This window comes from Mesorhizobium silamurunense (assembly GCF_014843905.1).
In the GTDB taxonomy this organism is placed as follows: Bacteria; Pseudomonadota; Alphaproteobacteria; order Rhizobiales; family Rhizobiaceae; genus Mesorhizobium; species Mesorhizobium silamurunense.
In genome coordinates, this window is the sequence record NZ_LPVS01000033.1 from 1 (window position 1) to 47,716 (window position 47,716).

The following is a 47,716-nucleotide window of genomic DNA, read 5'->3' on the forward strand; positions in this document are numbered from 1 at the left end:
GGACTGGCGGTCGGACCGTCGACGCCGCTGGTGATCCGCGGCGCCGCGCCCGTGCTGGGCTGGGCGCCGCAGGCCTTGCCGGCGCCCGGCGATGCGCTGGCCGAGCGTGTGCTCGACCTCTACAACCATCGCGATCCGGTGCTGGCGGCCGCGCTGCAGAAAGGCCTCGACGCCGACCGGATGGCGCTCGGCGACGAGCTCGACGGCAAGACGATGAAACCCAAAGGCGGCCTCGACAACGCCGCCGGCATGCGGCAGTCGGCGCAAGGCGCGGCGAAGCTGATGGCGGCGAATGACGGGCCGCGTATCGCGGCACTCGCCTTCGACGGCTGGGACACGCATGTCAACGAAGGCGGCGCCACCGGTCGGCTCGCCAACCTGCTCGGCGGCCTCGACGGCGCCTTCGAGGAATTCGAGAAGGGCCTCGGGGAGCGCTGGCGGGACACGGCGATCGTGGCCATCACCGAATTCGGCCGCACCGCCCGCATCAACGGCACGGTCGGCACCGATCACGGCACCGGCACGGTGGTGCTGCTCGCCGGTGGCGCGATCAAGGGCGGCCGCGTCATCGCCGACTGGCCTGGCCTGAAGCCGGCTCAGCTTTACGAGGGCCGGGACCTCGCGCCGACCAGCGATGTGCGCGCGGTGCTGAAGGGGTTGCTTGCCGACCTGTTCGGCCTCTCGGCGGCTGTGCTCGGGGACAAAGTGTTTGCGGACTCGGCGGCGGTGAAGCCCATGCGGGACTTGGTCATTTGAACGAAAAACGCCCGCGCCGTTTCCGGGCGCGGGCGTCCCGCCTCGCTTTCTGAAAGCGACTATCAGCTCCAATAACCGGGGTGCCAACGGTGGTGGGCCCAGTAGCCGGGATGCCAATGGCGCACGGGCCGGATGATCACGCGGCGGTTCGGCACGCATCTGCCCCAGCGGTTCACGTGCCAGCCGGGTCCGCAGCGCCAGCCGACGGTTTCGATCGGCAACGGCGCAGTGCTGGGCTTTGCCATCGGCATGGCCTGCGCGCCGGCGGTGAGCACCAAAGTGCCGGCGGCCAATGCGATGGGCAGCAAATATCTGGTGAGCATAAGGTTCGTCTCCTTGATTCATCCCTACCTCCGTGAAACGGAGGACAGAGTCGAAATCCGTCGGAGCGGGATGGATCACATCTTCGTTAGCGGGCGGGCGTTCCGACCGCGCAGTGTCTCACCCGCCGAAGCCGCCGACGGAGCAAGCCGCAGCCTTTGCCGCATGACAAATTGATCCAAATCAATGAGCCATGATGTTGTCCCGCACTAGGAATGATGATGGACGAAGCTTCTTATGGCCGAAGGCCAGATAGGAGATCATACCGATGATGATCCGAACGCTCTCTACTTTGGAATGCACGAAATTGCTGGCGGCCAATCGCACCGGCCATCTGGCATGCACGAAGGAAGGACAACCCTATGTCGTGCCCTTCAACTACGCCTACGCCGACAGTCACCTCTATGCATTCTCCTTGCTCGGCAAGAAGATCGACTGGATGCGGGCCAATCCCCTGGTGTGCGTCCAAATAGAAGAACATACCCAGGGGCGCGGATGGAGAAGCGTGATCGTCGACGGCCGCTATGAGGAACTGCCGGACCGGATCGGCCACAAGGTTCAGCGCGACCATGCATGGGCGGTGTTGAGCAAGCACGCGCAGTGGTGGGAGCCTGCTGCGCTCAAGCCTGTCACGCCTCCGACGTCAGATAGCCTGCCGCACGTCTTTTTCCGGATCGTTATCGAAAAGGTTTCGGGACGGGAAGCGAGCGAATAGGCTGTGTCCACCGTTCGATGCATGCACCCTTGTCATCGGCAAGCTATCCGGGCGTCACCGCGGGTGACCCCACTCGAACGTTTATAAGGCCGAGCTGTCGCCAAGCGTCGCCACGGTCTTCAGCGCGCCGTCGAGCATGTCGCCCTTCTCGTCCTTCAGCGCCGCTTCGCGCAGGCGGCGGATCCAGTCGGCGGCATCGTCGCGGCCCTTCAGCATATCGAGCGCCGAGAGCACGCGGTCGAATTTCGACTGGGCGCGGGCATGGGTGTCGCTGTAGCCCTTGATCAGCCGGCGGCAGTTCAGGACCTCGACCCCAAGCGCATAGTTTTCGCGCGCATGGGCGAGCGCCAGTTCGTACCAGCGCTCCAGATGTTCGACCTCTATCCTGTGGCGCAGCAGGCGGCGGCGCCAGCGGCGCAGGCCGCCGATGAACCACAACATGGCGAAGCCGGTAAAACTGTCGGTGCGGATGCGGCGGCCGCGATTGATGCGGCGGTCGAGGAAGGCGGCAAGCTTCGGCCGGTTCTCGATGTAGCTGCCCAGCCCTACCGGCAGCGTGCCGCAGAACTCCTCGATGCGCGGATGGAAGTATTCGGTGACCTGAAGGACCGAGCCTTCCCTGACGCCGACCTCCTTGCGCACCCGCTTGTCGCGGGTCGAGCGCGTCTTGAGGTCGGCGACGCGGATCATGTCGTCATAGCACATGGCGTTGGCCAGATGTTTCGCCGCTGCAATCGACAGCGCATAGCCGCGTTCGGCCTTATCCAGCGCGACGGCCTTGTCCAGCCGGTCGAGATATTCGCCGCCATAGGCGATGTCCTGGTAGTCGACGACCTTCTTCAGACCGCGTTCGGCCATGTCGCGCACCGGCTCCGGAAGTGCCGCGACGCGGGCAGCAAGCTCCTGCCATCCCTTCAGCAGCGTTTCCGGTCCGCTTACCTTTGATGCTGAACGGGCTTCGGAAGCGGCAAGTTTTGCCTCTGCCTTGTCGTCTACCGGCGCGGCCCCCAGGCCACGCGCGCGGTCATAGGCGGCGCCGAAGGCGGCAAGACTGGCCTTCACGCCACGGCCGCCGGCGCCGATCGCCTGCTCGTAGTTTTCGCGCGGGAACGGCAGCGCGTCAGACCCGGCCAGCGCGCCGAGCAGGCTCGCCGAGATCATGGTGCCGTTCTCGGCGGCGATCTTTTCCATGTCGAAAGCGATGAAGCGTTTTGCGGCAGCCTCCGCCGTCGCGTGCACCTTCTGCGACGAGGCGCGGCCGTCGCCCGGCTCGATCTTTTCCGAGACTGCGGCGATGCGATGCGAGGAGGCGATCAGCGTCGTGCGCTCGGGCGTGACGAAGCCGCGGATGATGGCGCGGCCAGCCTCCATCAGCTCGGCGGCGATCAGGATGTCGACATCGCCCTGTGAGGGCGACAGCGCGAAGACCGGCAACCGGCCGGTGTCGCGGGCCACCTCGATATAGTAGATCGTCGCGCCCGTACGCTGGGCGACGCCGGCCACGGAAGTCGACTGCGCGATATAGCCGCTGCGCTCGGCGACGTCGGTGATCCAGTCGGCGAGCACGCCGCCACCCTGGCCGCCGACGGCAAGCACGGCGAGTTTTATCACGCGTTCGTCGTCACGGGCGCCCGCCTTCGGGCGCAAGGGTGAGGACTGGTCAAGCATCGGCGAACATCAGGCGGCGGCTCTCGCGGCGTCGCTGCAGAAGACCGATCACGGCGCGGCGCGCGCTTTCCAGGAAACGATCCCAGCGGCCGGGATTGTGGACGACATCTGCGCGGTAGAAGGACGGGCAGAGCACGGCGGCGTCCGCCACCTCGCCGCAATTGCCGCAGCCGACGCAGTTCTGATCGATCGACGCCACCGGATCGTCGCGCAGCGGATCGTCGAGCGACTTCACCGACAGCGACGGGCAGCCGGACAGCCGCATGCAGGCGTGGTCGCCGGTGCAGATATCCTCGTCGACGCCGAACTTCGGCTTCACCACCCGCTCGCCGCCCTTGATCGCCTTGTCGACCAACGGCTTCTCGCGGCGCTGGCGGTTGAGCATGCATTCGGAAGAGGCGACGATGACCTTCGGTCCCTTCTCTTCGGTCGTCAGCGCCTCGCGCAGCGTCGCTTGCATCTTACCGACATCATAGGTGCGATCGATGTGGCGCAGCCATTTGACGCCCATGCCCTTCACCGCCTCGGTGATCGGATGCTTGGTCGACTTGGTCCGGTTCGAGGCACGCGAGGACAGGATGTCCTGCCCGCCGGTGGCGGCCGAATAGAAATTGTCGACGATGACGATGACGCCGTCATTCTTGTTAAAGACCGCGTTGCCGATCGAGGAGGTGAGGCCGTTGTGCCAGAAGCCGCCGTCGCCGACGAAGGAGATCGAGCGCCGCTTGGCCTCCGGCGAATTGAAGGCGGATGCCGAGGCCGGACCCAGCCCGTAACCCATGGTGGTGGCGCCGAGCTCGAAGGGCGGCATGATCGAGAACAGGTGGCAGCCGATGTCGGAGGCGATGTGGTGCTTGCCGAGTTCCTGCTCGACCAGTTTGGTGGCGGCGAAGATCGGCCGCTCCGGGCAACCGACGCAGAAGCCAGGCGGTCGGCCTGGAACGACGTTGATGAGATCGGCCGTATCGACCCCCTCGCCCAGCTTGTTCGGCGCGCGCACCTCGCCCGGCAGCAGATGCGGAGCGTGCGCTCGCAGGAAGGAGCCGATGCCGTCGAGCATCACCTGTCCGGTGTATTCGCCGGCCATCGGCAGATGCTCCTTGCCGACAAGCCTCGTGCCGCGGCCGGCCTTGTGCAGCATAGCGGCAAAGGCCTGCTCGATATAGTTGGGCTGACCTTCCTCGACGACCAGCACCGCCTGCTTGCCTTCGCAGAAGGCGAGGAACTCGTCGTCGACCAGCGGATAGACGGCATTGAGCACATAAAGCGGCACGTCGGTGCCGCCATAGGTGTCGGCGAGGCCGAGCCGCTGCAGCGCGCGGATGACCGAATTATACATGCCGCCCTGCATGACGATGCCGACGGAGCCGTGATCCGAGCCGAAGATCTCGTTGATCTTGCGCTCGCGGATGAAATCCACCGCCGCCGGCCAGCGCTTGGCGACCTTCTCCTTCTCATGCAGGAAGGAGGCGGGCGGCAGCACGATGCGGCCTGTGTCGCGGCGCGGCGCCGACAGCGCATCGGCCACCGACATCGGCGGCCGCTTGTTGTCCTTGGCGATGAAGTGGCCATGGACGTGGCAACAGCGGATGCGCACCTGCAGCATCACCGGCGTGTTGGAGGCCTCCGACAGCTCGAAGCCGTCCTCGACCGCCTTGACGATCGAAGGCAGGTTCGGGCGCGGATCGAGCAGCCAGACCTGGCTCTTCATGGCGAAGGCATGGCTGCGCTCCTGCATGATGGAGGAGCCTTCGCCATAATCCTCGCCGACGATGATCAGCGCGCCGCCGGTGACGCCCCCGGATGCCAGATTGGCGAGCGCATCGGAAGCGACATTGGTGCCGACCGTCGACTTGAAGGTGGCGGCGCCCCGGATCGGATAATGCACGGAAGCGGCAAGCATCGCGGTGGCGGTGGCTTCCGAGGCGCTCGCCTCGAAATGCACACCGAGTTCGCACAGAATGTCCTGCGCGTCGGCCAGCACGTCCATCAGATGGCTGATCGGCGCGCCCTGGTAGCCGCCGACATAGCCGACGCCGCATTGCAGCAGCGCCTTGGTGATGGCGAGGATGCCTTCGCCCGCGAACTCCTCGCCGGCGCCGAGCCTCAGCTTTTCGACTTCCTTGGCAAAAGACCGTTCGGCCATCTCTGCCTCCTTCCGTTGCCGCCCTCCCATTGCCATTGGGGGCGGCGCGTACGTCAAACTCAAATGTCGTGCTTGCGGATGTTCTTCAGCATCTTCTGCAGAATCGCGATCAGCGCGGCATATTCGACATCGTCGACGCCATCGAACATCGCCTCGAAAGCGTCGTGCATGGCCGGCCACGCGCGGGTGAAGAGCGCCCGCCCGTCATCGGTCAGGAACACATGGCGGATGCGGCTGTCGGTGACGCCCTGCTCCCGCCGCACAAGGCCCTGCCCTTCCAGCGTGTCGAGCGTGCGGCTCAAGGTCGACTGCTCGATCACCGTGTAGACCGAGAGGTCGTTGACGGTGACGCCGTCGGTAACCGACAGTACGGCCAGCGTACGCACCTGCGGAATGGTCAGGCCCTGCTTGCGGAAATCCTCGCGCAGCGTGGCGTTGTAGCGGCCCATGATGCGGTTCATCAGATAGGGAGCGAATTGCTGCAGGCCGATCTGGCCGAGAGTCGAGATGCGCTGGCGCTTTTCGGGGAACTTCTGTTCCATCAGAGCCTCCCCGCCAGCAGGAAGCCGGAGCCGCCGCCGAGACCTGCGCCCGGGTGGGTGGAGGCGCCGATGTGGTAGAGGCCTTGGATAGCGGTCTCGTGGTTGCGGCTTGCCTTGAACGGCCGCCACAGGAAGGACTGGTCGATGGTCGAGGAGCCGCCATAAGGATCGCCGCCCACAAGGTTGATGTTCATCGCTTCCAGATCGGCCGGCGAGTAGGCACGGCGCGCGATGACCGTCTCACGGAAACCGTCGATGTGGCGGGCGAGGATCGCCTCGACCCGGTCGGCAAAGGCTTCGCGCAACGCGTCGCTCCATTGTCCGTCAGCCGGTGTTTCCAACTGGCCCGCCGCATCGCCTTTGACAACGCGCGGCGCCTCGGGCAGTTGCAGCCACAGGATCGCCTTGCCCTCCGGACAGCGCGAGGGGTCGAGCGCGTGCGGCTGGCCGACGCAGATGGTCGGCACTTCCGGCAGCAGGCCGCGTACCGCCTCATTGCAGGCTTTCGACACGCCGTCGAGCCCCGGCGTCAGATGCAGCAGCGCCACCTTGTCCAGCCCCTCGCCGCGCCAGGCTGGCGGCTTGTCGAGTGCGTAGTGGATCTGGAAGTTGCCCTTGCCGTAGCGATAGTCTTTCGTCGCTTTCGCGGCGGCCTCCGGTGCATCCTTGCCGAGCAGGCGGCCGTAAAGTTGCGTCGGCGTGACCGAGCAGACGACGCTCTTTGCGGCGCTTAGCGTCTCGCCGGAGGCGAGCCGCACGCCGGTGGCTCGGCCGCCGGCCTGGACGATCGAGGCGACATCGGCATTGACCCGGATTTCGCCGCCGCGCTCCTTGATCAGCGCCTCGAAGGCGGCGAGCAGGTTCTTCGCGCCACCCTTGACGATGGGCGCGCCGGCCGCCTCCAGCGCGAAGGCGATGACCTTGGCGATCTGGCCCGAGAAGGCGTCTTCCGGTCCGAGTCCTGCATGCAGCACCCAGGGCGCCCAGAGCGCGCGCACGGTATCGGATGTATAGCCGGTTTCCAGCCAGCCGCGTGCGGGAACCAGCGCCTCGCCCATGAAGGCGGCAAGGTTGCGCGGACCGCGCCGCCAGGCTTCGCCCGCCATGAGCTTCGTCGTCGGATAGGACCAGAGCGCACCGCCGAGCAGGCCGAAGAGCAGCCCGGCATTGCGCTCGATGTCGCCGACATCGCCGCCGTGGCGGTCGCCGTCGCCGGAAGCGATGCGGTTCAGCGCCGCGATGTTGGCGGCGCGGTCGGTGGTGAGCACGGCATGGCTTCCGTCTGGCCGAAGCACGCCGGTCGGCGTCGCGGTGTGGCAGAATTCCAGCCCGTGCCGCGCGAGGTCCTTGCCGAGCGCGGCATAGGCCGGCGAGGTGAAGAACAGCACGAAGGTCGTCGCCATCACATCATGGATGAAGCCGGGCGCGGTGATCTCCTCGGTGCGCATGCAGCCGCCGATGCGGTCATTGCGCTCAAGCACGAGCACCTTGGCGCCCTTTGCGCCAAGCATCGCCGCGCAGACCAGGGCGTTGATGCCGCTGCCGACGATGATGTGATCGGGGGCGGTCATAGGAGGGTGCTCCGTGTCGGTGGTCGGTGGAGCTCAATCGCGTAAGCTTGCGTTCCTTCGCGCCCCCCTCTGTCCTGCCGGACATCTCCCTCACTTGGGGGGAGATTGGCAGCTTCGGCGCCCCGCGCTGTCCTGCAACCTTGAAGGTTGGCGAAAGCCGGCGCGACATCTGATCTCCCCCCTTGTGGGGGAGATGTCCGGCAGGACAGAGGGGGGCGCCGTAGAGCGCTAGCCCTCGAGGGCATCAGCACCAACTCCGTCACTACATCATCGCCCTCGAGCATGATCTTCTCCCGAAGACCGCCACCTCGCCTATTTGCCCGGCACCAGCGCCAGCGCGCGGATCGGGCTGCCGGTGCCGTGCTCGATCTTGAGCGGCGCGGCGATCAGGATCGCGCCCTTTGGCGGCAGCTGGTCGAGATTGCAGAGGCTGGCGAGACCGTAGCGGTTGGCCTTATGCATCAGCGTGTGCGCCGGGAATGGCGGCTCCATGCCGCCGGCCTTGCCGGCATCGGTGCCGATGGTCTCGCTGCCCCAGCCCTTGATGTCCTTGCCGATCAGGAACTGGATCGCTTCGGCTGTCGGTCCCGGCGTGTGCGGGCCGGTCTCATTGGCGTTGAGGAACTCGGCTTCGGAGCCGTTGCGCTTGTACCAGTCGGTGCGCATGACCACCCATTCGCCGGGGTTGATGGCGCCGTGCTTGGCTTCCCAGGCCTTGATATGGTCGACGGTGAGCAGGAAATCGTGATCGGCGGCGGCTTCCTTCGAGCAGTCGATGACGTTGACCGGGCCGACGAAATTCTGCGCCGGAATGGTGTCGGTGGCGCCATCCGGATAGTCCTTGCCGGTGATCCAGTGTTGCGGCGCGTCGAAATGCGTGCCCGAATGCTCGCCGAGCTTCAGCCAGTTCCACGCCCACCACGGACCATTCTTGTCATATTTGGAGATGGCGTGGATCTCGACCTTCGGCGTGTCGACGGCGAGCTCCGGCGGCAGCTTGATCAGCGGCGTATCCGGCCCGAGCGGCGCAGACAGGTCGACCACCTTGATGGCGCCCGAAAGCAGCTGGCCGGCGACCTCGCCGAGGAGTTTTTGCGTGTCCATGGTCTTCGTTCCCTCTTATGCGTGATGATCAAGGCTCGTTGCGGCCCTTAATATCCTACTAGACGAAAACATATGCATCTGCAATTATCTTTAAGCATAAAGCATTTTGGGGCTGGGCGTGAGCGAGTTCGACGCCATCTTTGTCGGGGCGGGCCACAACAGTTTGGCCTGCGCCGCGCATCTGGCGCTCAAAGGCTGGAAAATTGCGGTTTTCGAACGCAGCGCGACAATCGGCGGCGCGGTCCGAACCGCGGAATATACGCTGCCTGGCTTTCGGCACGATTTCGGCGCGATGAATCTTAGCCTGTTCGCCGGCTCGGCCTTCCACCGGAAATATGCAAATGAATTGAAAAACCACGGGCTGGAATTCGCGCCCGTCGCCGACTGTTTCGCCAGCGCTTTTCCCGACGGCAAATGGTTCGGCGTCAGCAACGATCTCGAAAAGACCGTCTCGCGGCTCGCTGCCTTCTCCGCCGCCGATGCCGCCGCCTGGCGCCGGCTGGTCGGTGCCTTTCCGGGCGAGGCCGAGCATCTGTTCCGCCTGCTCGGATCGCCGATGAGCGCGCGGGCGCTGGCCGGCACGGCCTGGAATCTCTGGCGCAAGAAGGGCCTTGCCGGCGCGCTCGACACCGGCCGGCTGTTGCTCTCGTCACCTCGCGCGTGGCTCGAGGACAATTTCGAGACGCCGCATGTCAGGACGACGCTCGCCGCCTGGGGCATGCATCTCGACTTCGCGCCCGACATCGCCGGCGGCGCGGTGTTCCCCTATCTGGAATCGATGGCCAACCAGAGCTTCGGCATGGTGCTCGGCAAGGGCGGCGCCGACACCATCATCCGCGCTCTTGCCGGCATGGTCAAAGCGGCCGGTGGCAAGATCGCGACTGAAGCGGAGGTGGCGGAGATCACCGTCGCCGGCGGCCGGGCTACGGGCGTGCGGCTGGCGTCCGGCGATTTCCATGTCGCCAGCAAGGCCATCATCGCCGGCGTCGCGCCGAAGGCGCTTCCAGGCAAGCTTCTGCCCAATGGCTCCGGCGACGCGGCCTTCGATGCGGCGATGAAAAAGTTCCGCCATGCGCCGGGCACGATGATGATCCATCTGGCGCTGGACGATCTGCCTGACTGGAACGCGAGCGCCGAGCTTCGCCGCTTCGCCTATGTGCATCTGGCGCCTTCGCTCGACGCCATGTCGCGCACCTATCAGCAGGCGATCGCCGGCATCCTGCCCGACCAGCCGGTGCTCGTCGTGGGACAGCCGACGACCATCGATCCCTCGCGCGCACCCGACGGCAAGCATGTGCTCTGGGTTCAGGTGCGCATGCTGCCGGCAGAAATCCTTGGCGATGCTGCAGGCAAGATCGCGCCCGGCCTCTGGGATGCGATCAAGGACGCCTATGCCGAGCGCGTGCTCGACATCATCGAAAGCTACGCGCCGGGATTGAGGCAGAGGATACTTGGCCGCGCGATCTTCTCGCCGCTCGACCTCGAACGCGAGAATCTAAACCTTGTCGGCGGCGACCAGATCTGCGGCAGCCATCATCTGGCGCAGAATTTTCTCTTCCGTCCGGCGCGCGGTTTCGCGCGCTGGAACACGCCGGTCTCAAACCTCTACCTCACCGGCGCCGCGACATGGCCCGGCGCCGGCACCGGTGCCGGGTCCGGCTTCATGCTGGCGCAACAGCTGGGAGGAAATTGAGCCGAGGAATTCCAGGATGGACAAGGCGCGGTTGCCCACCAACCTGAACCTACGAACGAAAAACGCCGCGCAGGGACAACCAACAAGGGGAACGACCATGACCATCAACAGACGCGAGCTTCTCGGATATGGCGCGGCGGCGATCGGCGCGGCCACGCTCGGCCTGCCGAGGGCGGCAAAGGCGGCCGGCGAACTCACGATCGCCTACAACGTCAACCTGCCGTCCTGGGACCCGACGACCGGACCGTCGGCCGTCAACCCGACCATCCAGGGCCTCTACCAGTCGGTGTTCGACCAGTTCATTCCGCAGAAGCCGGACCTCTCCTTCACGCCGGGCCTGCTCACCGAATGGGGCTGGAACGATGACCGCACCAAGGTGATGATGACGGTTCGCGACGGGGTCAAATGGCATGACGGCTCGCCTTTCACCGCAGAGGATGTGGTATGGTCGCTGCAGCGGGCCGGCGACGAAAAGACCGGCAACCCCATCCAGTTCGTCTGGAAGAACGTCAACAACTTCAAGATCGACGGCAACAAGATCACCGGCGACGTCGTGCAGTTCGACCCGGTCTATTTCAAGTGGATGTCGTTCCTCACCGGCTACATCATGCCGAAGGCCTATTACGAGAAGGTGGGCGCCGAAGGTTTTGAAAAGGCGCCGATCGGCACCGGGCCCTATATGGTCGACAAGTTCGAGCGCAACGCCTTCCTGCGGCTGAAGGCCAACCCGAACTACTGGGGCGCCAAGCCGGCCTTCGAGAATGTGACGATCAAATTCGTCACCGACGCGGCGAGCCGCGTCGCCGAGATCGAGTCCGGCTCCTCGCAGGTGACGCTCGAAATCCCCTACGAGGAATATGACCGGCTGATCGCCAAGGACGGGCTCGCCGGCTCGATCAAGAACGTCTCCGACCTCGGCATGATCTTTTTCAACGACATCGAGGCGATGCTGGACAAGAATGTGCGCCAGGCGGCGGTGATGGCGGTGGACAAGGAGCTGCTGGTCAAGCGGCTGCTGCGCGGTTACGGCCAACCGATCGCGACGCTGGAGACGCCGGAATACGCGGCCTTCGATGCGTCGATCAAGGTGGAGCACAATCCGGAAAAGGCCAAGGAACTGCTCGCCGCGTCCGGCTATTCGCCCAAGAAGCCGGTCAAGTTCACCATACAGACGACCAAGGGCTTCAAGCCCAAGGACTATGAGATGATCCAGGCGATCGTCGGCATGTGGCGCAAGGTCGGCATCGAGGCCAATATCGAGGTCTACGAGATCGCCAAGCATTACGAGCTGCGCGCTGCCGACAAGCTGGCGCCGGCCGCCTTCTACAATTGGGGCAACGCCATCGGCGACCCGACCACCTCGACCGGCTTTGCCATGTACGGCCCGAGCCCGCATTCGGTGTGGGACAGCAAGGACCTTGTCGACATGATCAACCCGCTGTGGGGCGAAAAGAACGAAGCCGAGCGCATCGCCGGCTGGAAGGCGGTCGACAAATACATTGCCGAGCAGGCCTATGTGCTGCCGCTGATGCAGTATGCGCAGCCGATCGTGCATTCGAAGAAGGTCAATGTCGTGCAGCATGTGTCCGGCGCGCTGCTGCCGGCGCTGATGACCCCGGCCTGATCATCGGCCTTGGATTGCCGCGCGCGCCGTCGGTAAGACGGCGCGCATTTTCATCCGGGCGTATTGGCAGATGTTGCTGCAAAGGTTCCTTGTTCGTCTGTTGACGATGCTGGTCACGCTGTTCGGCGTGGCCGTCGTCGTGTTCGTCGTTATCCGCGTGGCGCCCGGCGATCCGATCGCCATGATGCTGCCGCCCGGCGCCAGCGATGCCGACATCGCGCGGCTGCGCGCGCTCTATGGGCTCGACAAGACACTCGTCCAGCAGTTCTTCATCTGGCTCGCCGGCGTGCTGCACGGCGATTTCGGCACCTCGATCTCGCTGCGCCAGGATGTGCTCGGCCTGGTCTTCAACCGGCTGCCGGCGACGCTGGAGCTGGCGACAGTGGCACTGCTGATGGCGATCGCGATCGGCGTCACCGCCGCGATCCTCGGCGCCCGCTCGCGCGGCACGGCGGTCGAGGCCGGCATCGACATCGCCAGCGGCGCGACGCTCTCCATCCCCGACTTCCTCTGGGGCCTGGTGCTGATCCTGCTGTTCGGCGTGCTTATCCCCGTGTTCGACATTTCCGGCCGGGTGTCGCCGCAACTCGACCTGCCTTTCGTCACGCAGTTCTATCTCGTCGAGAGCATCCTTCGACTCCGCTTCGACCTGATCTGGGACTTGCTCAAACACATGCTGATGCCGGCCGTGGCACTGGCGCTGCCGCTGGCGGCGATCATCGCGCAGCTCTTGAAACAGTCGCTGAAGGAAGTGCTCGACCTCGACTATGTCGTGCTGGCGAGGGTCAAAGGTTTTTCCGAAACGCAGGTCATCCTGCGCGAGGCGCTGAAGAACGCGGCGCTGCCGACGCTGACGCTGGTCGGAGTGCAGTTCACCTTCCTGATCGGCGGCACCGTCATCGTCGAGCGGCTGTTTTCCTATGAAGGCCTCGGCAATATGGCGATCGACGCCGTCATCAACCGCGACCTGCCGCTGATCCAGGGCATCGTGCTGGTCTTCGCGCTGCTCTTCGTGCTGGTCAATCTTGCCGTCGACATGATGTATGCGCTGCTCAATCCGAGGCTGCGCCATGGATGAGGCGCGCACCTCAAGACGCGGGCTGAGCCCGCGACTGTGGCTGGCCGGCGGCTGGCTGATCCTTGCGCTCGCCGCGGCCACCTTCGCCCCGCTGATCGCGCCGCAGGACCCGCTGGCCCAAGACCTGATGCTGGAGCGCCTGCCGCCCTTCTGGCTAGACGGCGCCGAGTCCGGCTATTGGCTGGGCACCGACAGCCTAGGGCGGGATCTTTTGTCGCGACTGATCTTTGGCGGCCGCATCGCCTTCATCGTCGCTTTCGCGGCGGCGACGTCCGCCTGCCTCATCGGCTCGGCGCTGGGCCTGATCGCCGGTTATTTCGGCGGCTGGGCCGACCGCTTCATCTCGCGCATCGTCGATATCTGGATGGCGTTCCCGCCGGTGCTGTTCGCCATCCTTTTGGTCGCGGTGCTGGGCACCGGTCTGAGCTCCGTCATCATCGCGATTGCCGTCATCGACTGGACGCGCTTCTGCCGGGTGATCCGCGCCGAAGCGATGAGCCAAGCGCGCATGGATTATGTCGAGAGCGCGCGCATCGCCGGCTATGGCCGCATCGGCATCATGCTGCGCGAGGTGCTGCCCAATGTGCTACCTTCGGTGGTGGCGCTGCTGTCGCTCGAAATGGGCATCGCCGTCATCGTCGAGGCGATCCTCTCCTTCGTCAATTTGTCGATCTCGACCGACGACCCGACCTGGGGCAGCATCATCGCCGAAGGCCGGCTGTCGATCCATCAGGCCTGGTGGGTGCTGGTGTTCCCGCTGATCACATTGATCCTCACCGTGCTTTCCTTCAGCCAGTTCGGCGAAGGATTGAAGGCGCGTTTCGATCCGGTGCTGCGATGAGCGCGTGCCTCGAAATCCGTTCGCTCAGCGCCCTGCTGCCCAACGGCCAGCGCGTGCTGCGCTCGGTGTCGCTTGCCGTCCAGCCGGGCGAGGTGCGCGCGCTGGTCGGCGAGAGCGGCGCCGGCAAGACGATGATCGGCAAGGCGCTGCTCGGCGTCCTGCCGAAAAGCGTGCGCATCATCGAAGGCGAGATGCTGATCGAAGGCGAGGAACTTAGCCGGCTCGATGCGAAAGCACGGCGCACATTGATCGGCGCCCGCACGGCGCTGATCCCGCAGGACCCGCTCACCGCGCTCAACCGGTCGCGCCGCATCGGCCCGCAGATGACCGACAGGCTGGTGCGCATTCTCGGCTGGAGCGGCGAGAGGGCGGACAAGCGCATCCGGCAATTGCTCGACGAGGTGCAGTTCCGCGACCCGCAACGCGTGCTGAAATGCTATCCGCACGAGCTCTCCGGCGGCATGCGCCAGCGCGTGCTGATCGCGGCGGCGTTCGCCGCCGAGCCCCGGCTGATCGTTGCCGACGAGCCGACGACGGCGCTGGACGTGACCGTGCAGAAGCAGATCCTGCGGCTGATCGCTGAGCTGCAGCGCGACCACGGCACGGCGATCCTGTTCGTTACCCACGATCTCGGCGTCGTCGCCAAGATCAGCCAGAAGGTGTCGGTGCTCTATGCCGGCAAGGTGGTTGAGGAAGCCGACACCGCAGCCCTCTTTGCTGCGCCCCAGCACCCCTACACGCGGGCGCTGATCGCCGCGACGCCGCGCTACACCGATCCCTACGCTTCGCTGAAGCCGGTGGACGAGACCGTACTCGCCGGGCTCACCGCCGAGATCGCCGCCGCCGACAAAGCATGGAGACCGGCCCATGGCTGAGCCGCTGTTTTCCGTGCGCGGGCTGAAGGTGGCGCTGCCCGACATGACGCGCAAGCCGCTGATCGGCCGCGCACCGCTGGCCGAGATCCTCAAGGGGCTGGATTTCGACCTGCCGAAGGGATCGGTGACCGGCATCGTCGGCGAGTCCGGCTCGGGCAAGTCGACGCTCGGCCGCGCGCTGGTGCGCCTGATCGAGCCGAGCGCCGGCTCGATCCGCGTCGAAGGGCGCGACATCAGCCATCTGTCGGAGGCCGAGCTGAGGCCGCTGCGCCGCGACCTGCAGATGATCTTCCAGGACCCGATGTCCTCGCTCAACCCACGGCATACGATCTTCAATATCATCGCAGCACCGCTGAGGCAGAACGGCTTTGGCGACAGGCTCAAGGAGCGCGTCGCGGAAGCCTTGCAGCGCGTCGGCCTGCCGCGGAATTTTGCCAGCCGCTACCGCCACGAGTTGTCGGGCGGACAGCGGCAGCGCGTCGGCATCGCACGGGCGCTGGCGCTGTCGCCGAAATTCGTGCTGGCCGACGAGATCGTCTCCGGCCTCGATGTCTCGACGCAGGCGCAGATCCTGACCCTGCTCGAAAAGCTCGCGGCTGAGATGGGACTGACGATCGCCTTCATCAGCCACGACCTGTCGGTGATCCGGCGGCTCTGCCGGCAGGTCATCGTCATGCGCGAGGGCAGGATCGTCGAAGCGAGCGCAACCGACGCGCTGTTCGACAATCCCAAGGAGGCCTACACGCGCGACCTGCTCGCCGCCATCCCGCTGCCCGAGATCGACGCGGACTGGCTGCGGCTGCCAGCGAAGGCGCCTGCATGAGAAAAGCTTAATCTGGCCGCACGCCGAACAGCGGGCCTCGGATGTGCGCAGTGGCAAAGCCAGCCCGCCAATGGAGGGTGACGTGAAATACGCAGTCCAGGCCGCGATGTTCGCAGCCACTTTGTTCGGATCAATGGGTGCGGCTTCGGCCGATTCGATCCCCGGCATGCGCGGGCACGACCATACCGGCATCACCGTGCCCGACATGAAGCAGGCCGTCGACTTTTTCACCGGGGTGGTCGGCTGCAAGAAGGCGATGTCCTTCGGCCCGTTCGCCGACGACCAGGGCACCTTCATGCAGGACCTGCTCGGCGTCGATCCGAAGGCGGTGATCGAGGAGATCACCATGGTCCGCTGCGGCACCGGATCGAACATTGAGCTGTTCAAATACACCGCGCCGGATCAGAAGGACGCAACGCCCAAGAACAGCGATATCGGTGGCTATCACATTGCCTTCTATGTCGACGACGTCGCCGCGGCGAAGACCTATCTCGACGCCAAGGGCGTCAAGACGCGATTGGGGCCTCTGCCGGTCAAGGAAGGGCCGGCCGCCGGCCAGACCATCCTCTATTTCCAGGCGCCATGGGGATTGCAGCTCGAAGCGATCAGCTACCCGCAAGGCATGGCCTACGAGAAAGGGGCCGAGACGGTGCTGTGGAGCCCCAAGGATCCGGCCAAGTGATCCGATCCGCAAAGCGCTCAGGCGATTATTCAATTATAAAACTTCAAGCTTGAAATAATTGCCTTCTGGCGTGATACTGACAGTCGGGATCGCCGGCCTTGCCGGCGATCCCCTATGCGAAGAGGAGATCGCAAGACATGAAGGTTGCGGTTCTCGGCGGCGGACCGGCCGGACTCTACTTTGCCATCTCGCTGAAGCTGCGCGACGCCGCGCATGAGGTGACGGTCTATGAGCGCAACCGTCCGGACGACACGTTCGGCTGGGGCGTGGTGCTGTCGGCCGAAACGCTGGAGAACCTGACCAGGAACGACCCGGTGAGCGCCGTCTGGATCAAGAAGCATTTCGCCTACTGGGACGACATCGCCGTCATCCACGACGGCGTGCGCATGGTCTCCACGGGACATGGCTTCTGCGGCATCGGCCGCAAGCGGCTCTTGATCCTGCTGCAGCGCAGGGCACGCGAGCTCGGCATCAAGATGATGTTCGAGACCGATATTTCGGACCCCAGGCCGTTCATGGAAACGCACGACCTGGTGGTCGCGGCGGACGGGCTGAACTCGAAATCGCGCGCCACCTTCGCCGATGTCTTCAAGCCCGACATCGACACCCGCAAATGCAAGTTCGTCTGGCTCGGCACCACGCAGAAATTCGACGACGCCTTCACCTTCGTCTTCGAGAAGACGGAGCACGGCTGGGTATGGGCGCATGCCTACCAGTTCGACAGCGAGACCGCGACCTTCATCGTCGAATGCAGCGAGCAGACCTGGGCTGCGTTCGGTTTCGGCCAAATGACGCAGCAGGAATCGATCGCGGTCTGCGAGCGCATCTTCGAAAAACACCTTGGCGGCCATCCGCTGATGACCAACGCCAACCATATTCGCGGCTCAGCCTGGATCAATTTCCCGCGCGTACTGTGCGAGCGCTGGTCGCACAAGAACCTGGCGCTGATTGGCGACGCGGCAGCATCGGCGCATTTTTCGATCGGCTCAGGCACCAAGCTGGCGCTCGAAAGCGCGGTGGCGCTCGCCGACTATGTCGAGTCCGAGCCGGACCTCGAGGCAGCCTTCCGCAAATACGAGGATGCGCGCCGCACCGAGGTGCTGAAGCTGCAGTCGGCGGCGCGCAATTCGCTCGAATGGTTCGAGGAAGTCGAACGATATCTCGGGCTTGATCCGGTGCAGTTCAACTATTCGCTGCTTACCCGCTCGCAGCGCATCAGCCACGAGAACCTCAGACTTCGCGACGCCGAATGGCTAGCGGGCGCCGAAGAATGGTTCCAGCGCAAGGCCGGCGCCGGCGGCAACATGCTGCGCCGCGCGCCGATGTTCGCGCCGTTCAGGCTGCGCGACATGGCGCTCACCAATCGCATCGTCGTCTCGCCGATGGCGCAGTACAAGGCCGTCGACGGCTGTCCAACCGACTGGCATTTTTCTCACTATGCCGAGCGCGCCAAGGGCGGCGCAGGGTTGCTCTATATCGAGATGACCTGCGTCAGCCCCGAAGGGCGCATCACGCCTGGCTGCACCGGCTTCTACAAGCCGGAACACGAAGTGGCCTGGAAGCGTCTGGTCGATTTCGTCCATGCCGAGACCGAGGCGAAAATCTGCGCCCAAATCGGCCATTCCGGCGCCAAGGGCTCGACCCGCCTTGGCTGGGAAGGAACGGACGAGCCGCTCACCTCCGGCAACTGGCCGGTGATGGCGCCGTCGGCGGTCCCGTGGTCGCCGCAGAATCAGGTGCCGAAGGCGATGGACCGCACCGACATGGACATGGTGCGCGACCAGTTCGTCGCCTCGGCGCAGATGGCCGAGCGCTGCGGCTTCGACATGCTGGAGATCCATGCCGCGCATGGCTATCTGCTCTCCGCTTTCATCACGCCGCTGACCAACAGGCGCACCGACGACTATGGCGGCTCGCTTGAAAACCGTATGCGCTATCCGCTGGAGATCTTCCACGCGGTGCGCGCGGTGTGGCCGGCCGAGAAGCCGATCTCGATGCGCATCTCCGCCAATGACTGGGTGGGCATCGAAGGCATCACGCCGGCCGATGCGGTCGAGATCGCCAGGCTGCTGCATCAGGCCGGCGTCGACCTCTGCGACGTCTCGGCCGGCCAGACCACGATCGCCGCCAAGCCGGTCTATGGCCGCATGTTCCAGACGCCGTTCTCCGACCGCATCCGCAACGAGGTCGGCATGGCGACGATGGCGGTCGGCAACATCTACGAGCCCGACCATGCCAACTCGATCCTGATGGCCGGGCGCGCCGATCTGGTGGCGCTGGCGAGACCCCATCTCACCGATCCCTACTGGACGCTGCATGCGGCGGTCACGCTCGGCGACCGTGGCGTCAAATGGCCGGATCCTTATCTGCGCGGGCGCGACCAGATCTACCGCCTGGCCGAACGCGAAGCAGCCGCGGGGTTGAAGGTATGAGCGTCACCCCGATAGGCAAGCATGCGCTGGTGACCGGCGGCGGCTCCGGCGTCGGCCGTTCGATCGCGCTGGCGCTGGCAGAAGCCGGCGTAAACGTCACTATCTGTGGACGGCGCGAGGCGGCGCTTGCCGAGGTAGCGAGCGAGCATGACCGCATTTCCGGCCTCGTCGCCGATGTCACCGACGAAGCGGATATGATTTCCCTTTACGAGAAGGCGGAAGCCGCACGCGGACCCTTCGATATCGTCGTCGCCAATGCCGGCTTGTCTGGCAGCGCACCGGCGCACAAGACCACGCTCACAGACTGGCGGCGCACGCTCGACGTCAACCTGACCGGCGCCTTCCTGACGGTGAAGCCGGCACTGACCGGGATGGCTGCGCGGAAGACTGGCAGGATCGTCTTCGTCGCCTCGACGGCCGGGCTGAAAGGCTACGCTTACGTCGCTCCCTACGTGGCGGCCAAGCATGGGGTCGTCGGGCTGATGCGGGCGCTGGCCGTCGAGACCGCCAAGTCCGGCATCACCGTCAATGCCGTCTGCCCTGGTTTCGTGGAGACCGACATGCTGGAGGAGTCCGTCCGGCGCATTGTCGAGAAGACTGGCCGCTCGATCGGGGAGGCGCGGGCGAGCCTCGCCGCGATCAATCCGCAAGGGCGCTTCATTCAGCCAGAAGAGGTGGCCGCAGCGGTGCTGTGGCTGTGCAGCGATGCCGCGCGCTCGATCACCGGACAGGCGATCTCGGTCTCGGGAGGCGAGACATGGTAGCAGGACCGACGTCCACCGGGCCGGGCAAGGACAGGCTGCGCCTGTGGATCAGACTGTTGCGCGCTTCGCGCACGATCGAGGCAGAGCTGCGCGAGCGGCTGAAGAAGGAATTCGACACGACGCTGCCGCGCTTTGACGTGATGGCGGCGCTCTACCGGTCGCCGGAAGGCATGTTGATGAGCGACCTGTCGCGCTTCCTGCTGGTGTCGAACGGCAATGTGACGGGCATCGTCGACCGGCTGGTTTCCGAAGGCCTGGTGACGCGCGCGCGCCGCAATGGCGACCGCCGCACCTCGATGGTGCGGCTGACCGAGGAAGGCTCGAAGACTTTCGCCGCAATCGCCGCCGCGCATGAGAGCTGGGTCGGCGAGCTGCTCGGCACCGTCAGCGAGGACGAGGCGCGCCGGCTGACCGGCATGCTGAAATCGTTCCGCAGCAATTGGGAGGGACGCGAATGAGCGCCATGGCCAAGCCCAAGCCTAAGCACTTCCTCTGGCAGGTGGAAGACAGGATCGCCAGGGTCCGACTCGACCGCCCCGAACGCAAGAACCCGCTGACCTTCGACAGCTATGCCGAGCTGCGCGACACGTTTCGCGACCTCGTCTATGCCGAGGATGTCGATGCCGTCGTGTTCCTGCCCAATGGCGGCAATTTCTGCTCTGGCGGCGATGTCCACGACATCATCGGGCCGCTGGTCAAGATGGACATGAAGGCGCTGCTCGCCTTCACGCGCATGACCGGCGACTTCGTCAAGGCGATGCTCAACTGCGGCAAACCGATCATTTCCGCGGTCGACGGCGTCGCGGTCGGCGCCGGCGCGATTATCGCCATGGCTTCCGACATCCGCATCGCCACACCGAATGCGAAGACCGCCTTCCTGTTCACGCGCGTCGGCCTTGCCGGCTGCGACATGGGCGCCTGCGCGATCCTGCCGCGCATCATCGGTCAGGGCCGCGCGGCCGAGCTGCTTTACACCGGCCGCACCATGAGCGCGGACGAGGGCGAGCGCTGGGGGTTCTACAACCGCCTGGTCGATGCGGCGGCGCTCGAGGCCGATGCGCTCGACATGGCTGCGCGCATCGTCTCCGGCCCGACCTTCGCGCACGGCATCACCAAGACGCAGCTCAACCAGGAATGGTCGATGGGCCTAGACCAGGCGATCGAAGCGGAAGCGCAGGCACAGGCGATCTGCATGCAGACCGGCGATTTCGAGCGCGCCTACAAAGCTTTCGTGGCGAAGGAAAAGCCGGTGTTCGAGGGGAATTGAGATGAACGGTTTTCGCCCAGGCACCCCCCTCTGGCCTGCCGGCCATCTCCCCCGCAAGGGGGGAGATCAGCTGATTGCAACGCTTTCGCCAATCACCAATGTCTCAGGATGGGCGGCGAGATCGCAGCTGCCAATCTCCCCCCTTTCGGGGGAGATGTCCGGTAGGACAGAGGGGGGTGTGAAGGAACGGGGCGTGGAAGGAAAAATCCATGCCTGACCGCTCCTTCCTCAACTGGCCCTTCTTCGAAGACCGCCATCGCGCGCTCGCCGAAAATCTCGACGCCTGGTGCGTAAAGAACCTTCCCGTCGATCACCACGACGTCGACGCCGCCTGCCGCGCGCTGGTGGCGATGCTCGGCCGCGACGGCTGGCTGAAGCCGACGGCGCTCGACACCGACAATCCCAGGCCGCTCGACGTGCGCACGCTCTGCATCACCCGCGAGACGCTGGCGCGCCATGACGGGCTCGCCGACTTCGCCTTCGCCATGCAGGGGCTCGGCACCGGCGCGATCTCGCTCTTCGGCACGCCGGACCAGCAGCACTGGCTAGGCAAGACCAGGGCCGGCCAAGCGATCTCAGCCTTTGCGCTGTCGGAGCCGCGCTCGGGATCGGACGTCGCCAACATGGAGATGACGGCAATTCGTGATGGCGACGAGTACGTGCTTTCCGGTGAAAAGACCTGGATCTCCAATGGCGGCATCGCCGATCTCTACGTCGTTTTTGCCCGCACCGGCGAGGCGCCGGGTGCCAAAGGGCTTTCCGCCTTCGTCGTGCCCGCCGACGCCAAGGGTCTCGGCATTGCCGAACGGTTGGAAGTGATCGCGCCGCATCCGCTGGCGCGGCTGTCGTTCGACAATGTGCGCGTGCCGGCTTCCACCCTCATCGGCAAGCCCGGCGACGGTTTCCGCATCGCCATGTCGGTGCTCGACGTCTTCCGCTCGACGGTGGGCGCCGCTGCTCTCGGCTTTGCCCGCCGGGCGCTCGATGAGAGCATCAAAAGGGCGGCCGAACGAAAACTGTTCGGCGCGCCGATGGCCGAGCTACAGATGGTGCAAGGCCACATCGCCGACATGGCGCTCGATATCGATGCCGCCGCCCTGCTCGTCTATCGCGCGGCCTGGACCAAGGACATGGGGGCCGCGCGGGTGACGCGCGAAGCGGCAATGGCCAAGCTGTTCGCCACGGACAAGGCGCAGGAAGTGATCGACAAGGCGGTGCAACTGCATGGCGGCGACGGCGTGCGCAAAGGCCACATCATCGAAAGCCTCTATCGGGAGATTAGGGCGCTGCGCATCTACGAGGGCGCCTCCGATGTGCAGAAGGTGGTGATCGCCAGGCAGGTGATGGGAGCCGCATGAGATCATGCCTTGCGAATCGCATTTGAATTAGGGGAGGCTGGATATGCACACGATCCTGCAGCCGGAAGGCTGGGCGAAACCGGTCGGCTATGCCAATGGCGTCGCGGCGCGCGGGCGGCTGGTGTTCGTCGGCGGCCAGGTCGGCTGGAATGCCGCGTGCCGCTTCGAGACCGACGACTTCGTCGGCCAGGTGCGACAGACGCTCGCCAACATCGTCGCGGTGCTGGCCGAGGCGGGCGGCGAGCCGCAGCAAATTACCTCGATGACCTGGTATTTCACCGACAAGGCCGAATATCTTGCCAACCTCAAAGGGATCGGCGAAGCCTACCGCGCCGTCATCGGCCGGCATTTTCCGGCCATGGCCGCCATGCAGGTGGTGGCGCTGGTCGAGGATCGCGCCAAGGTGGAGATTCAGGCTACGGCGGTTATTCCGGAGTGAGGTTCGATTTGAGTCCAACGGCTGTCGGCATTCGAGCGAGTGGCATTTGCTTTCGCCACGTCATCCCTCGAGAGCCAAGCAGGCCGCTTTTCTCTTAACTCAATCTGTGATCAGATGATCACGCTTGCTTCGGCGGGCGCGTTTCGCATCTTGTTCGCACATAGGCTTTGTCGACACCTAAGGAAAGCAAAAGCGTGGCTCTGGGCTTCGAACCGGTATCGGGACGCATCACCGTTCAGGATGGCGTCTACCAGCAGCTTCGCCATGCCTTGATGGTCGGCAGTTTCGATCCAGGGCAGGTGCTGACCATAGCCTCGCTGGCGGAAGCGTTCGGCACCTCGAACATGCCGGTGCGCGAGGCGTTGCGACGGCTGGCGGCGGAGAACGCACTCGAGATCTCGCAGAACGGTTCGGCCTGCGTGCCGGTGGTGACGCGGGCGCGGCTCGACGACCTCTGCCGGGCCCGCCTCGCCGTAGAAGGGCTCGCCGCCGAGCTCGGCGGACCGCGCCTGACCGCTGCCGAGATCGCCTCGCTGCAAAGGGTTACCGACGACCAGCAGGCGATCGGCCGCGACGGCAGCATCTACGAGCTGATCGCCAAGAACCAGCAGTTCCACTTCACCATCTACCGCGCCTCCGGTTCCGACGTTCTGTTCCAGCTGATCGAGACGCTGTGGCTGCGCTTCGGCCCTTACATGCGGCTGTTGCCCAACCATGTCGCGCCGCTGATGCGCGCCGGCACCATGGAGCCCTCGGGCCGGCACGTCGCGATCATCGCGGCGCTGAAGGACAAGGACTTTGCCCGCGCCCGCGACGAAGTGGTGGCCGACATCACTGCGACCCAAGCGACCTTGCGCACGATCTGCCCGGACGTGCCGGAGCCCCGGCCGGTCGATTTCGCCGCCTTTGGCAGACCGTCCTGACATAGGTATGGCGGCGGGCCCGGCCGAACCGCCTGTCGCGCCCCCTACTGGACCAAGAGAACAGCCGGAATTTGAGGCGTTGATCCGTATTTCCGCAGCCGCGGCGATTGATCCCTATCCAGTTTTGTGATCACATGATCACAAGGGGCGAAAGACAGCAAATGTCCGGCTATTTTCTCTACCACTCGATCGGCACTTTCCCCGGCAAGGCCGAGCGGATGGCCGCCGCGCTGACTGAGTTTTCCGGTATCTGGTCGGCGGAGGATGACGGCCAATGGCCGGCCGCACTTGCCGCGCGCCAGCGTTTCATCGATGCCTGGACGCGGCTGATCGAGGCACCGCAAGGCACGCTGACCACGGCCGAGAATGTCACTGCCGCGCTCTACAGCCTGATCGGCGGCCTGCCGGCCGAGCGCCTGGCCGGAAAGCGGCTGCTGGTCGCCGCTGACTGTTTTCCGAGCCTGCATTTCCTGCTCGCCGGGCTTGCCGAACGTTTCGGCTTCAAGCTCGACAAGGTGCCGCTGCCGCCGGGCGAGAGTTGGGTGCGCGACGAGGATTTCATTGCCCGCTGGCAAGCGGATGTCGGGCTGGCACTGCTGACCTTCGTCACCTCGACGGCCTCGCATCGCTGCGATGTCGAGCGGCTTGCCGCGCATGGCCGCGCCATGGGGAGCGTCGTCGGCGTGGACGTCACGCAGGGCATCGGCGTGGCCCCGTTTTCGGTTGCCGCGACGCCGGTCGATTTCGTCGTCTCGACTTCGCTGAAATGGCTGTGCGGGTCCTCCGGCGCCGGCATATTGCAGGTCGCACCGGATCTTCTGGCGACGTGCCGGCCGGAGCTGCGCGGCTGGTTCAGCCAGCCGAACCCGTTCTCCTGGGATCTCGACGCCTTCACCTACGCCGACGACGCGCGCCGCTTCGACCACGGCACGCCGGCGATTCTCGCAAGCGTCGCCTCGCTGCCGGGGCTGGAATGGGTGGAACACACCGGCATCGATACGCTCCGCGCGCAGAATGCCGCGCTCGTCGAGCGCATCATCGGCGCCGCGCTGAAGAATGACTGGGAGGTCCGCTCGCCGCTCGACGCCAATGAGCGCGGCGGCAGCGTCATGCTCGGCCTGCCGCAGGGCGTCAACGCGTCCGAGGTCGTCGGGACCTTGCGCAAGAAGGAGCTCTACTGCGATGCGCGCGGCACGACGCTCAGGCTGTCGCCGGGCATGGTCACCACCGAAACGGCGGTCGAGGCGCTGATCGCGCAGTTGCAGGAGCATGTCGGTTCGCGGCGGCGCCGCGCATCCTGATTGCAGGCACCGCCTCGCCTGCGGCGCCCAGGAGTTGGGCGCCGAAAGGGGCGGATGAGGAACCGAACCAGAGGGAAGCAAGATGTTGAAACGTCTAGGACTGATTGGGGTGATCGTTGCCGCGGGCGTCGCCTTCGCGGCGCCGGCCTTCGCCGACAAGATCATGGTGGGCGCCTATCCGGCCAACCCGCCATGGGAATACAAGACCGATTCCGGCGGCTTCGAAGGTTTCGAGATCGACGTCGCCAACGACGTCGCCAAGCGCATTGGCGCCGATGTCGAATTCCAGGACCTCGGCTTCCAGGCGCTGTTCGCCGCGACGGCTTCGGGCCGTATCGACTTCGCCGTGTCCTCGATCTCGGTCACCAAGGAGCGGCTGCAGAACCAGGGCTTCACGCAAGCCTATTACGACAGCGACGGCACCATCGTCGGCAAGGCGGATTCAGCCATCAAGTCGCTCGACGACCTCAAGGGCAAGACCATCGGGGTCATCGCCGGCTCGACCGGCGAAGCCTACATGAAGGAAAATGCCGCCAAGCTCGGCGTCGCCGAGACCAAGAGCTACAACGCCCAGCAGGACCTTTTGCTCGATGTGCAGAATGGCCGCATCGACGGCGGCGCCGGCGAGCTGGCCGGCTTCCTGTTCGCCATCAAGCAGATGCCGGCGCTGAAGATCCTGGTGCGCATCCCGACGGGCGAGCGCTTCGCGATGATGACCAAGAAGGGCCATCCGCTGCTGGAGAAAGTCAACGACGCCATCAGCGAAATGAAAAAGGACGGCACTATGGCCGCGATCCACAAGAAGTGGTTCGGCGTCGATCCGGAAGCCGGCACCAGCACGATGACGCCTGGACCGATCCCGCAATAAGCCGGCTAATCAACGTCTTTGAAGGAGCGTGGGCGCCCGGCGCTCGTCATCTCCAATCCCTCAGGCCTGTGCGAAGCAGCAAGGTCTGGCGCTGCCTTCATGGTGAAGCGATGGAACTGATCGATACCTTCTTCAACTGGGGCATCCTGATCCGATCGTTTCCGATCCTCATCCGCGGGCTCGGCAACACCGTCCTGCTCGGCTGCGCCGCGATCGTCTTCGGCACCATTGCCGGGCTGGCGATCTGCCTGGTGCGGCTCTACGCGCCGAAGCCTCTGAGGCGGCTGGCGATCCTTTACATCGACATGTTCCGCGCGCTGCCGATCCTGGTGGTGCTGATCCTGATCTACTACGCCCTGCCCTTCATCGGCATCCGCCTGTCGTCCTTTGTGTCGGCAGCGCTTGCGCTGTCGCTGGTGCTTGCGGCCTTCACCGCGGAAGTCTGCCGCGCCGGAATCCAGAACATCCCGAAAGGCCAGTTCGAGGCGGCCGCCGCACTCGGCCTGCCGTTCTGGGTCGCCATGCGCAAGGTGGTCCTGCCGCAGGCGATCCGCGTCGTCATTCCACCGCTCACCAGCAATTGCGTCTCAGTGTTCAAGGACACCGCGCTCGCCTCGGTCGTGGCGATGCCCGACCTTCTGAAGCAGGCGACCGACGCGCAGGCGCTGATGGCCAACCCGACGCCGCTGATCGGCGCCGCGATCATCTATCTCGCCTTCCTGTGGCCGCTGGTGCGGCTGGTCGGCTACCTCGAAGAGCGCGGCAAGGCCCAGTCCGGCGCGCACTAATCCCCTTAGAATTTCATCGATCACCTGAAGGAGACTCCCGTGAACCAGCACCATGTTTCGAAAGCGCAGGATTCGAAAGCGCACGACGGGGCAGCTTCGTTTCCGGTCGAGAGGATCCGCGCCATGTTTCCTGCGCTCCGGCAGGCCGGCGAGTTCATCTTCATGGACAACGCCGCCGGCGCGCAGATCCCGCAAAGCGTGCTCGATGCGGTGACCAACCATCTGGTCGGACACAACGTCCAGCGCGGCGGCCGCTATGGCCGCAGCGTCACCGTCGACCAGTCGGTCGCGGACGCACGCGAAAGCGTGGCGCTGTTGATCAATGCCTACAGCCCATCGGAAATCTGCTTCGGCATGAACGCCACTTCGTTTATCCGCCTGGTCAGCCTCGGCATCGGCCAGATGCTTGCCAAAGACACAGATGGGGACCGTGACGAAATCATCATCACCGACATGGATCACGACGCCAACATCGCCACATGGCTGGCGCTGGAACAGGCCGGCGCCAAGTTCAAATGGTGGCGCATGCGCGAGGACGGCAACCTCCATGTCGACGACCTCAAGCCGCTGATGTCGGAGCGCACCCGTCTGGTCGCCTGCACGGTGACGGCACATTCGATCGGCTCGATCGTCGATGTCGCTTCCGTTGCCAGGATCGCGCATGCGGCGGGCGCCGAAGTGTTCCTCGACTGCGTGCATTACGGCCCGCACGGGCTGATCGACGTCCAGGCTTGGGACTGCGACTATCTGGTCTGCTCCGGCTACAAGAATTTCTCGCCGCATATGGGTTTCCTCTGGGGCCGCTTCGAAACGCTGAAGCGGCTGCCGACCTTCCGCGAGAATTTCATTCCCGACGAGCCGCCCTACAAGGTCGAAGCAGGCACCTTCATCTACGAGAACGTCTCCGGCATGGACGCTGCGGTCCGCTATCTGGAATCGGTCGGCCGCAATTTCTTAGTCCAGAACAACCGCGCGCGCCGCGACAACATCGTCGCCGGCATGAACGCCATCCGCGACTACGAATTGATGCTGGCGCGTGAGATGCTGAAGGTGCTGAAGGACTGCGGGGCGACGATCTACGGCGTCGCCGATGAGGCCCGCATCCACGAGCGCGTGCCGACCTTCTGCTTCAACATCGCCAAGCTCTCACCGCAGAGGATCGTCGAGGAAATGGCCGTGATGCAGATCGGCATCCGCGACGGCCACATGTATGCGCCGCGGCTGATGAAGCGTCTCAACCTGTCGATGGACAGCGGGGCAATCCGCGCCTCGCTGGTGCACTACAACACGGTGGAAGAGGTGCATCGCTTCGGCGAAGCGCTGCGGGCCATTATCGCGAAGTTGTCGTAGGCACTCGGACTCTTCGCAAGGGAAACTGGGGGCGCGACCACTTTCGCGTCGTCATCCTGGGGCGGAGCAAGGAGCGAAGCGACGCGGCGCAGACCCCAGGAAGACGAAAGATGTCAGGCGGCCTTTTTCTTCGCCAGCCTTGCCTTGATGCTCGCAACGTCCGCGCGCGGCGTCGCGGCGAACAGCGTCTTGGTGTAGGCGTGCTTGGGGTCCGAGAAGACCTCATCGCGCGAGCCGTATTCGACCGCCTCGCCGAAATACATCACCATCACTTCGTCGGCGATGTAGCGCACCACCGACAGGTCGTGGCTGATGAAGACGTAGGTCAGCTTGAACTCGTCCTGCAGGTCGGCAAGCAGATTGAGCACCTGCGCCTGCACCGAAAGGTCGAGCGCCGAGACAGGCTCGTCCAGCACAAGCAGGCTGGGATTGAGCATCAGCGCGCGGGCGATGGCGATGCGCTGGCGCTGGCCGCCCGAGAACATGTGCGGATAGCGGTTGTAGTGCTCCGGCCCGAGGCCGACCTTCTTCAGCATCTTCATCGCAAGATCGCGGCGTTCCTCGGCCGGCTTGTCGGTGTTGATGAGCAGCGGCTCGCCGAGCACGTCGCCAATCTTCTGGCGCGGATTGAGCGACCCGTAAGGGTTCTGGAAGACGATCTGCACCTTGCGGCGCATCTCCTTGGTCAGCCCGTCCCTGGCGATGTCGACCTTGTTGCCGTCGATGAGAAGCTCGCCGGCCGTCGCCGGGTCGATCAGCGTGATGATGCGGGCCAGCGTGGACTTGCCGCAGCCGCTCTCGCCGACGATCGCCAGCGTCTTGCCCTTCTCGACGCTGAAGGAGACGCCCTTCACCGCATGCACGGTGCGCGCGCCGCGGAACAGCCCGCCGCCGACATGATAGTCGCGCACGATGTTCTTGCCTTCGACGACCTTGGTCATGCGCCGGCTCCCGAGGGCGCCGGCTCGAACAGCATGTCGGAGACGGTTGGCAGCCGATCGCCGACGGCATTATCCGGCAGCGCCGAGAGCAGCGCGCGCGTGTAATTGCTCTTCGGCGATTCAAAGAGCGACAAGACGTCGGCCTCTTCCATCTTGCGGCCCTTGTACTGGACGATGACGCGGTCGGCGGTTTCAGCGACCACGCCCATGTTGTGGGTGATCATGATCAGGCCCATGCCGTATTTGGCCTGCAGCGAGACCAAGAGATCGAGGATCTGCTTCTGGATGGTGACGTCGAGCGCAGTGGTTGGCTCGTCGGCGATGAGCAGCTTCGGATTGCAGGCAATCGCCATTGCGATCATGACGCGCTGGCACTGGCCGCCCGACATCTGGTGCGGGAAGGAGTTCAGGCGCTCCGCCGGTTCGGGAATGCCGACCTGCTTCAACAGCTCGATGGCGCGCGCCCGGCGCTGCGCACGGTCCATGCCGAGATGGAAGCGCAGCACTTCCTCGATCTGGAAGCCTACGGTGAAGCAAGGATTGAGGCTGGCGACGGGCTCCTGGAAGATCATGGCGATGTCCTTGCCGATGATCTTGCGGCGCTCGGCCAGGCTGATCTTCAAGAGATCGCGGCCGCCAAACATCATGCGGTCGGCAGTGACGGTCGCCGTCCACGGCAGAAGGCCCATCACCGCCAGCATCGACACCGACTTGCCGGAGCCGGATTCGCCGACGATGGCGAGCACCTCGCGCTCGTCGACATGGAGCGAGACGCCATCGACGGCGCGGAACGGGCCGGACGCGGTCTGGAATTCGACGACGAGGTTCTGGATGTCGAGCAATGCCATCACGACCTCCTGAGCTTCGGATCGAGCGCGTCGCGCAGGCCGTCGCCGATCAGGTTGATGGCGAGCACGGTGATCAGGATGGCAAGACCCGGGAAGGTCACCACCCACCAGGCGCGCAGGATAAATTCGCGCGCCGAGGCGAGCATGGTGCCCCATTCCGGCGTCGGCGGCTGCGCGCCGAGACCGAGGAAGCCGAGCGCGGCCGCCTCGAGAATGGCGTTCGAGAAGGACAGCGTGCCCTGGACGATCAGCGGCGCCAGGCAGTTGGGCAGGATGGTCTTGAGCATCAGCCTCAGATGTCCGGCGCCGGCGACCTTCGCCGCCACGACATATTCGCGGCTCTTCTCAGCCATCACCGCAGCGCGCACCAGCCGCGCGAAATGCGGCTGCAGCACGAGCGAGATCGCCAGCATCGCATTGAACAGGCCGGGCCCGAGGATGGTCACCAGCACCAACGCCAGAAGCAGCGACGGGAAAGCGAGGATCAGGTCCATGACGCGCATGATCGCGACGTCGACCCAGCCGCGGAAATAGCCTGCCAGCAGGCCGAGCGTGATGCCGCCGGTTAGCGCAAGCGTGACCACGACCGCGCCGATGAGCAGCGAGAAGCGCGCGCCATAGAGCAGGCGCGAGAGGATGTCGCGGCCGACCGGATCGGTGCCAAGCAGATATTGGGTGGTGCCACCCGTCTGCCATGCCGGCGGCCTGAGGAACGCGGTCTTGTCCTGAACGTCCGGCGCGTAGGGCGCGAGCAGCGGTGCGAAGAGCGCCGCCAGCACCAAAAGAATGAAGACGACGAGGCCGATCACGGCGCCGCGGTTCACCGAGAAATAATGCCAGAAGGTCTTGAAGCCGGTCAGGCGATCCGGGCTGCCTGCGGCCATGGGGGCGATTTCGGTCGACTGGCTCATCACGCGGCCCTGATGCGCGGATTGATGACGGCATAGAGCACGTCGACGATGAGGTTCACGGCCATGACGATGAGCGCGATCAAAAGCAGACCTGACTGCACGACGACATAGTCGCGCTTGAAGATGGAGTCGACCATCCATTTGCCGATGCCCGGCCAGGCGAAGATGGTTTCGGTGAGAATGGCGCCGGCAAGCAGCGTGCCGACCTGCAGGCCGATGGTGGTGACGACCGGGATCAGCGCGTTGCGCAGGGCGTGCACGCCGATGACGCGGGCGGCCGAGAGCCCCTTGGCGCGCGCGGTGCGGACATAGTCCTCGCCCAGCACCTCGAGCATGGCCGAGCGCGTCTGGCGAGCGATCACCGCCAGCGGAATGGTGCCGAGCACGATCGCTGGCAGGACGAGATGGCTGAGCGCCGAACGAAATGCATCCCACTTGCCGTAGAGGAGACTGTCGATGGTCATGAAGCCGGTGATCGGCCTCAGGAAGAACTGCAGGCCCATGCGGCCGGAAACCGGCGTCCAGCCAAGATAGCCGGAGAAGAAGATGATAAGCAGCAGGCCCCACCAGAAGATCGGCATGGAATAGCCGACGAGCGCGGTGCCCATCAGCGACTGATCGAACCACGAACCGCGCTTGACGGCCGCGAATATGCCGGCCGGGATGCCGATCACCATGGCGAAGATCATGGCGAAGAAGGACAGTTCCAGCGTGGCCGGAAAGAGCGTCTTGAACTCCTGGAGAACCGGGCGCTTCGACGAAATGGAGACGCCGAAATCGCCGGTGGCGACCTCGCCGACATAGCGCGCATACTGCTCCCAGATCGGCAGGTTGTAGCCGAACTGTTCCTTGAGCTCTTCGTAGCGCGCGGGGGTGACGCCATGCTCGCCGGCCATGGCCAGGATCGGATCGCCGGGCAGCAGCCGGACGAAGGCGAAGGCACAGATGGTGATGCCGACGAGGGTCGGGATCAGGAGGGCGATTTTATTGAGAAGATATCTGAGCATCGTCAAATGGAATGGGGCGGCGCTAAAATGGCGCCGCCCCGTTCGCAATATTACTCGGCCTTGTCAACGCCGTCGAAGCGATGAATGCCGAGCGGGTCCATCTTGAAGCCGCTGACGTTGTTGCGGACAACGGCATAGACCTGGCTGTGGGCCAGCAGGAAGGCGGGCGCCTGCTTGGCGAAGATCTCCTGCGCCTGCTCATAGAGCTTGGTGCGCTCGCCCTGGTCGCTGGTCTTCTTGGCCTTCTGGATCAGGTCCTCGAAGTCCTTGTCGCACCAGCTGGAGTAGTTCGAGACGCCGATGGCCGAGCAAGCGAAGAGGGTGGCGAAGAAGTTGTCCGGATCGCCATTGTCGCCGGTCCAGCCGATCTGGAAGGCGCCGGGACGCTCCTTCTTCTTGCCTTCCTCGCGATACTTGGTCCACTCGTAGTTGACGATCTCGGCCTTGACGCCGACCTTGGCCCAATCGGCCTGGATCAGCTCAGCCGCGCGCTGGAAGTTCGGGTTGTATGGACGAACGCGGTCGGAAGCCCAGAGCTGGATTTCCTTCAGCCCGGCATCGGCCAGCACCTTCTTGGCCGCTTCCGGATCATAGGAATCGAACTTCACGGCCTTGTTCCACGACCACATGGTCGGCGGGATCAGGTTCTGGGCCGGCGTGGCGCCTGCATCCTGGAACAGCGACTTGATCAGGGCTTCCCGGTCGATCGCCTGGTTGAGCGCATGACGGACCTCGGGCTTGTCGAGCGGCGGGATCGTCGTGTTGTAGCTCATGTAGCCGATGTTGAGGCCGGCTTGGTCCATCAGGGTCACGTCCTTGTTGGCCTTGATGGTGGCGATGTCGGCCGGGTTCGGATAGGGAGCCACATCGCATTCGCCGGCCAGCACCTTCTGGATGCGGGCGGTCGCGTCAGGAGTGATCGCGAAGACGAGATCGTCGATCTTCTCCTTGCCCTTGAAGTAGTCTGGGTTCGCCGCATAGCGGATGACCGAATCCAGCTGATAGTCGACGAACTGGAACGGGCCGGTGCCGATCGGCTTGGTCGAGAAGTCGGCCATCTTGCCGTCCTTCTCGAGCTGGTCGGCATATTCCTTCGACACGATCGAGGCGAAGTCCATGCCGAGATTGGCCAGCATCGGCGCGTTCGGCTCGGTCAGCGTCAGCTTGACGGTGAGGTCGTCGACCTTTTCCCACTTGGCGACGTATTTCGGCATGTCCATGCCGGTGTAGTAGTCCCAGGTCAGGTTCGGCAGATACTTCTCGCCGTTCCATGGATTCTGCTTGTTGAACTGACGGTCGAAGGAGAAGACGACGTCGTCGGCATTGAGGTCGCGGGTCGGCTTGAAATAGTCGGTGGTCTGGAACTTCACGCCCGGATGCAGGTGGAAAGTATAGACCAGGCCGTCGTCGGAGATTTCCCATTTGTCGGCGAGGCCGGGCTCGATCTCGGTGCCGCCATGCTTGAACTCGACCAGGCGCGAATAGACCGTGCGCGACGAGGCGTCGAAGTCGTTGCCGCCCGTCGTCGTACCCGGGTCGAAATTAGCCGGCGACGCTTCCGAGCAATAGACAAGCGTCTTTGCATTGGCCATGCCACCCAGGACGCTTGCAGCCAGCAACGCGGCTGCAAAAGTCATTGTCTTTTTCATTGAGCACTCCCTGATGTTCTTCCAAGCCCCTCTATCAGGCTCGCGAAGCGCGCATATAAGCACCGTTTTTGGGGCTTTGGAACACCCCGTTTGCGTACCCCACGGTAAGCAGGAAAAGAATCCGTATTTTCCTCAAATATCGGAAAAAATTAGCAGAATTTTTCGCTCACGACATTGTTAACGACCGCATTTTTTTATTGATTGGCCGTCTCCCGAAATCAGGACGAGGAGCACCCTGCTTGCGATCCTGGTCCTTGTCGGCACGCGCTTCAGGGAGCGGTCGGCGAAGGGATTTCGGCGGCAAATCTTTCCGCCGCTGCCGCTGGGGCAAGACTTGCACCGCCGCTGATAGAGGCAATACATAGGCGTCATGCCGGATTTCTTGGGAATCCGCGATCGGCGACAGCGGAGGACGTTTCCGGTATCGGAAGCGAGCGCGGCGCGAGGCAGCAGAACCAGGGACACCAGGGAGGGATTTGGTGGCAAAAGCAGCAAAGACGACGCCCCCGGCGAAGGCAAAAGCCAAGGCCGCGACCGGCAATGCCGGCGCGCCCAAGGCTTCACATTCCAAGACCGCTTCACCCGCCAAGACGTCTTCACCTGCAAAGGCCACTTCCAAGCCGAAGGCCGCTGCCGCTCCGAAAAAGACGAGCCCCAAACCCGCCGCCAAGGCTGCAACCGCAAAGACCGACAAGCCTGCGGCCGCGAAGCCGGCCCCGACGCAGGCCAAGCGTTTGCCGAAGGCGATCACCGAGCTCACGGCCGGATTGCCGGAAAAGCCGTGGCTGAAAAACTATCCGAAGAACATGCCGGCCGAGATCGGCCCGCTCTCCCACAATTCGATCGGCGACTTCCTCGTCGGCGCCTGCAAGCAGTTCTCCGGCCGGCCCGCATATGTGTGCATGGGCAAGTCGATCTCCTACGCCGACCTCGAGCGGCTTTCGGCGGCCTTCGGCGCCTATCTGCAGTCGAAAGGCTTGGAGAAAGGCGCGCGCGTGGCGCTGATGATGCCGAACGTGCTGCAATATCCGGTGGCGATGATGGCGGTGCTTCGCGCCGGCTTCACGGTGGTAAACATCAATCCGCTCTACACGCCGCGCGAGCTCGAGCATCAGCTCAAGGATTCCGGCGCGCAGGCCATCGTCATACTGGAAAACTTCGCCAACACGCTACAGACGGTGATCGCCCGGACGCCGGTCAGGCATGTGGTGGTGGCGGCGATGGGCGACATGCTTGGCGGGCTGAAGGGAGCGATCGTCAACCTCGTCGTGCGGCGGGTCAAGAAGATGGTTCCGGCCTGGTCGCTGCCCGGCCACGTCAAATTCAATGCCGCGCTGAAGGCCGGCGCGGGCCTCACCTTCAGACCGGCAACGGTCTCGAGCGACGATATCGCCTTCCTGCAATATACCGGCGGCACGACCGGCGTCTCGAAGGGCGCGACGCTCCTTCACCGGAACGTGCTCTCCAACGTGGCGCAGAATTCGCTCTGGGTAGAGGACGCCTATACGGTCAAGCCGAAGCCCGCGCATCTCAACTTTGTCTGCGCGCTGCCGCTCTACCACATCTTCGCGCTGACGGTGAACGCGCTGATGGGCATGCAGCAGGGCGCGCAGAACGTGCTCATCCCGAACCCGCGCGACATTCCGGGCTTCGTCAAGGAACTGCAGAAAAACCCGGTGCACATCTTCCCCGGCCTCAACACGCTGTTCAACGCGCTGCTCAACAATGAGGACTTCCGCAAGCTCGACTTCAAGCCGCTGATCCTGACGCTTGGCGGCGGCATGGCGGTGCAGAGAGGCGTGGCCGAGCGCTGGAAGACGCTGACCGGCTGTCCGGTGAGCGAAGGCTACGGGCTTTCCGAAACCTCGCCGGTGGCGACCGCCAACAAATTCAGCTCCAGCGAATTCACCGGCACGATCGGCCTGCCGCTGCCTTCGACCGAGATCGCCATCCGCGACGACGACGGCAACAACGTGCCGCTCGGCGAAGTGGGCGAGATCTGCATCCGCGGGCCGCAGGTGATGGCCGGCTACTGGAACCGGCCGGACGAGACCGCCAAGGTGATGACCGAGGACGGGTTCTTCAAGTCGGGCGACATGGGCTTCATGGACGAGCGCGGCTATACCAAGATCGTCGACCGCAAGAAGGACATGATCCTGGTCTCCGGCTTCAACGTCTATCCGAACGAGCTGGAAGAGGTCGTGGCGCAGCATCCCGGCGTGCTCGAGGTGGCGGCGATCGGCGTGCCGGACGAGCATTCCGGCGAGGTGCCGAAGCTGTTCGTGGTCAGGAAGGATCCGGCGCTCACCGTCGAGGCGCTGACCGCCTATTGCCGCGAGAACCTGACCGGCTACAAACGGCCAAGATACATCGAATTCCGCACCGAGCTGCCGAAGACGCCGGTCGGCAAGATCCTGCGGCGCGCGTTGCGGGAGTAGACTTGAGCGAAAATGTTGCCGGCCTGACGCCAGAGCGTCGCGGTGGCCTCGATCCCGCGGAATTCATCAAGGCGAACATGCGGCTTTTGCCGGTGCCGTCGCTGCCTGAAATCCGCCTCTATACCGCCCATCCCGGCAGCGGGCTGAGACGGCTACTGGAACCCGATGATGAGGCCGACGAAGGCACGGCCGAGCCACAGCCGCCCTTCTGGGCTTATGCCTGGGCGGGCGGGGCAGTGCTGGCGCGCTACATTCTCGACCGGTCCTCGACCGTTGCCGGCCGCCGCGTGCTCGACCTCGGCGCCGGCTCCGGCCTTGTCGGCATCGCCGCGGCACTCGCAGGAGCAAGCGAGGTGATCGCGGCGGAAATCGACCGCAACGGCGTCGTCGCGCTCGGCCTCAACGCGGCGGCCAACGGCGTCGCCGTCACCATAATCGGCGAGGACATCACCGCCGGTCCGCCGCCTGCCGTCGATCTGGTGCTCGCCGGCGACGTTTTCTATGGGCAGGCGGTGGCAAGGCGGGTCATCCCCTTCCTCGACCGGTGCCTCGCCGCCGGCATCGAGGTGCTGGTCGGCGACCCCGGCCGCGCCTGGCTGCCCGGGCCGCGGCTTCGCCTGCTTGGCGAGTATCAGGTGCCTGATGTCGGCGGCGGCGCGCCGAAGCCGAGCGGAGTGTTTGCCTTTGTGCCCAACAATCGCTGAGGCCAAGTTCAAAACCGATCGCTGACCGATTTTCGACCCTTTGCAGACGGAGCTGCCGGAGCTATTGTCCGGCGGCGGGATCAAAGGCTGTAAAGCGTCCGGATAAATGGCGCATCGCCTTGCCGTACAAAGTCTCAACCTTCGTAGTCGATTGACATAGCAGCTTTGCGAGCTGCGCTTGAGCTTGATCAACACGCCTGCACACATAGACCCAGAACTGTTTTCCAAGTTTCGTTTGCCCAGTCGAGGTTCCGGCAATCCCGACCCTATGACCAACCCTGTCTGGACATGGGCAGTTGAGCGCCGTCTCACCGGCCACCGTTTGAATAAAGCGTTCGGCGGCCCATATTCCAAGGATGTAGGGCCGTGCTGGAGCTTCCACCGTTACGGTCGCACTGAAACAAACCTGCCAGACGGTCGCCTTGTCAGGATCGGCGGCGAATATGAAGATTGGTACGACCCAGATTTTTACATCTACAATGATGTGATTGTGACTGATGCCGCGGGTCGCACCGAGATTTTCGGTTACTCGGATAAGGTCTTTCCACCCACCGATTTCCACACGGCAAATCTCGTTGACGACCGTATAATTATAATCGGGAACCTGTCTTATCCGTTTGTTCGGGCACACAAGGTGCAAGTGCTCGCATTGGACCCGACAAGCTATCGCATGGACCGCTTCGACACGACCGGCGAGGCTCCGCCATGGATTCACAACCACTCTGCGGAACTGGTGGAAAATGGTGGCGCGATCCTGGTTCGCGGCGGGCTCTTGTGTGGGCCGCAGTGGCCTGCATTGATCGAAAACATCGACGATTGGCGCCTAGACATCCAAACGGGCTACTGGGAACGCCTGACCAGGCGTCTCTGGCCGCGATTTGCATTCGTTCGCGCCGATGGCATGCCTAATCATCTCTATTGGCTGCGCAGGCTTCTTGAGGATCGTGTCAGCGGCAGGAGCGAGGACAAACGCGGTTTTCGAGCCGAACGCCTTCGCGATCTCGGTGCCAACCCGCGACTGGATTTGCTCGAGACGTTGTACACGCCCGACATACCTCACTCGAAGATTACGGACGAGCATCGTGTCCATCGCCTGTGCGTCGAGGGCGGCACCGTGCGCTATGTTGAGGGAAGTGGCGACATAAAGCTCACGGTGGAAGGTATCCTTCCCAGTCAGACGGTGGAGATAATCCGTTTGGACCTGCTGACCAAACTGGAGGCCATTGAGAATGCGACGATCGACTGTACCCGCATGGCAGTCCGATAGTTCCGAGGCGTCCAGTGCCGTTGGTCCTTAGATTGTCTCCTTAACCCGCGCCGACAGGAAATCCGGCAGGTCGGCGACCGAGTCCAGGATGACGTCGGCCATCGGCGACAGCGAGTCGCGCGTGCCGGTACCGGAAAGCACGCCGATCGCCAGTCCGCAGCCGCCGGCGCGCGCCATTTCGAGATCGTGGCGATTGTCGCCGACCATGGCGATCTCGCCGGGCTTCAGCCCCGTCAGATCGCAGAACGCGACGACGGTATCGGGCGCCGGCTTCGGGTTCGCCACCGCATCATAGCCGAAGGCGGCGTCGAAGAGCTGCGCGACACCGAGCGTGGCGAGCGTCTTCTCGGCGCCGCTGGTGGAATCGTTGGTGGCGACGCCCAGCCGGAAGGATCGCTTGTGCAGGGCCCGCAGCGACTCGACGATGCCGGGCAGCGCGACCGCCATAGCCGAGCCCTGCACCGAGGTGATCTCGTTGAAGCGGGAGACGGCCAGCATCTGGTCCTCGTCTGACAGGCGCGGGAACCAGAGCTCGACGACATCCATATTCGAGCCGGAAGCAAAGATCGAATCGGGCTTGAAGCGCTTGCTGGCGAAATCGAAACCCGCCGCAGCGAGCAACCTGTCCGCCTTCCAGCGATCGCCCTCGGCGGCGTCCATGGCCATGAAATCGGCAATGCCGAGCCATGTTGCGTTAAAGTCGACAAGCGTGCCGTCCTTGTCGAACAGAATGCCCTTGATATCCGCCAAACCTTTTACTCCGCGCCGCGCAATTGGTGGATATGAGCCACCAATCCGGCAGTCGAGGCGTCGCGTTTTGCGGCAGTCTCCTTGCCTTCCACGACAGGCAGCAGGCCTGTCGCCAATTCCTTGCCGAGTTCGACACCCCATTGGTCGAACGAGTTGATGTTGAACAGCGTGCCCTCGACGAAGACGCGGTGCTCGTAGAGCGCGATCAGGCGACCGAGCGTGCGCGGATCGAGCTTCCGATAGAGGATGGTGAGCGAGGGACGGTTGCCCGAGAAGACACGGTGCGGCGCGATGCGGTCGACATCGGCCGGCTTCATGCCCTTGGCCAGCATCTGCGAGCGCGCCTCTTCCAGCGTGCGGCCCTTCATGAAGGCCTCCGACTGCGCCAGGCAGTTGGCAAGCAGGAGGTCGTGGTGGTTCTTCAACTCGGGTTCATGGCCTATCGCGGCGGCGAGAAACTCCACCGGGATGACATCGGTGCCCTGGTGCAAAAGCTGGAAGAAAGCATGCTGGCCGTTGGTGCCGGGCTCGCCCCAGACCAGCGGGCCGGTTGGCGTGGTCACCACGCCGCCGTCCAGGGTCACGCTCTTGCCGTTCGATTCCATGTCGAGCTGCTGCAGATAGGCCGGCAGGCGCGACAGGCGCTGATCGTAGGGAATGACGGCGCGTGCCGGATATTTGCAGACGACCCGGTGCCACCAGCCGATCAGCCCCAGCAATGCCGGCAGGTTCTTCTGCAGGGGTGCTGAGCGGAAATGCTCGTCCATCTCATGCGCGCCGTCGAGGAAGGCGCGGAAGTTGCGTGGGCCGATGGCGATCATCACCGGCAGGCCGATGGCGCTCCAGACCGAGTAGCGGCCGCCGACCCAGTCCCAGAAGCCGAAGACCCTGTCCTTTTCGATACCAAACTTCGCCACCAAATCGAGCGCGGTCGAGACGGCGGCGAAATGCTTGCCGATTGCCTCCTTGCCCAGCGCCTTTTCCACCCATTTGCGCGCCGTCTCGGCATTGGTCATCGTCTCGACCGTAGTGAAGGTCTTGGAAGCGACGATGAACAGCGTCGTCTCGGGCGAAAGACCCTTCAGCGTGTCGTGGATGTGGGCACCGTCGACATTGGAGACGTAGTGCGCGCGCGGCCCGTCATGATAGGGCGCCAGCGCCAGCGTCACCATCGCCGGTCCGAGATCCGAGCCGCCGATGCCGATGTTGACGATGTCGGTGATCTTCTTGCCGGTGGCGCCGGCCGCCTTGCCCGAGCGGATGGCATCGGCGAAGACGCCCATGGCGTCGAGCACCGCAATCACCTCGGCCTTGGTGTCCTGGCCATCGACCACGACACCCTTGCCGGTCAGGTTGCGCAGCGCCGTGTGCAGCACGGCGCGGTCTTCGGTGACGTTGATTTTCCTGCCTTCGAACATCGCGGTGCGACGTCCCGCGAGATCGGCGGCGCCGGCGAGCTTCTCCAGCATTGCCATGGTGTCGGCGTCGACCGCGCATTTCGACCAGTCGAGCAGAAGATCGCCACCGGTGGCGGAAAACCTTTCGAAGCGCTTGGGATCGGCGGCGAAGGCCTCGCGCATGGTGCCCTTTGCTGCCGCGCGCTGATCACGCAACGCGGCAAGTTGCTTGTCGAAGGCTGACTGATCCACTGGCGGGCTCCTGGCGGGTTTTTAGACCATTTTAACAGGCCGGATGTTTCCGGCGCGTGTCGGCGCGTCATTCTATTGAGCCGATTTCGATTTATTCAAGCGCGGCGATGCCGCAGCGCATCACGCTTTGATGATGCGCTGCAATACAGTTTCGGGGGGCGATGGATCACTTTCGTGACCAATGGATCACTGGCATAAATCCCAGCGATCAGAAAAATTGATTGGCGCAACCCCTTGTGCCACCCCTACACTCGACTGGTCAGCGATCAGAAAAATTGATTGGCGCAACCCCTTGTGCCACCCCTACACTCGACTGGTCCAGCCAAGTGAAAACAGCTGGCCATCCGAGGAAGATTTCCCATGCCACAGCGCAATGACACGGCCATATGGTCCGGCCTGTTCCGGATTTCGGCCGAATCCGGACAAACCCTCCAGGCTCAGATCCGCCAGGCGATCGTCGCAGCCATCCTCGACCGACAAATCGCCGCTTCGATGCCGCTGCCGTCCTGCCGGATTCTGGCGGAAAAACTCGGGGTTGCCCGCGGCACGGTGGTGCTTGCCTTCCAGCAGCTGGTCGACCAAGGCTTCCTGGTGGCACGCGAGCGGCGCGGCCATTTCGTCAACCCTGACGTGCTGGCCACACCCGCCAAGCCGCACCAGAAGGCGCCCGACCAGCAGAACGAGATCGACTGGAAGGCACGCCGGCAGATCGCCGCCAGCGACATGCCGCCGCCGGCCAAGCACGACAACTGGATCAAGTCCTCCTATCCCTTCGTCTATGGCCAGTTCGACCCGGCGCTGTTCCCGACCGCCGAATGGCGCGAGTGCAACCGCATGGCGCTCGCGGTGTTGGAGATCCGCAACTGGGCGTCCGACATGGTGGACCGCGACGATCCGCTGCTGATCGAGCAGATCCAGGCCCGGCTTTTGCCGCGCCGCGGCATCTTCGCCAATCCGGACGAGATCATCGTGACGCTGGGCGCGCAGAACGCGCTCTACATGCTCGCCTCGCTGCTGATGACCAAGGGCTCCAAGGTGGCGATGGAAGACCCCGGCTATCCGGATGCCCGCTCGATCTTCCGGCTGGCCGGCGCCGATATCCAGCCGGTTCCGGTCGACCAGTCGGGCATCGTGACCTCGGCAATCCCGAGCGATTCCGGCTTTGTCTTCGTTACCCCCAGCCACCATTGCCCGACGATGGTGCCGCTGTCGGCGGAGCGGCGGCAGGATCTTCTGGCGCGGGCCAATCGCAACAATCAGATCATCATCGAGGACGGCTATGACAGCCAGCTTCTCGACGAGGCGCCGCAGCAGGCGCTGAAGAGCCTCGACCGCTCCGGCCGCGTCGTCTATGTCGGCTCGATGTCGAAGACGCTGGCTCCGGGCTTGCGGCTTGGCTATATCGTGGCCTCGGCCGGGCTGATCGCCGAGCTTCGCGCGCTCCGCCGCTTCATGCTGAGACACCCGCCGGCGAACAACCAGCGCGCGGTGGCGCTGTTCCTGTCGCTCGGCCATCACGAGGCGCTGGTGCGCAGGCTCTCCGCCGCCTTCGACGAGCGGCGCAAGCGTCTGGTCCATGCGATTTCCGCTTTCCTGCCGGAGTGGCGCTCGACCGACTCGGCGGGCGGCACATCGCTCTGGCTGGAAGGGCCGCGCGGCACCGATTCACGAGGGCTTGCCGAAGCGGCCGCGTCGCGAAGCGTCATCATCGAACCCGGCGACCGGTTCTTCGACCGCAGCGAAAAGCCCTCTCGTTTCATGCGTTTGGGCATCTCCTCGATCTCGCTGCAGCACATCGAGCCCGGCATCCGCGAGCTCGCCACCGCAGCCGGCCGCAGGCCCGCAGCAGCCTGACCGCCGACGGATCATGAAAGGGAGCCGGCCCGCGCCGGCTCCCTTTTGCTTTGGCACCACCTCTCTCCCTGCTTTAGCACCCTGGCATATTCGACGGGACAGACTGGCTCATAGGCTGTACCAATGCCGGCGGCATAGTCGAGGCACAAAGGGGACGAGGCAGGCCGATGGTGGACCAACCGCCACGCATCCTGCCCCTGAAAAGCTAAAGGTGGAGTGCTTTCCATGTCAGTGGCTCTTGAGAAGCAGGAAGCGTCGTCGGACCAGCGTTCGCGGCGGTCCGGCGGGCGCGAAGCGCGCCGCGCGATGCGGGCGGCGCCGCTCGCGGACGACATCCGTCCGGTGCGGCCAGGCCTCGAAGGCGGCAGCTACGGGCCATTGAGCCAGGACGACCGCGAGCGCATCCATGAGGCGGTGCTGACGCTTCTGGAGACGGTCGGCTTCGCCAATGCCATCCCCTCCTGCATCGAGGCGCTGACCAGGATCGGCGGTACCTATGGCGACGACGGGCGCATCCGCCTGCCGCGGGCGCTGGTGCTCGACACGATCAAGAAGGCCGCGCGCCACTTCACGCTCTACGGCCAGGACGCCAAGCACGACATGCTGATCCAGGGCAAGCGCGTGCATTACGGCACGGCGGGCGCCGCGGTGCATCTGGTCGATGTCGAGAAGCGCGAATACCGCGAATCGCAGCTGCAGGACATCTACGACGCCGCCCGCCTGGTCGATGGGCTCGACAACATCCATTTCTTCCAGCGCACCATGGTGCCGCGCGACATTCCCGATCCGCTCGAGATGGACTTCAACACGCTCTATGCCTGCGTGATGGGGACATCGAAGCATGTCGGCACCTCGTTCACCGTGCGCGAGAACGTCAAGCCGGCGCTGGATATGCTCTATGCGATCGCCGGCGGCGAGGAGAATTTCCGGGCGCGGCCTTTCGTGTCCAACTCGAACTGCTTCGTCGTGCCGCCGATGAAGTTCGCCGAGGACGCCTGCGGCGTGCTCGAAGCCTGCGTCGAGGGCGGCATTCCGATCCTGCTCTTGTCGGCCGGCCAGGCCGGCGCCACGGCTCCCGCCGCGATTGCCGGCGCCGTCGTGCAGGCGGTGGCCGAAGTGCTGATGGGCCTCGTCTACGTCAACGCGATAAAACCCGGCCATCCGGCGATCTTCGGCACCTGGCCGTTCGTCTCCGACCTCAGGACCGGCGCCATGTCCGGCGGCTCGGCAGAGCAGGCGGTGCTGACCGCGGCTTGCGCGCAGATGGCGCAATATTACGACCTGCCGGGCGGCTCGGCCGCCGGCATGACGGACTCGAAGCTGCCCGACATCCAGTCCGGTTACGAGAAGGGCATCACCAATGTGATGGCGGGTCTGTCCGGCCTCAACCTGGTCTATGAATCGGCCGGCATGCATGCTTCGCTGCTCGGCTTCTGCCTCGAGAGCCTGATCATCGACAACGACATGCTCGGCCACTGCCTGCGCTGCGTGCGTGGCATCGAGGTCACCGACGATGCGCTGTCGATCGACACCATCGCCGACGTCTGCCTCAAAGGACCGGGCCACTATCTCGGCAATGAGCAGACGCTGAAGCTGATGCAGACCGAATATTTCTATCCCGCTGTCGGCGACCGCTTCTCGCCGAAGGAGTGGAACGAGAAAGGCCGGCCCGACATATTGCAGCGGGCGATCGCCGAGAAGAAGCGCGTGCTGGCCGAACGCTTCCCGCGGCACGTATCGCGGCTCGTCGACGACAAGCTGCGCGCCCGTTTCGGCGAGATGATCAAGCTGCCGCGCAACAAGATGGGCGGCTAATATTCAGGTGAGGCCGGTCTGCAAACGTCATTTTTCTGCGCTTCCGGTGCTCACGTACTTCAAGTACGCTCCGCTCCGGTTCTCGGAAAATACCGTTTTCGACTCGCCCTGACCTGAATCTCAAGCATCCTACTCCGCGCTCAGTCCGTAGCGCTCGACGACTTCGGCGTTGATCAGCTTGGCGTGCAGCGTCATCAGCACGATCTGCGCATCAAAGCTGTCGCCGGCTTCGAGCGCGGCCTCGATGCGGCGCTCGGCTTCCAGCGTCAGCTCCCTGCCATTGGCTTGCTCGAAGGTTTCAGGCCCGGCGATGCAATAGCCGCAGAGTTGCGCCACCGACGCATAGGCCTCGGGCGGCGGCTCGTCCGGCCAGCAGTCGTTCATCAGGTTGACGATGGTAAGTTTCACGCCCTCGGGCACCAGCGCCGGATGCAGATCGGCCTGGCGCAGCGCGTCGTCCAGTTGGCGCAGCTCGCCCGAGCGGCCAAACATGCCGAGGAAGCCGAGGGAAGAGCGCCGCTTGGCCATGATGGTCCTGTGTCCTCAACCAGCCGGTATAGGGCCTATCTGGATGCGCCGTGCGGCTGAAACAAGGGCATAAGAAAGGGCGGCCCGCGCTTCGCGAGCCGCCCTTTGATTCCCGAAGCAAGAGCTCAGTGATTGTCGCGCGGCACACCGCTGGTGTGGGCGACGTCCTGGTACTTAACCGCCGGCTTCAGCACCATGCCGGCCGAGAACTGGTCGACCATGCCGCGCTGGATCTCCTGCCACGGCGTCTGATGCTTGGGATAGTGATAGCCGCCGTTGCCCTGCAGTTCGGCCCGCCGCCTGGCGATCTCCTCGTCGCTGACAAGGATGTTGGCCGTGCCCTTCCTGAGGTCGATGCGGACGCGGTCGCCGGTCTTGAGCAGCGCCAGGCCACCGCCGATTGCGGCTTCCGGCGAAGCGTTGAGGATCGACGGCGAGCCGGACGTGCCGGACTGACGGCCGTCGCCGATGCAGGCCAGCGAATGGATGCCCTTCTTGATGAGGTAGGCCGGCGGCTGCATGTTGACCACCTCGGCGCCGCCCGGATAACCGACCGGGCCGGCGCCGCGCATGAACAGGATCGTGTGCTCGTCGATGCCTTGCGCCGGATCGTCGATGCGGGCGTGGTATTCCTCCGGACCGTCGAAGACCATGGCGTTGCCCTCGAAAGCTTCCGGATCGTTCGGATTGGAGAGGTAGCGCTCGCGGAATTCGGGCGAGATACCGCTGGTCTTCATGATAGCGGAATCGAACAGATTGCCCTTGAGGTTGATGAAGCCGGCATTGGCCTTGAGCGGCTCGTCGAGGCTGCGGATCACTTCGCGATTCTCGTTGGCGGCATCGCGGCAGTTTTCGCCCATCGTCTTGCCGTTGACGGTGATCGCGTCGGGATGCGGGAGCACGCCGCCCTTCATCAGCTCGGCGACAACCGCCGGCACGCCGCCGGCGTGGTGATAGTCCTCGCCGAGATACTCGCCTGTCGGCTGCAGATTGACCAGGAGCGGTACGTTGAGGCCGACATTCTGCCAGTCGTCATTGTCGAGCGGCACGCCGAGATGACGGGCAATGGCGTTGAGGTGGATCGGTGCGTTGGTCGAGCCGCCGATCGCCGAATTGACGACGATGGCGTTCTCGAAGGCCTTGCGGGTCATGATGTCGGAGGGCTTCAGGTCCTCATGCACCATGTCGACGATGCGCTTGCCCGTCTCGTAGGCGATCTGGCCGCGCTCGCGATAGGGCGCGGGTATGGCGGCCGAGCCCGGCAGCTGCATGCCGAGCGCCTCGGCCAGCGAATTCATGGTGGTGGCGGTGCCCATGGTGTTGCAATAGCCGGTCGACGGCGCCGAGGACGCAACGATGTCCATGAACTCGTCATAGTCGATCTCGCCGGCCGACAGGCGCTGGCGCGACTCCCAGACGATGGTGCCGGAACCCGTGCGCTTGCCCTTGTGCCAGCCATTGAGCATCGGGCCGACCGAAAGCGCGATCGCCGGAATGTTGACGGTGGCCGCCGCCATCAGCAACGCAGGCGTGGTCTTGTCGCAGCCGATGGTGAGCACCACGCCGTCGAGCGGATAGCCGTAGAGCACCTCGACAAGGCTGAGATAGGCGAGGTTGCGGTCGAGCGCGGCGGTCGGGCGCTTGCCGGTTTCCTGGATCGGATGGCACGGGAACTCGAACGGAATGCCGCCCATCGACACGATGCCTTCGCGCACGCGCTTGGCGAGCTCGAGGTGGTGCCGGTTGCAGGGCGAAAGGTCGGAGCCCGTCTGGGCGATGCCGATCAGCGGCTTGCCCGACATCAGCTCGGCGCGCGTCAGCCCGTAATTGAGGTAACGCTCGAGATAGAGCGCCGTCATGCCCGGATTGTCGGGATTGTCGAACCACTCCTGCGAGCGAAATTTCTTCTTCTTGGTGGGGGCGCCTGCCATGGTGGTCTCCGTATTTGTATGACAAATCGATATGACAACGCGCGGAAGCAGGCAAGAGGTTCAAGCGCCGCGACCCCGCACTTTGGTGCGATAGACAGATAAAGGGCCGCGCGCTAGGACCAATCGACATCGGCAATCGGGAGGTCTTGATGGCTTTGATGATCGAAGGCGAGGAGCGGATCGCCGCACCCGTCGCGAAAGTGTGGGAAGCGCTCAACGATCCGGACATCCTCAAGCAGGCGATCCCCGGCTGCCAGAGCCTGGAAAAGAAATCGGACACCGAGATGACCGCGACGGTGGTGCTCAAGATCGGGCCGATCAAGGCGACTTTCAACGGCGAAGTGACGCTGAAGAACCTCAAGCCGCCGCATTCCTATACGATCCAGGGCGAAGGCAAAGGTGGCGTCGCCGGCTTCGCCAAGGGCGGCGCCGATGTGACGCTGACCGCCGACGGTGCGGACACGACGGTGCTCAAATACGCCGCCAAGGCGGATGTCGGCGGCAAGATCGCACAGCTCGGCAGCCGGCTGATCCAATCGACTTCGAAGAAGCTGGCCGGTCAGTTTTTTTCGACTTTTGGCGAGAAAGTCAGCGGTTAGCCCCGACGCAGGCGGTCACTCGAATACGATCGAGGGCACGGCGGCTTCTGCCGCGCCGCGTTCCTCCTGGACTCTTTCCCAAACCTTTTTGGCGATGTCGCGATAGATCTTCGCCTCGGCGCCGTCCGGCTTGGATGCGACCACCGGTGCGCCGGCGTCCGAGCTTTCGCGGATGCCCATTTCGAGTGGCACCTCGCCAAGGAAGGTGACGCCAAGCCGCTCGGCCTCGCGGCGGGCGCCGCCATGGCCGAAGATGTCGTAGCGCTTCCCGGTGTCGGGGGCGAGGAAATAGCTCATGTTCTCGACGATGCCGAGCAGCGGCACGTCGACTTTCTTGAACATGTTGAGGCCCTTGCGGGCATCGATCAGCGCGAGGTCCTGCGGCGTCGAGACGATGACGGCGCCGGCAAGCGGCACCTGCTGGGCCATGGTAAGCTGGGCGTCGCCGGTGCCGGGCGGCATATCGACCACCAGCACGTCGAGCGGTCCCCACTCCACTTCGCGCAGCATCTGGGTGAGCGCCGACATCACCATCGGGCCGCGCCAGATCATCGGCGTCTCCTCGTCGACGAGGAAGCCCATCGACATCACCTTCAGGCCGTAATTCTGCATCGGCTTCAGGACCTTGCCGTCGACGGTCTGGGGCCGGCCATGGATGTTGAGCAGCCTCGGCATCGACGGCCCGTAGATATCGGCGTCGAGCACGCCGACGTTCAATCCATTGGCGGCCAGCCCGAGGGCCAGGTTCACGGCGGTCGTCGACTTGCCGACGCCGCCCTTGCCGGAAGCCACCGCGATGATCGCGTCGATGCCGGGCACGCCGCGCTTGCCTTGGCTGTGTGAGGCAGGCGCCTGCGGGGCGGCACGCTGCGGCGCGGCCTGTGGCGCGGGCCGCG

General features: G+C 64.4%; 43 protein-coding genes. 26 read left to right on the plus strand and 17 right to left on the minus strand.

Going from position 1 to position 47,716, the window contains the following annotated elements; translation table 11 throughout:
• The coding region (locus tag AU465_RS08510) for a DUF1501 domain-containing protein (RefSeq protein ID WP_192245821.1) at positions 1 to 756 on the plus strand (756 nt) is incomplete at its 5' end.
• Between the two features lie 62 nt (positions 757 to 818).
• Here the strand turns inward: AU465_RS08510 and AU465_RS37720 are convergent.
• On the minus strand, positions 819 to 1,079 hold the full coding sequence (locus tag AU465_RS37720) for a GCG_CRPN prefix-to-repeats domain-containing protein (RefSeq protein WP_376774834.1): 261 nt from the start codon (positions 1,077 to 1,079) through the stop codon (positions 819 to 821).
• Positions 1,080 to 1,345: 266 nt separating this feature from the next.
• Here AU465_RS37720 and AU465_RS08520 point away from each other — a divergent pair, with 266 nt between their 5' ends.
• Entirely contained in the window at positions 1,346 to 1,792 is a 447-nt protein-coding gene (locus tag AU465_RS08520) for a pyridoxamine 5'-phosphate oxidase family protein (protein WP_192245825.1), read from the plus strand.
• A gap of 81 nt (positions 1,793 to 1,873) precedes the next feature.
• Here the strand turns inward: AU465_RS08520 and AU465_RS08525 are convergent, their stop codons facing one another.
• The 5 genes from AU465_RS08525 to AU465_RS08545 all read right to left on the minus strand — a co-directional run bounded on the left by AU465_RS08525 (position 1,874) and on the right by AU465_RS08545 (position 8,823).
• The gene (locus AU465_RS08525; protein WP_192245827.1) at positions 1,874 to 3,460 is read right to left on the minus strand and encodes an indolepyruvate oxidoreductase subunit beta family protein; all 1,587 of its coding nucleotides are present in this window, start codon (positions 3,458 to 3,460) and stop codon (positions 1,874 to 1,876) included.
• Positions 3,453 to 5,606, minus strand: a complete 2,154-nt coding sequence (locus tag AU465_RS08530; RefSeq protein ID WP_192245829.1) for a thiamine pyrophosphate-dependent enzyme — start codon at positions 5,604 to 5,606, stop codon at positions 3,453 to 3,455. Before AU465_RS08530 ends, AU465_RS08525 begins: the two co-directional genes overlap by 8 nt.
• 59 nt (positions 5,607 to 5,665) lie before the next feature.
• Entirely contained in the window at positions 5,666 to 6,148 is a 483-nt protein-coding gene (locus tag AU465_RS08535) for a MarR family winged helix-turn-helix transcriptional regulator (RefSeq protein ID WP_192245831.1), read from the minus strand.
• Positions 6,148 to 7,719 carry a phytoene desaturase family protein gene (locus AU465_RS08540; RefSeq protein WP_192245833.1) on the minus strand — a complete coding sequence of 524 codons (1,572 nt, stop codon included), beginning with the start codon at positions 7,717 to 7,719 and terminating at the stop codon, positions 6,148 to 6,150. The genes AU465_RS08535 and AU465_RS08540 overlap by 1 nt, the downstream gene beginning before the upstream one ends.
• Positions 7,720 to 8,031: 312 nt before the next feature.
• On the minus strand, positions 8,032 to 8,823 hold the full coding sequence (locus AU465_RS08545) for a cyclase family protein (protein WP_192245835.1): 792 nt from the start codon (positions 8,821 to 8,823) through the stop codon (positions 8,032 to 8,034).
• Between the two features lie 118 nt (positions 8,824 to 8,941).
• Between AU465_RS08545 and AU465_RS08550 the strand changes: the two genes are divergently transcribed.
• The 18 genes from AU465_RS08550 to AU465_RS08635 all read left to right on the plus strand — a co-directional run bounded on the left by AU465_RS08550 (position 8,942) and on the right by AU465_RS08635 (position 27,929).
• Positions 8,942 to 10,516 carry a phytoene desaturase family protein gene (locus AU465_RS08550; RefSeq protein WP_192245837.1) on the plus strand — a complete coding sequence of 525 codons (1,575 nt, stop codon included), beginning with the start codon at positions 8,942 to 8,944 and terminating at the stop codon, positions 10,514 to 10,516.
• A gap of 97 nt (positions 10,517 to 10,613) precedes the next feature.
• Complete coding sequence (locus AU465_RS08555) at positions 10,614 to 12,140, plus strand: ABC transporter substrate-binding protein (RefSeq protein ID WP_192245855.1); 1,527 nt, start codon at positions 10,614 to 10,616, stop codon at positions 12,138 to 12,140.
• A 70-nt stretch (positions 12,141 to 12,210) separates the two neighbouring features.
• Positions 12,211 to 13,218 carry an ABC transporter permease gene (locus AU465_RS08560; protein WP_192245857.1) on the plus strand — a complete coding sequence of 336 codons (1,008 nt, stop codon included), beginning with the start codon at positions 12,211 to 12,213 and terminating at the stop codon, positions 13,216 to 13,218.
• Entirely contained in the window at positions 13,211 to 14,059 is an 849-nt protein-coding gene (locus AU465_RS08565; protein WP_192245859.1) for an ABC transporter permease, read from the plus strand. The genes AU465_RS08560 and AU465_RS08565 overlap by 8 nt, the downstream gene beginning before the upstream one ends.
• Positions 14,056 to 14,934 (plus strand): ABC transporter ATP-binding protein, encoded by an 879-nt coding sequence (locus tag AU465_RS08570; RefSeq protein WP_192245861.1) that lies wholly within the window; start codon positions 14,056 to 14,058, stop codon positions 14,932 to 14,934. The genes AU465_RS08565 and AU465_RS08570 overlap by 4 nt, the downstream gene beginning before the upstream one ends.
• Positions 14,927 to 15,757 carry an ATP-binding cassette domain-containing protein gene (locus AU465_RS08575; protein ID WP_192245863.1) on the plus strand — a complete coding sequence of 277 codons (831 nt, stop codon included), beginning with the start codon at positions 14,927 to 14,929 and terminating at the stop codon, positions 15,755 to 15,757. The genes AU465_RS08570 and AU465_RS08575 overlap by 8 nt, the downstream gene beginning before the upstream one ends.
• 106 nt (positions 15,758 to 15,863) lie before the next feature.
• Positions 15,864 to 16,439: a VOC family protein gene (locus tag AU465_RS08580; RefSeq protein WP_246505932.1), complete on the plus strand. Its 576-nt coding sequence runs from the start codon at positions 15,864 to 15,866 to the stop codon at positions 16,437 to 16,439.
• Positions 16,440 to 16,576: 137 nt separating this feature from the next.
• Positions 16,577 to 18,871, plus strand: coding sequence for a bifunctional salicylyl-CoA 5-hydroxylase/oxidoreductase (locus AU465_RS08585; RefSeq protein WP_192245867.1), 2,295 nt, complete (start codon positions 16,577 to 16,579; stop codon positions 18,869 to 18,871).
• Positions 18,868 to 19,635, plus strand: coding sequence for an SDR family NAD(P)-dependent oxidoreductase (locus AU465_RS08590; RefSeq protein WP_192245869.1), 768 nt, complete (start codon positions 18,868 to 18,870; stop codon positions 19,633 to 19,635). The genes AU465_RS08585 and AU465_RS08590 overlap by 4 nt, the downstream gene beginning before the upstream one ends.
• Positions 19,629 to 20,093, plus strand: coding sequence for a MarR family winged helix-turn-helix transcriptional regulator (locus AU465_RS08595; protein WP_192245871.1), 465 nt, complete (start codon positions 19,629 to 19,631; stop codon positions 20,091 to 20,093). The genes AU465_RS08590 and AU465_RS08595 overlap by 7 nt, the downstream gene beginning before the upstream one ends.
• The gene (locus tag AU465_RS08600; protein ID WP_192245873.1) at positions 20,090 to 20,902 is read left to right on the plus strand and encodes an enoyl-CoA hydratase family protein; all 813 of its coding nucleotides are present in this window, start codon (positions 20,090 to 20,092) and stop codon (positions 20,900 to 20,902) included. Before AU465_RS08595 ends, AU465_RS08600 begins: the two co-directional genes overlap by 4 nt.
• 209 nt (positions 20,903 to 21,111) lie before the next feature.
• Complete coding sequence (locus AU465_RS08605; protein WP_192245875.1) at positions 21,112 to 22,260, plus strand: acyl-CoA dehydrogenase family protein; 1,149 nt, start codon at positions 21,112 to 21,114, stop codon at positions 22,258 to 22,260.
• A gap of 43 nt (positions 22,261 to 22,303) precedes the next feature.
• Complete coding sequence (locus AU465_RS08610) at positions 22,304 to 22,699, plus strand: RidA family protein (RefSeq protein ID WP_192245878.1); 396 nt, start codon at positions 22,304 to 22,306, stop codon at positions 22,697 to 22,699.
• A 194-nt stretch (positions 22,700 to 22,893) separates the two neighbouring features.
• Complete coding sequence (locus tag AU465_RS08615; RefSeq protein ID WP_192245879.1) at positions 22,894 to 23,622, plus strand: GntR family transcriptional regulator; 729 nt, start codon at positions 22,894 to 22,896, stop codon at positions 23,620 to 23,622.
• 161 nt (positions 23,623 to 23,783) lie between these two features.
• On the plus strand, positions 23,784 to 24,923 hold the full coding sequence (locus tag AU465_RS08620) for an aminotransferase class V-fold PLP-dependent enzyme (RefSeq protein ID WP_192245881.1): 1,140 nt from the start codon (positions 23,784 to 23,786) through the stop codon (positions 24,921 to 24,923).
• 82 nt (positions 24,924 to 25,005) lie between these two features.
• Complete coding sequence (locus AU465_RS08625) at positions 25,006 to 25,791, plus strand: ABC transporter substrate-binding protein (protein ID WP_192245883.1); 786 nt, start codon at positions 25,006 to 25,008, stop codon at positions 25,789 to 25,791.
• A gap of 110 nt (positions 25,792 to 25,901) precedes the next feature.
• Positions 25,902 to 26,579 carry an amino acid ABC transporter permease gene (locus AU465_RS08630; protein WP_192245885.1) on the plus strand — a complete coding sequence of 226 codons (678 nt, stop codon included), beginning with the start codon at positions 25,902 to 25,904 and terminating at the stop codon, positions 26,577 to 26,579.
• A gap of 39 nt (positions 26,580 to 26,618) precedes the next feature.
• Positions 26,619 to 27,929 carry a cysteine desulfurase-like protein gene (locus AU465_RS08635; protein WP_192245887.1) on the plus strand — a complete coding sequence of 437 codons (1,311 nt, stop codon included), beginning with the start codon at positions 26,619 to 26,621 and terminating at the stop codon, positions 27,927 to 27,929.
• 113 nt (positions 27,930 to 28,042) lie between these two features.
• Here AU465_RS08635 and AU465_RS08640 read toward each other — a convergent pair whose 3' ends face one another.
• From AU465_RS08640 to AU465_RS36380, 6 genes are all read right to left on the minus strand, one after another.
• Positions 28,043 to 28,870 carry a dipeptide ABC transporter ATP-binding protein gene (locus AU465_RS08640; protein ID WP_192245889.1) on the minus strand — a complete coding sequence of 276 codons (828 nt, stop codon included), beginning with the start codon at positions 28,868 to 28,870 and terminating at the stop codon, positions 28,043 to 28,045.
• Complete coding sequence (locus AU465_RS08645; RefSeq protein ID WP_192245891.1) at positions 28,867 to 29,718, minus strand: ABC transporter ATP-binding protein; 852 nt, start codon at positions 29,716 to 29,718, stop codon at positions 28,867 to 28,869. The genes AU465_RS08640 and AU465_RS08645 overlap by 4 nt, the downstream gene beginning before the upstream one ends.
• Positions 29,718 to 30,629, minus strand: a complete 912-nt coding sequence (locus tag AU465_RS08650) for an ABC transporter permease subunit (protein WP_192245893.1) — start codon at positions 30,627 to 30,629, stop codon at positions 29,718 to 29,720. The genes AU465_RS08645 and AU465_RS08650 overlap by 1 nt, the downstream gene beginning before the upstream one ends.
• On the minus strand, positions 30,629 to 31,636 hold the full coding sequence (locus AU465_RS08655) for an ABC transporter permease subunit (protein ID WP_192245895.1): 1,008 nt from the start codon (positions 31,634 to 31,636) through the stop codon (positions 30,629 to 30,631). The genes AU465_RS08650 and AU465_RS08655 overlap by 1 nt, the downstream gene beginning before the upstream one ends.
• 50 nt (positions 31,637 to 31,686) lie before the next feature.
• On the minus strand, positions 31,687 to 33,285 hold the full coding sequence (locus AU465_RS08660) for an ABC transporter substrate-binding protein (RefSeq protein WP_192245897.1): 1,599 nt from the start codon (positions 33,283 to 33,285) through the stop codon (positions 31,687 to 31,689).
• 166 nt (positions 33,286 to 33,451) lie between these two features.
• Complete coding sequence (locus tag AU465_RS36380) at positions 33,452 to 34,045, minus strand: hypothetical protein (RefSeq protein WP_246505929.1); 594 nt, start codon at positions 34,043 to 34,045, stop codon at positions 33,452 to 33,454.
• Between AU465_RS36380 and AU465_RS08665 the strand changes: the two genes are divergently transcribed.
• The 3 genes from AU465_RS08665 (at position 34,020) to AU465_RS08675 (ending at position 37,694) form a co-directional block, all read left to right on the plus strand.
• Entirely contained in the window at positions 34,020 to 35,723 is a 1,704-nt protein-coding gene (locus tag AU465_RS08665; RefSeq protein ID WP_281396714.1) for a long-chain fatty acid--CoA ligase, read from the plus strand. The genes AU465_RS36380 and AU465_RS08665 overlap by 26 nt on opposite strands.
• A gap of 77 nt (positions 35,724 to 35,800) precedes the next feature.
• Positions 35,801 to 36,427 carry a class I SAM-dependent methyltransferase gene (locus AU465_RS08670; RefSeq protein ID WP_192245917.1) on the plus strand — a complete coding sequence of 209 codons (627 nt, stop codon included), beginning with the start codon at positions 35,801 to 35,803 and terminating at the stop codon, positions 36,425 to 36,427.
• Positions 36,428 to 36,605: 178 nt separating this feature from the next.
• Complete coding sequence (locus AU465_RS08675) at positions 36,606 to 37,694, plus strand: hypothetical protein (RefSeq protein WP_192245901.1); 1,089 nt, start codon at positions 36,606 to 36,608, stop codon at positions 37,692 to 37,694.
• A 27-nt stretch (positions 37,695 to 37,721) separates the two neighbouring features.
• On the opposite strand, the gene AU465_RS08680 is transcribed toward AU465_RS08675, so the two are convergent.
• On the minus strand, positions 37,722 to 38,444 hold the full coding sequence (locus tag AU465_RS08680; RefSeq protein WP_192245903.1) for an HAD family hydrolase: 723 nt from the start codon (positions 38,442 to 38,444) through the stop codon (positions 37,722 to 37,724).
• Positions 38,445 to 38,449: 5 nt separating this feature from the next.
• Complete coding sequence (pgi, locus tag AU465_RS08685) at positions 38,450 to 40,093, minus strand: glucose-6-phosphate isomerase (protein ID WP_192245905.1); 1,644 nt, start codon at positions 40,091 to 40,093, stop codon at positions 38,450 to 38,452.
• Positions 40,094 to 40,453: 360 nt separating this feature from the next.
• On the opposite strand from pgi, the gene pdxR reads away from it, so the two are divergent.
• Positions 40,454 to 41,947, plus strand: a complete 1,494-nt coding sequence (gene pdxR / locus AU465_RS08690) for a MocR-like pyridoxine biosynthesis transcription factor PdxR (RefSeq protein ID WP_192245907.1) — start codon at positions 40,454 to 40,456, stop codon at positions 41,945 to 41,947.
• A 225-nt stretch (positions 41,948 to 42,172) separates the two neighbouring features.
• Positions 42,173 to 43,762, plus strand: coding sequence for a trimethylamine methyltransferase family protein (locus AU465_RS08695; protein WP_192245909.1), 1,590 nt, complete (start codon positions 42,173 to 42,175; stop codon positions 43,760 to 43,762).
• Positions 43,763 to 43,891: 129 nt separating this feature from the next.
• Here AU465_RS08695 and AU465_RS08700 read toward each other — a convergent pair whose 3' ends face one another.
• Both AU465_RS08700 and AU465_RS08705 read right to left on the minus strand, forming a co-directional pair.
• Positions 43,892 to 44,290 (minus strand): hypothetical protein, encoded by a 399-nt coding sequence (locus tag AU465_RS08700; RefSeq protein WP_192245911.1) that lies wholly within the window; start codon positions 44,288 to 44,290, stop codon positions 43,892 to 43,894.
• Between the two features lie 125 nt (positions 44,291 to 44,415).
• A complete protein-coding gene (locus AU465_RS08705; protein WP_192245913.1) occupies positions 44,416 to 46,221 on the minus strand; it encodes an IlvD/Edd family dehydratase in 1,806 nt (601 codons plus the stop codon).
• A gap of 149 nt (positions 46,222 to 46,370) precedes the next feature.
• Between AU465_RS08705 and AU465_RS08710 the strand changes: the two genes are divergently transcribed.
• Complete coding sequence (locus AU465_RS08710; protein WP_192245915.1) at positions 46,371 to 46,820, plus strand: SRPBCC family protein; 450 nt, start codon at positions 46,371 to 46,373, stop codon at positions 46,818 to 46,820.
• A 15-nt stretch (positions 46,821 to 46,835) separates the two neighbouring features.
• On the opposite strand, the gene AU465_RS08715 is transcribed toward AU465_RS08710, so the two are convergent.
• A partial coding sequence (locus tag AU465_RS08715; protein ID WP_246505931.1) for an Mrp/NBP35 family ATP-binding protein occupies positions 46,836 to 47,716 on the minus strand: 881 nt, incomplete at its 5' end.

Excerpts from the sequence above, each read along its gene's own strand:
- AU465_RS08560 (WP_192245857.1), top strand. The coding sequence starts at position 12,211 with ATGTTGCTGCAAAGGTTCCTTGTTCGTCTGTTGACGATGCTGGTCACG.
- AU465_RS08605 (WP_192245875.1), top strand. The coding sequence starts at position 21,112 with ATGCCTGACCGCTCCTTCCTCAACTGGCCCTTCTTCGAAGACCGCCAT.
- AU465_RS08580 (WP_246505932.1), top strand. The coding sequence starts at position 15,864 with ATGTTCGCAGCCACTTTGTTCGGATCAATGGGTGCGGCTTCGGCCGAT.
- AU465_RS08610 (WP_192245878.1), top strand. The coding sequence starts at position 22,304 with ATGCACACGATCCTGCAGCCGGAAGGCTGGGCGAAACCGGTCGGCTAT.
- AU465_RS08525 (WP_192245827.1), bottom strand. The coding sequence starts at position 3,460 with ATGCTTGACCAGTCCTCACCCTTGCGCCCGAAGGCGGGCGCCCGTGAC.
- AU465_RS08520 (WP_192245825.1), top strand. The coding sequence starts at position 1,346 with ATGATGATCCGAACGCTCTCTACTTTGGAATGCACGAAATTGCTGGCG.
- AU465_RS08585 (WP_192245867.1), top strand. The coding sequence starts at position 16,577 with ATGAAGGTTGCGGTTCTCGGCGGCGGACCGGCCGGACTCTACTTTGCC.
- AU465_RS08535 (WP_192245831.1), bottom strand. The coding sequence starts at position 6,148 with ATGGAACAGAAGTTCCCCGAAAAGCGCCAGCGCATCTCGACTCTCGGC.
- AU465_RS08545 (WP_192245835.1), bottom strand. The coding sequence starts at position 8,823 with ATGGACACGCAAAAACTCCTCGGCGAGGTCGCCGGCCAGCTGCTTTCG.
- AU465_RS08630 (WP_192245885.1), top strand. The coding sequence starts at position 25,902 with ATGGAACTGATCGATACCTTCTTCAACTGGGGCATCCTGATCCGATCG.
- pdxR (WP_192245907.1), top strand. The coding sequence starts at position 40,454 with ATGCCACAGCGCAATGACACGGCCATATGGTCCGGCCTGTTCCGGATT.
- AU465_RS37720 (WP_376774834.1), bottom strand. The coding sequence starts at position 1,079 with ATGCTCACCAGATATTTGCTGCCCATCGCATTGGCCGCCGGCACTTTG.
- AU465_RS08565 (WP_192245859.1), top strand. The coding sequence starts at position 13,211 with ATGGATGAGGCGCGCACCTCAAGACGCGGGCTGAGCCCGCGACTGTGG.
- AU465_RS08670 (WP_192245917.1), top strand. The coding sequence starts at position 35,801 with ATGCGGCTTTTGCCGGTGCCGTCGCTGCCTGAAATCCGCCTCTATACC.
- AU465_RS08595 (WP_192245871.1), top strand. The coding sequence starts at position 19,629 with ATGGTAGCAGGACCGACGTCCACCGGGCCGGGCAAGGACAGGCTGCGC.
- AU465_RS08575 (WP_192245863.1), top strand. The coding sequence starts at position 14,927 with ATGGCTGAGCCGCTGTTTTCCGTGCGCGGGCTGAAGGTGGCGCTGCCC.
- AU465_RS08590 (WP_192245869.1), top strand. The coding sequence starts at position 18,868 with ATGAGCGTCACCCCGATAGGCAAGCATGCGCTGGTGACCGGCGGCGGC.
- AU465_RS08705 (WP_192245913.1), bottom strand. The coding sequence starts at position 46,221 with ATGGCAGGCGCCCCCACCAAGAAGAAGAAATTTCGCTCGCAGGAGTGG.
- AU465_RS08555 (WP_192245855.1), top strand. The coding sequence starts at position 10,614 with ATGACCATCAACAGACGCGAGCTTCTCGGATATGGCGCGGCGGCGATC.
- AU465_RS08655 (WP_192245895.1), bottom strand. The coding sequence starts at position 31,636 with ATGCTCAGATATCTTCTCAATAAAATCGCCCTCCTGATCCCGACCCTC.
- AU465_RS08650 (WP_192245893.1), bottom strand. The coding sequence starts at position 30,629 with ATGAGCCAGTCGACCGAAATCGCCCCCATGGCCGCAGGCAGCCCGGAT.
- AU465_RS08540 (WP_192245833.1), bottom strand. The coding sequence starts at position 7,719 with ATGACCGCCCCCGATCACATCATCGTCGGCAGCGGCATCAACGCCCTG.
- AU465_RS08570 (WP_192245861.1), top strand. The coding sequence starts at position 14,056 with ATGAGCGCGTGCCTCGAAATCCGTTCGCTCAGCGCCCTGCTGCCCAAC.
- AU465_RS08530 (WP_192245829.1), bottom strand. The coding sequence starts at position 5,606 with ATGGCCGAACGGTCTTTTGCCAAGGAAGTCGAAAAGCTGAGGCTCGGC.
- AU465_RS08710 (WP_192245915.1), top strand. The coding sequence starts at position 46,371 with ATGGCTTTGATGATCGAAGGCGAGGAGCGGATCGCCGCACCCGTCGCG.
- AU465_RS08645 (WP_192245891.1), bottom strand. The coding sequence starts at position 29,718 with ATGGCATTGCTCGACATCCAGAACCTCGTCGTCGAATTCCAGACCGCG.
- AU465_RS08620 (WP_192245881.1), top strand. The coding sequence starts at position 23,784 with ATGTCCGGCTATTTTCTCTACCACTCGATCGGCACTTTCCCCGGCAAG.
- AU465_RS08600 (WP_192245873.1), top strand. The coding sequence starts at position 20,090 with ATGAGCGCCATGGCCAAGCCCAAGCCTAAGCACTTCCTCTGGCAGGTG.
- AU465_RS08660 (WP_192245897.1), bottom strand. The coding sequence starts at position 33,285 with ATGAAAAAGACAATGACTTTTGCAGCCGCGTTGCTGGCTGCAAGCGTC.
- AU465_RS08640 (WP_192245889.1), bottom strand. The coding sequence starts at position 28,870 with ATGACCAAGGTCGTCGAAGGCAAGAACATCGTGCGCGACTATCATGTC.
- AU465_RS08625 (WP_192245883.1), top strand. The coding sequence starts at position 25,006 with ATGTTGAAACGTCTAGGACTGATTGGGGTGATCGTTGCCGCGGGCGTC.
- AU465_RS08695 (WP_192245909.1), top strand. The coding sequence starts at position 42,173 with ATGTCAGTGGCTCTTGAGAAGCAGGAAGCGTCGTCGGACCAGCGTTCG.
- AU465_RS08700 (WP_192245911.1), bottom strand. The coding sequence starts at position 44,290 with ATGGCCAAGCGGCGCTCTTCCCTCGGCTTCCTCGGCATGTTTGGCCGC.